We start from the raw sequence: 57,379 nt of genomic DNA on the forward strand, positions 1-57,379 counted from the left end.
GTCACGCAGGGGGTCGCGGGTTCGAGCCCCGTCCGTTCCGCCACCCTATTTAGGGGCGTAGTTCAATTGGTAGAGCACCGGTCTCCAAAACCGGGTGTTGGGGGTTCGAGTCCCTCCGCCCCTGCCAGAAAACAATCCTTTGCTTCGGCAAAGGATTTTTTTTGCCTGAAATTCAGGATCTTTTTGCATCCTTTCAAAAAATAAAGAGTCTGCGCCCGCTTTCACAGCTTCAGACCCTTCTCAATCTGCTATCTCAGTGCGTCAGAACCGGAAATTTAAGCAGCTGACGAATATGCGTTTGCTGATCGCTATTCTGCAGCCAGACGGCATATAGCGGGCGCACCGCTACCGGTGTATCGGGGATCGGCACAATATCGTTATATATCCCCTGCCAGGAATCGGGTAAGAAAGCACAGGCCCCGGTAGTGTGTAACAGTTCCCGCGTTACATGTGCCGATGTCGTGGTTAACACCGGAACATCATCACTCGACAAATAGCTCTCATGCTGATGAAAATCTGCGCCCCATTCCAGTTTGATATAATCATACTTCTCGCGTTTTTCCGTTTTACGCGCCCGGAACAGAGCAAGTGAAATATGACCAATCTGCTGGCTGGTCAGCTCATCCATTTTTGGCGCTTCCGTGGTGATTAGCAGATCAAGCTGCCGCTCATGCAGCTGTTTAACCAGCAGATGACGCTGGGCAATACGGGCTTCCATATGCAGGCTCTCACGGTTCTCATAGAGCGTCTGAAGCCAGGGCGTGAGATAAGCCTCCCACAGGGAAGCGCTGGCACCGATTGAGAGCTCATGATGCTGCTGCGTATGCGAAACCTCTTTCTTTGCCATCAGCCAGGTACTCATCAGGCTTTCCGCATAAGGTAATAACCGCTCACCTGCTGAAGTCAGGCGGATGTTATTACGATGGCGGGTAAAGAGATTTACGCCCAGCTGGTTTTCCAATTGACGGATGCGAAAACTGACAGCAGATTGCGTAAGGTACAGCGCCTCCGCAGCACGTCCAAAATGACGCGTTCTGCTCACCTCCAGAAAAGTTTTCAGTAATTCCGTATCCACACTATTCTCCCAAAATTTGTTTGTCGTACTGATTTAAATGTTTTGTTTTACACTCTGTCAAGCCTATCTAATACTCCGCGCCATAAATAGCACGGCCATATGAGAATCAGGAGCGTGTAAAATGGCGGAAAGCTTCGCAACAACAAATCGTTTCTTCGATAACAAACATTATCCACGTGGATTTTCACGTCACGGTGATTTCACCATTAAAGAAGCCCAGCTTCTGGAGCGTCACGGATACGCTTTTAATGAGCTTGATCTGGCAAAACGCGAACCGGTAACAGAAGAAGAGCGGTCGTTTCTTGAAGTGTGCCGCGGACAACGTGAGCCGCTGACCGAAGCAGAGCGCGTCTGGTCTAAGTATATCGCCCGCATCAAGCGTCCTAAGCGCTTTCACACCCTCTCGGGTGGCAAGCCGCAGATGGATACGGTTGAAGATTTCAGCGACAGTGATGACTGATAAAACGGGGCTCTGAACGGCCCCGTTTTTATTCCAGCGTCTTATGCAGATAAATCATTAAACGATCGATACTGCGGTAGCTCACCGCTTCCTGCAGATGTGGCCGTACTATCTGTGTTTCCCCGGCAAGATCGGTGATGGTTCTGGCCACTTTCAGGATGCGCTGCCATGCACGCACCGATAAACCCAGCGTATTAAGTATTCCTTCCAGCCACTCTGCATCAGCCTGTAACAACGCACAGTCGCGCGCGATCTCCGCATTAGTAAGATGGGCATTAATTTTGCCAGCGCGCGCCTGCTGTCGTGCTCTGGCTGCCAGCACCCGTTCCCTGACCTGTGCAGTGCTCTCGCCGGTGACAGCCTGCTGACTCAGGGTTCCGCCTGGCAGCAGCGGGATCTCAAGCGATAAATCAAAGCGGTCCAGAAAGGGCCCTGACAACCGGCTGAGATAACGCAGTACCTGCTGTGGTGAACAGCGGTTGTGATTGCCCTGGTAATGCCCGGTGGGGCTGGGGTTCATTGCGCCTATCAGCTGAAAGCGCGCAGGATAAGTCACTTTAGCCCGCGTACGGGAGAGCGCAATTTCGCCTGATTCAATAGGTTCACGCAGCGCATCAAGGACGCGGCGATCAAATTCCGGTAACTCATCCAGAAACAGTACGCCATTGTGTGCCAGTGATATTTCACCCGGGCGGGGTATAGAGCCTCCGCCAACCAGCGCATAGAGTGAGGCGCTGTGATGAGGCGCCCTGAAAGGGCGCTTACGCCACTGAGCGCGCTGTTCACCATTGCTGACCAGGCTGGCAATTGCCGCACACTCCAGCGCTTCACCGTCGTCCAGCGGTGGCATAATGCCCGGCAGACGCGTCGCCAGCATCGTTTTGCCTGTACCGGGTGGTCCGAGCAGCAGCAGATTATGTCCGCCTGCTGCTGCAATCTCCAGCGCGCGTCGTCCCTGCTGCTGACCAATAACGTCACGCAGATCCTGCGGTGAGTCCGTGGCCTCTTCGGCAACGGTCTGCGCCACTCTGAGCGTGGTCTGATTGTGCAGAAAAGCGCATATTTCACTAAGATGCACGCCGGTCAGCGTTTCGCCCTGCTGGATTAATCCCACATCCTGCTGATTCTGTTCAGCAACAATCATCTGGCGGCCGGCTCTGAGCGCTGCCATAGCGGCCGGAATTGCGGCCTGCACGCCACAGAGCGCGCCGTTAAGCGCCAGCTCACCCAGGAACTCATAGCGCGTAAGTTTATCCCCTGGCAGCTGTTCTGAGGCTGCGAGAAGCGCGATAGCAATCGGCAGATCGTAGCGACCACCCTCCTTAGGCAGGTCAGCAGGCGCCAGATTGATGGTGATACGTTTGGCCGGAAAGCTGAATCCGCTATTAATAATAGCGCTGCGTACCCGTTCGCGAGCCTCCTTAACCGTGGTTTCAGGCAGGCCGACCAGCGTCAGCGCAGGCAATCCATTACTGATATGAACCTCGACGGTTACCAGCGGCGCTTCGATTCCCAGTGCCGCACGGGTCAGAACTCTAGATAAAGACATCATCCCTCCTTGTTGCCTCTATCCTTGCTCCTCAGCGCGCTATCTGCGATCCCGGTTGTGCCATTTTGCCCGCCTTATTCCATATTTTTCTCTATTGTTTCACTGTTTTCGCCAAAAATGAGCGATCTCTTCCGCTAAGCATTATGCAATTACGCGCCGGGCGTGATGAATATTTATCACAAATCTGAATAACCTAGTTTTTACAAGGTGATAACGATGATTGCATCAGAACCGCGAAAAATTGGCTGATGAAAATTATTGTAAATGACCCGGTAACTATGATAACTCTGTAGGCATTACTTCGAACAAGTGAAAAAAAGACAACGTATGAAAGCCCTTCTATCCGTGATTAGCCTAGTCGTGATTAGCGTGGTGGTGATTATTAACCCACCGTGCGGGGCTGCGTCTGGAGAAAGAAAGGCTTAAAAATCAAGTCTGAAATCCCAAAAACCCCCGCACCGAAAGGTCCGGGGGTTTTTTTTTGACCAGACAAACTATCAGCTGATTAACGAGGAGCAGATTATGAGCAGTAGCATAAAATTCTGTTGTTCTCACAGGATTGCAGGAGAATAACCATGACAGGTGCACAATGGGTAGTTCAGGCATTACGCGCGCAGGGCGTTGATACCGTGTTCGGTTATCCTGGCGGCGCTATCATGCCCGTGTACGATGCGCTATATGATGGCGGCGTAGAACATCTGTTGTGCCGTCATGAGCAGGGCGCGGTGATAGCGGCTATCGGCTATGCCCGTGCTACGGGTAAAACCGGCGTCTGCATCGCAACCTCTGGTCCGGGAGCCACTAACCTGATCACTGGCCTGGCGGATGCGATGATGGATTCTGTTCCCGTAGTAGCCATCACCGGACAGGTTTCATCCGCTGTGATGGGAACCGACGCTTTTCAGGAGATTGACGTCCTTGGGCTGTCGCTGGCCTGCACCAAACACAGTTTTCTGGTTGAATCGCTTGACGATCTGCCTTCAGTGATGGCCGAAGCCTTTGCTATCGCGCAGTCGGGACGCCCGGGGCCGGTACTGGTTGATATCCCAAAAGATATCCAGATTGCCAGCGCGGAACTGACGCCCCATCTGCTGCCGGTTGAGGAGACCCTTTCCCATTCGCCGCAGCACATTGATGACGCGCGCGCCTTAATGGCACGTGCGGCAAAACCCATCCTCTATGTAGGGGGTGGCGTGGGTATGGCGCAGGCGGTACCGGCACTGCGTGCGCTGGCAAAAGAAAGCGGCATCCCGGTCGTCTCAACCCTGAAAGGGCTTGGCTGTGCAGAGAGCAGCAGCGAGCTTTATCTCGGGATGCTGGGGATGCACGGCACTAAAGCGGCCAACCTTGCCGTACAGTCGTGCGATTTGCTGATTGCAGTAGGCGCCCGCTTTGATGACCGCGTGACCGGCAAGCTGGATACCTTCGCCCCGCATGCCAGCGTTATTCATATCGATATCGATCCGGCGGAGCTGAACAAACTGCGCCGTGCTCATGTTTCGCTGCCAGGCGACCTCCGGCAGATACTGCCCGCGCTGAGTATGCCTCTGCAGATCGATGCATGGCGTCAGGAAGTCCGCGCGATGAAAGCGGAGTTTAGCTGGCGCTACGATCATCCCGGTGACGCTATTTACGCACCGCTGCTGCTGAAGCAGGTTTCCGATCGCAAACCGGGCAGTACGGTTGTGACCACCGATGTGGGTCAGCATCAGATGTGGACCGCGCAGCATATGCAGTTCAGCGCGCCGGAAAATTTCATCACCTCCAGCGGTCTCGGCACCATGGGATTTGGTCTGCCGGCAGCCGTGGGGGCGCAGATTGCCCGCCCTGATGATACGGTAATCTGCGTCTCCGGTGATGGTTCCATCATGATGAACATTCAGGAGCTGGGCACGATTAAACGCAAACAGCTGCCGGTAAAAATTCTGCTGCTGGATAACCAGCGGCTGGGCATGGTGCGCCAGTGGCAGCAGCTGTTTTTCGATGGCCGCTATAGCGAGACCATCCTGACCGATAACCCCGATTTTCTGATGCTGGCCCGCGCGTTTGATATTCCAGGCCAGCGTATCAGCCGTAAAGATGAAGTTGACGCCGCGATTGATGCTCTGCTGAACAGCGAAGGACCTTATTTCCTGCATGTTTCGATTGATGAGCATGAAAACGTCTGGCCACTGGTCCCGCCGGGTGCCAGCAACGCAAACATGATGGAGAAGAGCATATGAATCAGCATCAGTTATCAATTGAAGCCCGTTTTCGCCCGGAAGTGCTGGAGCGCATTTTACGCGTTGTTCGCCACCGCGGCTTTCAGGTCTGCGCGATGAATATGGGCTCCGCCAGCAACGCAGACAATATTAATATCGAAATGACCGTTGCCAGCCAGCGCTCAGTCGATTTACTGTCTTCTCAGTTACGCAAACTTTTGGATGTCGCCTGTGTCGAGATCCAGCAGCAGACAACACAACAAATCCGCGCTTAGTCGCCAAAGGACATAACGATGAGTACGAAGAAAGCAGACTTTATTTGGTTCAACGGAGAGATGGTTAAGTGGGAAGACGCCAAGGTCAGCGTTATGTCTCACGCACTGCATTACGGCACTTCCGTGTTTGAAGGCGTACGCTGCTACGACTCGCACAAAGGCCCGGTAGTGTTCCGTCACCGTGAACATATGCAGCGTCTGCACGACTCCGCAAAAATCTATCGTTTTCCCATCAAAGCCAGCGTCGATGAGCTGATGGAAGCCTGCCGCGAAGTGATCCGCGTTAACAATCTGAAGAGTGCCTATATCCGCCCGCTGGCGTTTGTCGGCGATGTAGGCCTGGGCGTTAACCCGCCGGACGGTTTTACCACTGACGTGATTATTGCGGCTTTCCCGTGGGGAGCCTACCTCGGTCCGGAAGCGCTGGAGCAGGGTATCAACGCCATGGTCTCTTCGTGGAATCGCGTGGCGCCTAACACACTGCCTACCGCAGCCAAAGCGGGCGGTAACTATCTCTCCTCCCTGCTGGTGGGCAGCGAAGCACGCCGCCACGGCTATCAGGAAGGGATCGCGCTGGATACGCAGGGCTACATCTCTGAAGGCGCAGGCGAAAACCTGTTTGAAGTCAAAGATGGCATCCTGTTTACGCCGCCGTTTACCTCTTCCGCTCTGCCAGGCATCACCCGTGATGCAATTATCAAGCTGGCGCACGATCTCGGTATTGAAGTGCGCGAGCAGGTGCTGTCACGCGAGTCGCTCTATCTGGCCGATGAGATCTTCATGTCAGGCACCGCTGCTGAAATCACCCCGGTGCGCAGCGTTGACGGCATTCAGGTCGGCGAAGGCAAGCGTGGTCCGGTGACCACCCGAATTCAGAAAGCGTTCTTTGGCCTGTTTACCGGCGAAACCGAAGATAAATATGGCTGGCTGGATCAGGTTAATCCGTAACAAGAGATCAGCGCGGGGGCAGCAGCGCCCGCGTCATTTTTCAGACTGGAGTAAATAGAGCATGCCTAAGTACCGTTCAGCCACCACCACCCACGGCCGTAATATGGCGGGTGCCCGTGCCCTGTGGCGCGCCACCGGAATGACCGATGATGATTTCGGCAAGCCGATTATTGCGGTAGTGAACTCATTCACACAGTTTGTACCAGGGCACGTGCACCTGCGCGACCTCGGCAAGCTGGTTGCAGAGCAGATTGAAGCAGCGGGCGGTGTGGCAAAAGAGTTCAACACCATCGCGGTAGATGATGGTATCGCCATGGGACATGGCGGCATGCTGTATTCACTTCCGTCACGTGAGCTGATCGCCGACTCCGTAGAGTATATGGTCAACGCCCACTGCGCGGATGCGATGGTCTGTATCTCCAACTGCGACAAAATCACCCCGGGCATGCTGATGGCGGCACTGCGCCTCAACATTCCGGTGATCTTTGTCTCCGGCGGCCCGATGGAAGCGGGGAAAACCAAACTCTCCGACCAGATCATCAAGCTGGATCTGGTAGATGCGATGATTCAGGGGGCGAACCCCAACGTCAGCGACGCCGACAGTGAGCAGATTGAGCGCTCAGCCTGCCCAACCTGCGGCTCCTGCTCCGGAATGTTTACCGCTAACTCCATGAACTGCCTGACAGAAGCGCTGGGCCTGTCACAGCCGGGCAACGGCTCGCTGCTGGCCACCCACGCCGATCGTAAAGCGCTGTTCATCAATGCCGGTAAACGCATTGTGAGCCTGACCAAACGCTACTACGAGCAGGATGACGCCAATATGCTGCCGCGTAATATCGCGACCAAAGCAGCATTTGAGAACGCCATGACGCTGGATATCGCCATGGGCGGCTCCACCAATACCGTACTGCATCTGCTGGCGGCGGCGCAGGAGGGCGAGATCGACTTCAATATCTCCGATATCGACCGCCTGTCACGTAAAGTACCGCAGCTGTGTAAAGTGGCGCCCAGCACTCCGAAATATCATATGGAAGATGTGCACCGCGCCGGCGGCGTAATCGGTATTCTTGGCGAGCTGGATCGGGCTGGCCTGATTGACACCAGCGCGCGCAATATTCTGCAGCAGACGATGCGTGAAACGCTGGATCAGTACGACATCATGCTGACGCAGGACCAGGCCGTAAAAGATATGTTCCGCGCCGGTCCGGCGGGCATCCGCACCACGCAGGCTTTCTCGCAAAGCTGTCGCTGGGACACGCTGGATGACGATCGCGCTGAGGGCTGTATCCGTACGCGCGAACACGCCTACTCACAGGATGGCGGCCTGGCGGTTCTGTACGGTAACCTGGCAGAAGATGGCTGTATCGTTAAAACGGCGGGCGTCGATAAAGAGATCCTGACCTTTAAAGGGCCGGCTAAAGTCTATGAAAGCCAGGATGATGCCGTTGAAGCGATCCTGGGCGGTAAAGTGGTGGCCGGTGATGTCGTCGTCATTCGCTACGAAGGGCCAAAAGGGGGGCCGGGCATGCAGGAGATGCTTTATCCGACGACCTATCTGAAGTCGATGGGCCTTGGCAAAAGCTGCGCGCTGATCACCGACGGGCGCTTCTCTGGCGGCACATCCGGCCTCTCTATCGGCCACGCCTCGCCGGAAGCGGCAAGCGGCGGCACCATTGCGCTGGTAAAAGATGGCGATCTGATTGAGATCGATATCCCGAATCGCGGCATTAAGCTGGCGGTACCGGATAATGAGCTGCACGCCCGTCGTGAAGAAGAAGCTGCGCGCGGAGAAGCCGCCTGGACGCCGCATAATCGCGAACGTCAGGTCTCTTTTGCGCTGCGTGCTTACGCCTCACTGGCGACCAGCGCGGATAAAGGCGCAGTGCGCGACAAGTCGAAGCTGGGAGGCTGATGGTATGGCTGAGTCTCAACCCCTGTCTGCGTCGCCTGGCGGCGCGGAATACCTGCGTGCCATTCTGCGTGCGCCGGTTTATGAAATTGCGCAGGTAACGCCGCTGCAGAAGATGGAGAAACTCTCATCAAGGCTCGGCAACACCGTTCTGGTGAAACGTGAAGATCGGCAGCCGGTGCACAGCTTCAAGCTGCGCGGTGCCTATGCGATGATCGCCGGATTAAACGAAGAGCAGAAAGCGCGCGGCGTGGTGACCGCTTCTGCCGGTAACCACGCGCAGGGGGTTGCACTCTCAGCCAGCACGCTGGGAATTAAATCGCTGATTGTCATGCCGGTCACCACGGCGGATATCAAAGTCGATGCGGTGCGGGCGTTTGGCGGCGAAGCCTTTCTGTTTGGCGCAAATTTCGATGAGGCGAAAGCCAAAGCGATTGAGCTGGCGCAGCAGCAGGGGTACACCTTTGTGCCGCCGTTTGACCATCCGGCGGTGATTGCCGGGCAGGGCACGCTGGCGATGGAGCTGCTGCAGCAGGATGCGCATCTTGATCGCGTATTTGTTCCGGTTGGCGGCGGCGGGCTGGCAGCCGGCGTGGCGGTGCTGATTAAACAGCTGATGCCGCAGATCAAAGTCATCGCGGTGGAGTCTGAAGACTCCGCCTGCCTGAAAGCTGCGCTGACGGCGGGCGAGCCGGTGGATCTGCCGCGCGTCGGGCTGTTTGCCGAGGGCGTGGCGGTGAAACGTATCGGCAGCGAAACTTTCCGGCTCTGCCAGGAGTATCTCGACGACATCATCACCGTTGACAGCGATGCCATCTGTGCGGCGATGAAAGATCTGTTTGAGGATGTGCGGGCCGTGGCGGAACCCTCAGGTGCGCTGGCGCTGGCGGGAATGAAAAAGTATATCCAGCAGCACGACATCAAAGGCGAGCGCCTGGCACACGTGCTGTCGGGCGCCAACGTCAACTTCCACGGCCTGCGCTATGTTTCCGAACGCTGCGAGCTGGGAGAGCAGCGGGAAGCGCTGCTGGCGGTGACCATTCCTGAGCAGCAGGGCAGCTTTCTGACGTTCTGTCAGACGCTGGGCGGCCGATCGGTCACGGAATTCAACTACCGCTATGCGGATGCGGACAGCGCCTGCATCTTTGTCGGCGTGCGTCTGACGCGCGGCCTTGAAGAGCGCGGCGAGATCATCAGTCAGCTTACTGAAGGGGGCTACCAGGTGGTGGATCTCTCTGATGATGAGATGGCCAAGCTGCATGTGCGTTATATGGTCGGCGGGCGTCCGTCAAAACCGCTGCGCGAGCGGCTGTTCAGCTTTGAGTTCCCGGAGGCGCCGGGCGCGCTGCTGAAGTTTCTGCAGACGCTGGGCGCGCACTGGAATATCTCACTGTTCCACTACCGCAGCCACGGCACCGATTTTGGTCGCGTGCTGGCGGCATTTGAAGTGAATGATAAAGAACCCGATTTTGAAACTCACCTGACGGCACTGGGTTACGAGTGGCACGATGAGGCGAATAATCCGGCGTTCCGTTTCTTTCTCGCCGGCCAGTAATCAGAGCAGATGCCAGAATGCATGAATCAGCGGCTCCCCGAGCCGCTTTTTTTGTACGCAAACGCCCAGCTGCAGTGGCGCCACTGACTCCACGTTCTCCAGCGTCATAACCCGGTTTCGCACCGGCTCAGGGCTGTTCTCCAGCACCACATCCGGCACCAGCGCAATTCCGCAGCCCAGCGCCACCATAGAGATAATCGCCTCATGGCCCGCCACCGTAGCGTAGATCTGCGGATTAGCGAGACGATAGCGCCGGAACCAGAGATCGATGCCGCGCCGCGCCGGTCCCTGATCCGGAATAATAAACGGGATCTGCGACCAGTCGGGCTCCGTCTGCGTGGCCTGGCTGCGTACCGGGCAGGGCAGCGCCGGTGCAATCAGCACCAGCGGGATCAGCCCCAGCGGTGTAAAGCCGATGCTGGCGGGCAGCGACTCCGGCCGGCCGGCGATGGCCAGATCCGCCTCGCCAGACTGCACCATCTCAATGGCGTCCGCCGCGTCGCCGGTCGTGAGCTTGATCTCCACCTGCGGATGTTCAGCGCGAAAGCGATCGAGAATCGGCGGCAGATGGCTGTAAGCGGCAGTCACCGAACAGAACAGACGCAGCTCACCGCTTAGCGAGGGGCCGTTGAGATCCATGACGTGACGCAGCTGCTGATACTGCAGCAGCGTCTGCTGGGCAAACTGGCGCAGCCGCTCACCCGCTTCCGTCAGCGTCACGGTGCGGTTATCACGCAGAAACAGCGCATGGCCGACATCCTCTTCCAGCCGCTGGATCTGGCGCGACAGCGTAGAGGGGCTGACGTGCATGGCGCGTGCCGTACGGCCAAAATGGCAGCTTTCTGCCAGATGCAGAAAGAGTTTTAAATCGCGTAAATCCATCCGGGATCTCCTGACATTTCGTATTGCAAAAATTGCAACGTAACGTTGTTAATATATCAATTTAAGCAATGGATTTCCTGTCATATGATGGGGTCATTCGCAGCGCTGAAACAGGCGCCGCTATCAGACAATAATGCAAACACAACATTGATGCGGAGTACCCCATGGCTAACTACTTCAACACATTAAACCTGCGCAATCAGTTAGCGCAGCTGGGCAAATGTCGCTTTATGGCGCGCGATGAGTTCGCCGATGGCGCCAGCTTCCTGAAAGGTAAAAAAGTAGTGATCGTGGGCTGCGGCGCACAGGGCCTGAACCAGGGGCTCAATATGCGCGACTCCGGGCTGGATGTAGCCTATGCGCTGCGTGCAGAAGCGATTGCAGAGAAGCGCGCCTCGTTCCGCAAAGCAACAGAAAACGGTTTTAAAGTCGGTACCTATGAAGAGCTGATCCCGCAGGCGGATCTGGTGGTTAACCTGACGCCAGACAAACAGCACTCTTCTGTTGTGAAGGCGGTTCAGCCCCTGATGAAAGATGGCGCTGCGCTGGGCTACTCGCACGGCTTTAACATTGTTGAAGTGGGCGAAACCATCCGCAAAGACATCACCGTAGTGATGGTGGCACCGAAGTGCCCGGGTACAGAAGTGCGTGAAGAGTATAAACGCGGTTTTGGTGTTCCGACGCTTATCGCCGTGCACCCGGAAAACGATCCGAAAGGCGAAGGCATGGCTATCGCGAAAGCCTGGGCTGCGGCTACCGGCGGTGACCGCGCAGGCGTGCTGGAATCCTCCTTTGTAGCGGAAGTAAAATCGGATCTGATGGGTGAGCAGACCATTCTGTGCGGTATGCTGCAGGCGGGTTCGCTGCTCTGCTTCGACAAGCTGGTGGCTGAAGGGCACGATGTCGCCTATACCGAAAAACTGATCCAGTTCGGCTGGGAAACCATCACTGAATCACTGAAGTTTGGCGGTATTACGCTGATGATGGATCGCCTGTCTAATCCGGCAAAAATCCGTGCCTGGGCGCTTTCTGAGCAGCTGAAAACGATCATGGCTCCGCTGTTCCAGAAGCATATGGATGATATCATCTCGGGTGAATTCTCCTCCGGTATGATGGCTGACTGGGCGAACGATGATAAAAACCTGCTGACCTGGCGTGAAGAGACCGGTAAAACGGCGTTTGAAAATGCGCCACAGTTTGAGGGCAAAATCGAAGAGCAGGAGTACTACGACAAAGGCGTGGTGATGGTCGCGATGGTAAAAGCGGGCGTTGAGCTGGCGTTTGAAACCATGGTAGATGCCGGCATCATTGAAGAGTCTGCATACTATGAGTCGCTGCATGAGCTGCCGCTGATTGCTAACACCATCGCACGTAAGCGCCTGTATGAGATGAACGTGGTGATCTCCGATACCGCTGAGTATGGCAACTACCTGTTCTCATTCGCCGCTGTACCGCTGCTGGAGGAGTTTATGACCACGCTGCAGCCGGGCGATCTGGGCAAAGCGACAGAAGGCACTCAGGTTGATAACGCACAGCTGCGCGACGTTAACGAAGCGATTCGTCAGCATCCGATTGAAACCGTTGGTCGCAAGCTGCGTGGCTACATGACCGATATGAAACGTATCGCGGTAGCTGGCTAAGTTCCCACCGACAATTTTCAGCCTTATCAAACCCCGGCCTGCCGGGGTTTTTTATTGCGCCACACCTCCCGTAGGGGCGCCATTAATGGCGCCCAACGCCGCACCGTCCCGGCCTAACGGGCCGCATAAATGCGGCCCCTACGTGATACACCTCTGTAGGGGCGTCATTAATGGCGCCCTGGCACAACGCCGCACCATCCCGACATAACGGGCCGCATAAATGCGGCCCCTACCGCGATACATCCCCGCACGGGCGCCACACCACTCCGTAGGGGCGCCATTAATGGCGCCCTGGCACAAAGGGCCGCATAAATGCGGCCCCTACGTGATATATCCCCGCACGGGTGCCACACCACCTGTAGGGGCGCCATTAATGGTGCCCTGGCACAACGGGCCGCATAAATGCGGCCCCTGTGTGATACACCTCTGTAGGGGCGCCATTAATGGCGCCCTGGTACAAAGGGCCGCATAAATGCGGCCCCTGCCGCGATACATCCTGCATCAGGATACGCGTTCACGCCGCATCATACAGCGTCTGGTGCCGCGTCTCTTTACAGGCGATCAGGGCAATCAGCGTCAGCACCGCCATGGCGGCAAGATAGAAACCCACTGCCTGCAGGCCATAGTTTGCATTGAGCCAGGTGGCGATATAGGGTGCTACGGACGCTCCCAGAATGGATGACAAATTATAAGAGAAAGAGGCACCGGTATAGCGCACTTCGGTCGGGAACAGCTCCGGCAGCAGCGCACCCATCGGGCCAAACGTCAGGCCCATAATGCTCAGGCCCAGCAGCAGAAAGCCCATCACCAGAATCTGCGAGCCGGAGCCGAGCAGCAGCGGGAACATCAGCGCAAAAGCGATAATCATCAGCGTAATAGTGATCATCGTTCTGCGGCGACCAAAACGATCGGCCAGCAGACCGGCAATGGGCACCATCACGCCAAATCCGATTACCGCCACCATCAGCATCCACAGGAAACTGTTGCGCGAGTAGCCCAGTCCGACCGGCGCCGGGGCGGTGCCGTAGCTCATCGAATAGACGGTCATGATATAGAACAGCGTGTAGGTCGCCAGCATGATAAAGGTGCCGAGTATGGTCGCCGTCATATGTTTGCTCAGCAGCGTGCCAATAGGCATACGCACCTGCTTCTGCTCCTTCTGCACTTTGGCAAAAACCGGACTCTCATGCAGCGAGACGCGCACGTAGAGGCCGATTAGCACCAGTACTGCAGAAAGGATAAACGGCACGCGCCAGCCCCACTGCATAAACTGCTCGTCGGTCAGCAGCCAGGAGAGCAGCAGGAACGTACCATTGGCAAAGAAAAAGCCAATCGGCGCGCCCAGCTGGGGGAACGATCCATACAGCGCGCGCTTTTTCGCCGGCGCATTCTCCGTTGCCAGCAGCGCGGCACCGCCCCATTCGCCGCCCAGTCCCAGCCCCTGACCGAAGCGCGCCAGCGCCAGCAGCAGTGGCGCGGCAACGCCAATGGTTTCATAGCCAGGCAGCAGGCCGATCAGCACCGTTGAGACGCCCATCGTCAGCAGTGAAGCGACCAGCGTCGCTTTACGACCAACGCGGTCGCCAAAGTGGCCAAACACCGCTGAGCCGATTGGCCGCGCGACAAAGGCGATGGCAAAGGTTGCCAGCGACTGCAGCGTCGCAACCGTGGCGTCCCCCTGAGGAAAGAAAATATGCGGAAAGACGATAACCGCTGCGGTGGCGTAAATATAGAAATCGAAGAACTCGATAGCCGTACCGACCAGAGAAGCTACGACAACTTTACCGCGTGAATTGACCGGCGCTTGGTCGTGCAGCGCGTCAGGTGTTTCTGTGATGGAGGCTTGCATAAATGTTTCTTAATTGTAAATGTAAACCAGAAATATTACGCACCTGGTATGCGGCATTCAATGAGCAAAAAGCGTCGCAAAACGACGATTTTCGGCGAAAAAGAGGATAATGTCTGAGTTAAGCGGAATGGTGGCGAATGGCAGCGGCAGGAAACGTTTTTCTGGCGTGAATCGCTGCTAAACCGCTAAATAAAAGTGACTGGCTGGCGTTTCCTGCTGGCGGGAGCGCTAAAATTCGCCAGCAGGAAACAGGTTTTACTGTTCAGGTGGTTGCCCTGTGCCCGTTGTCAGGAGGGCTGGCGCGGCTGCGGCATCTCCGTATCACCTTTATATTTCGCCGTGGCGATCCACGCGGCGCAAAACAGCGTCAGGCGGGCAAAGAAGTAGAAAAATGCCATCAGGCCGAGTACTGAACCAAAGGCAGCGCCTGAAGGAGAGGTCGCCAGCTTCGGCAGCGTCAGCGTCATAACAAATTTAATCACCTCAAAGCCGATAGCTGCCAGCAGCGTGCCGCGCAGCAGCGCTCTTTTACGCGGCTTATGGCGCGGCAGGATCCAGAAAATCCACAGGAACAGCAGATAGTTCGCCAGCACGGAGATGGAGAGGGCAATAATTGTCATCACCGGACGCAGCCAGTCGATGCCATCCAGCCCCAGCGCGCTGACGATCGCTGCCTGAGCCGCACCGGCAATGGACGTCAGCGAAAGGGTGATCACCAGCGCCAGCATCAGCCCCAGGAGTGAGAAGAGATCGCGCAGATATTTTTTCCAGAACACCTCTTTATCATCCGGCGTCCGCTCCCAGACATCGCGCGACTGCGCGCGAACCGCTTCGCGCAGGTTGCCCATCCAGTTGATACCGGAATAGAGTGCCAGCAGCAGACCGGTCAGACCCACGGTAGCGCGCTGCTGAATCGCAGTGTTCACGGTATTTTTTAACGTGGTGGCGAGCGTAGGATCGCTGATGCTGCTGACAATTTTGTTAATCAGCTCTGACAGCAGATCCTGATTAGAGGCCAGCACAAACCCCACGGCGGCAAACGACACCATCAGAATCGGGATCAGCGATAAAAAGGAGAAGTAGGTGATCGCCGCGCCAAACTGGCTGCCCAGCCGGTCATTAAAGCGATCCAGCGCCCGGATAAAGTGCGCGACGGCCGGAATAGACTGAAACCACGTGGCGAAGCGCGACACGCGACGAATTGAGCCATCCACAGTTTTGTTACCGGTGTGGATATCGATCAGCGGCTTTGAATCGGCGGCTGACTCCTGAGTTGTTTTGTCTGTCATAGACGATAGGCATCCTGTTCACTGCGAAACTGAAATTATATACCGTAAATAACGGCGGCGGCGGATGTGTCAGGTGACATACTCCTGCAGCACCTGGCTCAGCCACTCCATAAACACCCGCACGCGGCGCGCCACGTTGCGGCGGTGCGGATAGAGCAGCGTAATCGGCATCGGTTTTGCCGGAAAAGCGTGCAGCACCTCCACCAGCTGACCCGACTCCAGCAGCGGCTGAACGCCCATTGCCGGCACCTGAATAATGCCCAGTCCGGCGAGGCAGGCGGCACGGTAGGTTTCAGTACTGTTTACCGTCACCACGCCGCCGGTCTGCACATAGTGACACTGGCGGCCATCGAAATATTCAAATCCCGGCGCAGGCTGACCCAGCTGCTGGGTATAGTGCACCATGGCGTGCTGCGACAGCTCCTCCAGCCGTATCGGACGGCCAAAGCGGGAAAGGTAGTCGGGACTGGCGCAGTTGATCAAGGCATAGGTGCCAATTTTTCGTGCAATCAGACCGGAATCTTTCAGCTCGCCCACGCGCACTACGCAGTCAAATCCTTCCCGAATCACATCCACCTGGCGATCGCTGCTGCTCAGCTCAATCTCAACGCCGGGATAGTGCTGCAGAAACTCCGGCAGGCGCGGCAGAATAAAGCTGGTGGCCATCGCCACCGACATATCGACCCGCAGCTTGCCGCTCAGCGTCGCCGGGTCATGCTGAAACAGACTGTCCATATCCTCCATCATCGACAGCAGATCGAGGCAGCGATCGTAATAGACCAGTCCATCCTGGGTGAGGTGCACGCGCCGGGTAGTACGATGCAGCAGGCGCGTGCCCATCTGGTTCTCCAGCGCCTGCAGCTGACGCGACACGCTGCCTTTTGGTAAACCCAGACTTTCAGCGGCGCGGGTAAAACTGCCCATCTCCGCGACCCGTACAAAAACCTGCATTGCATGAATTTTATCCATGTTGTTCACCGATTGTTGTTGTTATTGAAACAGTGCTGCGCAGTTATCTGCGTTTATAGATCACTTTGGTTTGAATATCTTTATCAGACGTTCACTTTTGCAGCAGGAGAGAGTTATGAGTCACAAAATAGCGCTGATTACCGGCGGAAACCGCGGCCTGGGACGTAATGCAGCCCTGAAACTGGCCGCACGCGGCACACATATTGTGTTTACTTACCGAAGTCACGCTGATGAAGCGCAGAAAGTGGCAGAGGAGATCGAAGCGCTGGGCGTGCAGGCGGCTGCGCTGCCGCTGGACGTTGGCGACAGCAGCCAGTTCGCTGCCTTTGCACAACAGCTTACGCAGACGCTGCAGCGCGTCTGGCAGCGCGACCGGTTCGATTTTCTGGTGAATAACGCCGGTCATGGTCACTATCAGCTGCTGACCGATACCACCGAGGCGGAGTTTGATGCGCTGGTCAATGTGCACCTGAAAGGCCCGTTTTTTCTGACCCAGGCGCTGCTGCCGCTGCTGAACGACGGCGGCCGTATTCTGAATATCTCCAGCGGGCTGACCCGTATCACGCAGCCTGGCTCCGGAACCTATGCCGCAATGAAAGGCGCCATGGAGGTGCTGACGCGCTATCAGGCGAAGGAGCTGGGCGCGCGCCGCATTCGCGTCAATATTCTGGCACCGGGCGCCATTGAGACTGACTTTGGCGGCGGACGGGTGCGCGATACGCGTGAACTTAACGCGCAGATTGCGTCCGTCACCGCGCTGGGGCGGGTCGGGCTGCCGGACGACATCGGGGACGCTATCTGCATGCTGCTGAGCGAAGAGAGCGGCTGGATCACCGCCCAGCGCATTGAAGCATCGGGCGGTCAGGCGTTGTGATCGCCTGCTGACGTAAGAGCGGCGCGTCAGAGCGTGATGGTACCGTCGATAACCGTTACCGTCTGGCCGCCGATCCAGATCGCCTCTTCCATATAGGTAACGTCAATACGGCCGTTGCGCTGGATCGCGCTGCCCTGGCGCGCCCGGTAGCTGCGCGTCTGGCCCTGGGCCGCCAGGTAGCGAGCCAGACAGGCGTTGGCGCTGCCGGTGACCGGATCTTCAGTCAGGCTGCCATTCTCCACAAGCAGCGCGCGGACCTCATACTGCTCCGGTTCCCCCGGCGGCAGCGCGCCGAAAATCAGCGCGCCGCTGACGCCCGCCCGCTGCTGCAGCTGCTGCAGATCGGCTACGGAAGCCGTGACGTCGACGACCGCCTGCGCGCTGCTGAGCGGGATCAGCAGCCAGCGAATACCCATATCCGCTACGGCAGGCGACTGCGTCAGATCAAAGGCCTCGCTGTTAAGCGCGCGGCTCATCAGCGCATCGCTGAACGGCGTCAGGGTTGCCGCAGGGGCAGCGAATGCCAGCGCGCCATCGGCGGCGATACGCACCTCAACCAGTCCGACGCCGCACTCCTGAACAATACAGCCGGCGTTTTTCTGCGGCCAGCCCGCTTCCAGCAGCGCATGGGCTGTACCCAGCGTCGGGTGACCGGCAAACGGCAGCTCACCTGAAGGGGTAAAAATGCGGATGCGATAGTCCGCCGCGCTGCTCTCTGGCGGCAGCACAAACGTGGTCTCTGACAGATTGGTCCAGCGCGCAATCGCTGCCATCTGTTCGTCAGCTAATCCCTGTGCATCCATAATCACGGCCAGCGGATTTCCCCGAAATGCCGTTGCGGTAAAGACATCCACCTGTTTAAACGCCACTCTCATAACAATTCCTTTTCTGTCAGCCAATATGTGGAATGATACCCTGCGCATGGTAAAAGCGCGCTAACAGGGCTATGAATAGATTAATAATTCTGCAGGCGGAGTCCGCGATGTTAAAAATTTTAGGCCGTAAAACGTCAATCAACGTGCGCAAGGTGCTGTGGCTCTGCGCTGAGCTGAATATCACCTATAAGCATGAAGCCTGGGGCGACGAGGGTCTGTCGCTGCATGCACCGCAGTTTATGGCGCTGAACCCCAACGCCCTGGTGCCGGTCATCATCGACGACGGGCTGGTGATATGGGAATCCAACGCTATTCTGCGCTACCTGGCCAACAGCTACGGTGGTGCATGGCTCTATCCGGAGGAGCCGCGCTTACGCGCGCCGGTGGATCAGTGGATCGACTGGCAGGCTACCGAGCTTAACACCTCCTGGCGCTACGCCTTTATGTCGCTGGTACGAAATTCACCAGCGCATCAGGATCCCCGTCTGCTCGCAGCAGCGGTGAAAGGCTGGACGCACACCATGGGGATACTCAATCAGCAGCTGGAAAAATCGGGCCGCTATGTGGCCGGGCGTCACTTTAGCCTGGCGGATATTCCCATTGGACTGGCCGTAAACCGCTGGTTTGAAACGCCGCTGGATCACCCCGATTTTCCGGCAATACAGACCTACTATGAGCGGCTGACCGAGCGCCCCGGATTTACCACCTGGGGACGCAACGGCACGCCTTAAGACGCAGCAGGGGCAATGCCGCTCATCTCGCACGCCAGAGCACCCGTGCGCGCTAAGGCACGGGTGTAACGCGCGTCGAACGGATAACAGCAGGAGAGGCGCAGCGCATGCCGGTAGCGTTCGCTCAGCGTGTAGAGCGCGCCTGGCGTGACGCAGATCTGCTCCTGCAGCAGACGATTAAACAGCAGCACGGTATCAATCTTACCCGGCAGCTCGACCCAGAAGACAAAGCCACCGCGCGGCAGCGTGGCGCGTGTTCCCTGCGGAAAATGGCGCGCCAGAATGCCCCGCGCCGCATCCAGATTTGCCGCATAGCGCCGGCGCAGCGAGCGCAAATGATGATCGTACCCCCCGCTGGCGAGGAACTCTGCCAGCGTCTCGCTCAGCAGCCGCGATTCAGTCATCGACGAGACCGCTTTCAGCCGCGCAATGCTGGCATGAAACCGGCCCGCGGCGGTCCAGCCGATACGAAAATCAGGCGCCACGGTTTTGGTAAAGCTGGTGCAGTAAATCACCCAGCCATCGCGATCGAACGCCTTAACCGGCGGTGACAGCGGCCAGTCAAACTGCAATTCATCGTAGAGCCCGTCTTCAATCAGCGGAATGCGATAGTGATTCATCAGCGCAGCGAGCCGTTTTTTGTTCTCCAGCGGCATCACGTAGCCCAGCGGGTTTTGCGCGCCCGGCATAGCGATCAGCGCCTGAATGCGCTGTTCCTGCAGCAGCATCTCCAGCGCGTCCAGCGAAAGACCGCGCTGCGGATCGGTGGGGATCTCCAGCGCTTTCAGTCCGAGCGAGGCGAGCAGCGGAAACAGGAAAAAATAGGTGGGGGATTCCAGTCCGATACAGTCGCCGGGCTGCGTGACAGCGCGCAGCGCCAGCTGCAGCGCCTCCATGCAGCCGTGGGTCAGGGTAATCGCCTGAGCGGTAAGGTTCAGTCCGGTATGCACGCTGCGCCGGGCGATCTCCTCGCGCAGCCGCTCGCTGCCGGGAGGCAGCGCATAACGACCGATAATGTCGCCCTGGCGCCGGATCAGCGCGGCGGTGATACGGCCCAGCTTCGCTGAAGGAAAAAGCTCACTGTCCTGCGGACAGGCCAGCGAAATATTGGTGTAGTCGGGATTATTCTGCGCGGCAAAAACCTGTTCAATCAGCGCCAGCTTCTGTGCATCCGGATCGCCACTCTCTGCGGTGGGCGGCTGCGGCTGCAGCGTAACGGCAGGCAATACGCCGCGAACGTAATAACCTGACTGCGGCCGCGCCTCAATCAGGCCGCGATCTTCCAGCAGTTGCCAGGCGTTGATCACGGTATTTACGCTGAGCTGGTGCGACTGCGCCACTCGCCGGATAGCGGGCAGGCGGGCACCCGGCCGCAGCGAACCCTGATGAATAGCGTCGGCAAATTTTGCTGCCAGCTGCTGGTAGCGCGGTTGATCGTCAGTAAACGCGAGGGACACAATGGCCTCCGGAAGTGACAGGTACAAAGCAGAAAAAGTGTGACTGTACCCATTACAATACTGAATTACTGTCTCTGTTGCCATTGCGGTGACGGCATTACGATGGAGTCAGCTTATTCAGTCCGGAGAACGTCTATGCTCGATCCCGCCTTTTTCAGTTATGTCACCATCATGTCTATTACGCCCGGCCCGAACAATCTGCTGCTGGCCACATCAGGGGTCAATTTCGGCTTTCGTCGCACGCTGCCAGTGCTGGGCGGTATATTGCTCGGCTGCGCGCTGCAGATGCTGCTGGCAAGCGTGGCGCTGGAGCTGCTGCTGACGTGGATGGCAGCCGTACGCCTGCCGCTGACGCTGGCGGGCTGCGGCTATCTGCTGTGGCTGTCATGGAAAATTTTTCGCGCCGGTGCGCCGCAGGCCAGCGCCCGTCCGCGTCCGATGACGCTGCTGGGCGGCGTGGCTTTTCAGGCGGTTAATCCCAAGGCCTGGCTGATGGTCACAAACGTTGCGCTGCTTTACGCCAGCAGCAGCAACGTCTGGCTGGTGCTGACCGGTTTTGCCGCGCTCAATCTGCCCTGCATTCTGCTCTGGGCAGCGCTGGGCGATCGGCTGCGGACGTACCTGCAGACGCACTGGAAGCGGCGCCTGTTTAACACGCTGATGGCGCTATCGCTGCTGGCAACGACCGGCTGGATGGGGTATGACGCGCTGAGCGCAATATAGAGCAGGTGCGCCGGGCGGCGCACCTGAGCAGTCAGCTATTTGCCGACCACGTGAGCGGTGATCCGCGCTTCGTCGTTTGCCGCGTGCGAGGTGATCACCGGCTCATATTCCAGCTGCAGTATGCGACTGGTATCGGCCAGTACTTTCTCAGTCAGCGCCACGTCACCATTGAGCTTGCGGCCCCATGATGGAATAACGGCCCGGATTTTAGTCTGCCACTCCGGTGAGCGCATCTGCTCAGGGAAAGCTTTTGCCATCAGCTCCAGCATAATCGGTGGCGCGGTCGATGCACCTGGTGAGGCGCCCAGCAGCGCAGAAATAGAGCCATCAGCAGACGTCACCACTTCAGTGCCGAGGCGCAGCACGCCGCCTTCCAGCTCATCATTTTTGATGATCTGCACGCGCTGGCCCGCCGTGACCAGGCGCCAGTCTTCCTGTTTCGCCTGCGGCACATAGGCGCGCAGCGCCTCCATGCGATCGGCATCGCTCTGCAGCACCTGATCAACCAGATATTTCACCAGGTCAAAACTCTTCAGGCCGACCTGCATCATCGGCAGCAGGTTGCTGGTGTTCATCGCGCCAAACATATCCAGCAGCGAACCCTGTTTCAGGAACTTAGTGGAGAAGGTGGCGAACGGGCCAAACAGCAGCACCTGTTTGCCATCCAGCACGCGCGTATCAACGTGCGGCACTGACATAGGCGGTGCGCCGACGCTGGCTTTGCCGTAGACCTTGGCCATATGCTGCGCGACCACATCCGGATTTTCAGTGACAAGGAAAGAGCCGCCTACCGGGAAGCCGGCGTAACCTTTGACCTCAGGAATGCCTGACTTCTGCAGCAGCGGCAGCGCCGCACCGCCGGCACCGATAAACAGCTGGCGGGTAATCAGGGTGCGCTGTTCACTGGTATCCAGGTTCATCAGCGTAACCTGCCAGCGGCCATCGTTCAGGCGCACCAGGTCACGCACTTCCTGCCGCATACGCAGGCGGAAATGCGTTTTTTTCTCCAGGGCGGCGATCAGCTGACGCGTCACTTCACCAAAGTTGACGTCTGTACCCATATCGGTCCAGGTGGCGGCTACCTTCTGCTGCGGATCGCGTCCTTTCATCACCAGCGGGATCCACTGCGCAATCTGATCGCGATCTTCGGAATAGTGCATACCGCGGAACAGCGTGCTCTTCTGCAGCGCCTGGAAACGCTTGCGCAGGAAGTCGACGTTAGCGTCACCCCAGACAAAACTCATGTGTGGCGTGGTATGGATAAAGCTTTTGGGATCCTGCAGGTTGCCTTTCTGCACATGATGCGCCCAGAACTGACGCGACATCTGGAAAGATTCGTTGATGGCTACTGCTTTAGCGATATCGATCGAACCATCCGCCTTTTGCGGCGTGTAGTTAAGCTCCGCCAGCGCGGCGTGACCGGTACCGGCATTATTCCAGCCGTTAGAGGATTCCACTGCGACGTCATTCAGACGCTCAACCATTTCAATGGACCAGTCTGGCTCCAGCTCCTGCAGCCAGGTGCCGAGCGTAGCGCTCATGACGCCTGCGCCAATCAGCAGGACATCAACTTCTTTCCGTTCCTGACGTTTTGCACCATCCATTGCAGCGCTGCTCAGCGCCAGGTTTACCGCAGTGTTGCTCATGAGGCGACATCTCCTCTTCTGTTGACCTGAAGCTCAACAGGTTGGCAGGCAAAATAGCCGCGCGGCTTACGCGCGCTGCGCTATCTCAAAGGGTTAAGACTCAGGTTAAGCCAATGGGGCGATAACGGTTAACTACACGTTATGCATATGCTTCTGAATATAACATTCTCGTATTGGAATTAAACGTTTGTTTATTTTTTAAATGCCGAAATGATTCAGCATAAGAATTAATCAGCCTGAGCGGCAGCTTATAAGATATTTTTATCCGCTAATCAGCAGGTTATGCAGATATCAATGTTATGTAATTGTGACGAGGTCGCAGAGGTTGAAAGTTGAACAGTGACAGGTATCACAAAATAACATTCTGAATAATAAGAAATATTTATGGTGAGCTGGAAACGGGGATTTTTTGTTGCGTGATATGTCGCCCGTTTGTGTAAAAATAGTGTTACATTTCTGTGATTCTGATTTTAACGGGCGAAGCGTTTGAGAGAAGGGTCAGCGCATCTGAAACCAGCGACGCCAGATAAAACGGATAACAAAAAACTCCAGCGTGCCAAGCAGCAAAAACCACAGGCAAAATACCAGCGTATAGAGCTGGTTGAGATCCTGGAGGTGTAAGCTCTGCTGCAGTCGCTGCGCCCATATCAGACCAAAAGAGGGGGCGGGCAGCAGAAGCGCCGAAAGAAAGCCCAGCAGCAGGATCCCGCCTGGAATAATCAGTGTTTCGAAAGGGTTTTTCATCGCTCTTTTCCTGTCAATATTGCGCGTGCATTAGCGCATAAAAGGGGCGGGCAGTGCAATCTGTGAATCAGATGACGCCAGGAAATTTCTGCGATTCCATCAACTTAGCGTTAAAAATAGCGGCAGTTAAGAGTTATAGCCTTTGCTATACTTAAACCCCTGATTTTGTTGTCTTTTTTTTGGGGTGTTTGCATGCTAGACTGCGCGCACTTTTTTATGACTGACTTATTAATACGAACAAAGCAGAGGATTTACGCATTTGTTCGCTAACTGGCTAAAAACCCATGACATTCATCGCAACCCTGATCCTGGCTTTTGGCATGTCAATGGACGCCTTTGCCGCTGCACTGGGTAAAGGTGCGTCGTTGCACCGTCCGGGAATAAAAGAAGCCTTACGCACTGGCCTGATTTTTGGTGCCATCGAAATGCTGACGCCGCTGATCGGCTGGGCAATCGGCCTGGCGGCCAGTCACTACATCATGGCGTGGGATCACTGGGTGGCCTTTGGTCTGCTTAGCGTACTGGGCGGCCGTATGATTATGGAAGGTTTCCGCCAGACAGCAGATGAGCCCTGCGAAGCGCCGCAGCAGCACGGCTTTATGGTGCTGGCGCTGACGGCGGTTGCCACCAGCCTTGATGCGCTGGCCGTCGGCGTCGGTCTCGCTTTCCTGCAGGTTAATATTTTGTTCACCGCGCTGACCATTGGTGCTGCAACCACGCTGATGGCGACAACCGGTGTGCTGGTGGGACGCTTTATCGGCCCGGTGCTGGGCAAGTGGGCAGAAGTGCTGGGGGGTGTGGTCCTGATCTGTATCGGCAGCACGATTCTGATCGAGCATCTGGGATTGATGAGCTGAACGTTAATTTTGTGATCTGGCTCAAATAAAATTGCATGAAAAACGCGCTGCCGCTATAATTTGCGCGTAATTTTTCAACAATATTTGAGTCAGGTGTTTCATGAAAGCTTTTTTCCGTTATGTGTTTCGCGCCTATGTCGCAACCTTTAAACACGTACCGCCGGGCGCGCTTTCTTAAGCGTCCAGAGTTACCCTCGATAATCGCCTTCAGGGATCGAAGGATGATTATCACCTCTCATCTTTGTCCTTTCCCGCACGCAGACTGACACAAACCTTCACCACTTTCTTTGCAGGTCATACCGCATTTCTGGCTGGCTTTTGATACGCTGCGCGCCATTTCTTATTATAACGAGGCGGTTATGCAGCTTTGCAGTTTTTATCTGATTGATTGTGCACGCAAAAGCTATGGCATCGTGCAGAAAGAGGGTGTGGTCGATCTGGGGCTGCGCTTCGGTGACGTCTGTCCCGACCTGAAAACCCTGCTGGCGCGCGGTGGTATCAGCGATCTGGCCGCATTTGAGCATCTGCCAGCGGATCATGCGTTTAGTGCCATTCGTTTTCTGCCGGTCATTGAGCAGCCGGGAAAAGTTTTCTGCGTCGGCATGAACTATGCCGATAAACGTAAAGAGTTTGCGGAAACGCTGGAGGCGCCCACGCTGTTTGTCCGTTTCGCTGACTCACTGGCGGCGCACGAACAGCCGCTGCTGAAGCCTGCGACTACCGCAGAATTTGACTACGAGGGCGAGCTGGCTGTGATTATCGGCAAAGCCGCCTCGCAGGTGTCGGCAAGCGACGCGCTGGCGTATGTGGCGGGCTATAGCTGCTTTATGGATGCCACTGTCCGCGATATGCAGTTTACCTGGTTTACCGCCGGAAAAAACTGGCAGCAGACCGGCGGCTTTGGCCCGTGGATGACCACGGCTGATGAGATCCCCGATCCGCAGCAGCTGGCGATCAAAACCTGGCTTAACCAGCGCGAAGTGCAGAACGACACCACGGCCAGTATGGTGCATCCGGTGGCGAAAATTATTGACTATATCTCTGCGTTTAGCCCACTCTCGCCGGGAGACGTTATTATTACCGGATCGCCCGGCGGCGTCGGCAAAAAGCGTACGCCACCGCTGTTTATGTTCCCGGGTGATGAGATTGAAGTGGAGATTGAAAAAATCGGTCGTCTGCGTCACCGGGTGGTCTGACCGTAACCCGGCGCTGCTGCCGGCAGGGTGATCGTTTACCGGCGATAGCGTATTATCTCTGCACGGGTGATGGCGTACCACCCGATCCAACCGCCGCTGTTTTCAGACGGCTGATGACGCCTGACTATACGCTTATCCCTGCGCGGAGAGGGCGGCGGGTCAGGCGTTTTTCGTTTCCTGCTGCCGTTACGCGCGCTTCATTCCGGAGATCAAATTATGCTGAAGTCGCTGTGTGCCGTAATCGTCGGCGGAGCTGCTGGCTGCACCCTGCGCTGGCTTATCTCGCTACGTTTTAACGCGCTGTTTCCTGATTTGCCGCCAGGCACGCTGATCGTCAACCTGGTGGGCGGTTTCATTATTGGCGCCGCTCTGGCGTGGTTTATGCGTTACCCACAGCTCGATCCGGCATGGAAACTGCTGATCGTTACCGGTCTGTGCGGCGGCCTGACCACGTTTTCTACCTTCTCAGCAGAAATTGTCAGCCTGCTACAATCAGGTAAATACCTGTGGGCAATGTCGAGCGTGCTGGTGCATGTCGTGGGTTCGCTGCTGATGACCTTTGCGGGCTTTGCAGTGGTTAACCTGCTCGGCTGAGCGCCCGCCAGCGGCCCGTCAGGGAGGATTCTGTTCAGACGCAAAGGAGCGTAACCATGCCGGGCAATCCACTTTTTCTTAATCTGGTCCTGCTGCAGGGCGAGCCTGCAGCAAAGCTGCGCGCGGCGCAGGATGCAGGGTTTGATCAGGCTGAAATCTGGCGCGAGGATGTAGAAAAGATGGAGACGGCGCACTTAGCGCACTCCGCGATCCGTTTCACTAATCTGCAGGTGCTGCGCGATTTTACCGGCGCGCCGGACAGCGAGCGCCAGCAAAAGCGTGAGGAGCTGCAGCAGTTTATCCGGCTGGCGCGTGCGATTGGCTGCGACACCATCCAGGCGCCTGCCACCACGCGACAGGATTGCATCCCGGAACGCATTGATGACGATCTGCGCTGGCTGGCGGCGGAAGCGGCGCGCCATGAGATGCGCATCATGTATGAGCCTATGGCGTGGAGTAGCGTGGACAATACGCTGCCGCTTGCCTGGCAGCGCCTGCAGCGTCTTGATCTGCCTAATGTTGGCCTGGTGGTGGATCTGTTTCATATCTGCGCGCTGGGTGGTGACGCGTCGCACCTTGAGGGCATCCCGGCCAGCCGTATCTATGAAGTCCAGCTGTGCGATATGGCTGAACAGCCGCCGCAGAATAATCAGGCGCTGAGCGACTATGCGCGTCACCAGCGGCTGCTGCCGGGCGACGGCATTATTGATGTGGCCAGCTTTGTCAGTCGCCTGCAGCGAGCCGGTTATGCTGGTCCGGTTGGCATTGAAGTATTCAATGACCAGCTGAAAGCGCAGCCGGCGGCAGAGAGCGCACGGCGCGCCTGGCAGGCGCTGAATCGCTGCTGGCGCTAATCCTGCAGGCACTGCGCAATATAGGTTACCGCCTCTCTTGCGCCCTGCGGCGAGATGGTGTGGCCGGTGGTGGCTTCGAAAGCGGCCGTTACGTTAACGCCTGCCGCCTGTAACCGGCTGACGGCGGACGCTGTTTCGCTGAAGGGGATCACCTCATCCGCTTTGCCGTGGATCAGTAGCGCGGAAGCGCAGGGCTGCGGGGTTAGCGGTTCGTCGAATGCCAGCCGGCCGGAAAATGCCACCACGCCGGCCAGCGGGTAGCGTCCTGAAGCCAGTGCATCCAGCGCCATGATCGATCCCTGCGAGAAGCCGACCAGAATAACGTTTTCCCAGGCATCCGGCATGCCGTGCTGCGCCATCAGGCGCTGCAGCGTATCATCAAATGCATCGCGCGCCGCACGCACGCGCGCCGGACGATTCTCCGGCGTAACGCCGGTCAGGCTGAACCACTGATAGCCCATCGCATGCTCAAATGGCCAGGGCGCGTCGGGGGAAGCAAACGCCACGTCGGGCAGCAGCCCGCTCCAGTGCTCACCGAGCACCGCCAGATCGTCACCGCTGCTGCCAACGCCATGCAGAAAAATAACCAGTGCTTTTGCCATGCCTGCTCCTTAAAAACCGTACGCTGCCATATCCGGCCCGGCGGGCACGATGCCGTTGGGGTTCAGAGCGTTAATCGAATAGTAGCCCTGTTTGATATGGTCCATGTTCACCGTCTGTCGTATGCCCGAGACCGCCAGAACGCTTTTCAGATAGCGATCCAGCAGCGGATAGTCGCACAGACGACGCAGGTTGCATTTGAACAGGCCATAGTAGGCGGCGTCAAAACGAATCAGCGTGACAAACAGCCGGATGTCGGTTTCAGTCAGGCGTTCGCCCAGCACAAAGGTACGGCCATCTTTCAGCAGCGCTTCCAGCTCGTCCAGCTGCGCAAAAACGTCGCTGAAAGCCTGCTGATAACTTACCTGGGTAGTGGCAAAGCCGGTACGATAAACGCCATTATTTAACCGGGTGTAGATCGTTTCATTCAGCGCATCGATCTCCGTGCGCAGATCGGCAGGATAGAGATCCAGGCGATCGTCAGCCAGATCGCCAAAGCCGCTGTTCAGCATGCGCAGAATATCGGCCGACTCGTTATTGACGATAGTCTGCGTCTTTTTATCCCACAGCACCGGGACGGTGGCGCGTCCGGTAAAAGCGGCATCGGCGCGGGTATAGAGTTCATGCAGATACTCAGCCTGGTTCAGCGTGTCGCGCTGCGCCCCCGGATAATCGCCAAAGCGCCAGCCGGCGCTGCCCAGCTGCGGTTCAACCACGGAAACAGTAATCACCTGTTCCAGACCTTTCAGGCTGCGCGCAATCAGCGTACGCGATGCCCACGGGCAGATCAGCGCCACGTAGAGATGGTAGCGATCCGGCTCTGCGGCAAATTCGGTTGTGCCATCAGCACTGATCCAGTGACGAAACTGCGAGGTCTGTCGTACAAATCCACCCTGCCGATCGGTGGCCTGTACCGGATGCCAGGCTTCACTCCATTTGCCATTCACTAACATAACGCTGCTCCTGTGTAATCAGGGCGCAGAGAGTAGCGCGCCGCGGGCCTGGTGATAATCCAGGCAAAACGGCTTTCATTCTTTCCGAAATGGAAGTAATCAGGCGGGCGGCTGATGGAGGAAGTGGCTGGCCAGAAAGTCGATCAGCAGCCGGGTTTTCTGCGCCAGAAAACGGGCAGAGGGGTAAAGTGCAAACAGCCCCATGGGCGGCGGCGCAAACTCCGCCAGCAGCGTAACAATCTCCTGACGCTGCAGAGCGGGCGTGGCGATAAAGCCGGGCAGGCGGGCGATACCGAGCCCGGCGACGGCAGCGTGCAGGCACGCTTCGGTGTTGGAAAAACAGAGGCGGCCGCGGATCGGTACCGTGGCGCTGTCGCCTGCAGCCGTGACAAAAGGCCAGTTCCACGGATCGCGAAAGTTGGTGTCGCTGATGCACTGGTGTCGGGCGAGATCGCGCCAGTGCTGTGGCGTGCCATGCCGGAGCAGGTAGGCCGGCGATGCGGCAATATGTACCGGCACGTCACCCAGTCGCCGGGCGATCAGGCTGCTGTCATCGAGGCGGCCGATGCGCACCGCCAGATCGAACCCTTCATCCACGATATTGACAGCGCGATCGGAAAAGCTGACGTCCAGCTCGATTAGCGGATAGTGACGGGCAAACGCGACCAGCACCGGTGCCAGTACCGCCGTTCCAAAGGTGCCAGGCGCGCTGATACGCAGCCGGCCAGAGGGCAGGCTGGCATTTTCGCGCATAGCGTCATCCAGCGCATCAAACGCATCCAGCAGCGTTTTAATGCGTTCATAGTAAGCGCGGCCCGCATCGGTCGGAGAGAGCGCCCGCGTGGTACGTTTGAGCAGCTGAACGCCCAGCAGCTGCTCAAGCCGCGACACCAGCTTTGACGCCTGCCCGCTGCTGGCGCCAAGGCGCATCGCCGCAGCGGCAAAGCTGCCCGTCTCCAGTACAGCGACAAACATCCGGTCACAATCAAGTCGATCCATCTTCTCTCCAGGCAGGCCAAAGCCAGAGTATACGCATCAACCGGCGCCCCCGGGCGGGAATTCCGTCGCAGGGAGCGCATTAATGCGTCCCTGGCCGCAGCCCGCACCGCGCCGGCGTCATCGCGTTTCGCACGCGGATTAACCCGGGCGCCATAAATGGCGTCATCACGTTCCGCCCGCGCATTAACCCAGGGCGCCATTAATGGCGCCCCTACGGGGCATTGTAGGGGGCGCATTAATGCGCCCCTGCCCGCATCGCGCACTGCGCCGGCGTCATCGCGTTTCGCACGCGCATTAACCCGGGCGCCATTAATGGCGTCATCACGTTCCGCCCGCGCATTAACCCAGGGCGCCATTAATGGCGCCCCTGCGGGGGCATCGCAGGGGGTGCATTAATGCGCCCCTGGCCGCAGCTCGCACCGCCCCTGCATTGCATCATGGCGGGAAAGGGCGCCGTGACGTATCGTATACGCATTCATCCGGGCGTCATAAAGGGCGCCCCTGGCCGGGAGAGCTGCATGTCACTGCATTTTCTATCATCACTGACGGAGATCGCGGCTGCTGAATGGGACGCGCTGCTGCCTGACGATCAGCCCTTTTTACGCCACGCCTTTCTGACCACCCTTGAGGAGAGCGGCAGCGTGCGCGCTGAAACGGGCTGGCAGCCGGCACACCTGCTCTGGCGGGAGCAGGGCAAAACCGTCGCTGCGCTACCGGGCTATGTTAAATCCCACTCGCGCGGAGAATATGTCTTCGATCAGGCCTGGGCCGAGGCGTGCCAGCGCGCGGGGATCCGCTACTACCCCAAATGGCTCGGTGCCGTTCCGTTCAGTCCGGTAACGGGGCAGCGTCTGCTGGGCGAAGCGTCCGCCATCACTCAGCTGCTGACCGCGCTGCCGGACGCGCTGCTGGCGCGACAGATAAGCGGGGCGCATATCAACTTCACCACGCCGTCCGCCAATGCCCTGATCGCAGAGCAGTCCGACTGGCTGATGCGCCTCGGCCTGCAGTATCACTGGCACAACCGTCACTACCGCGACTTTGCCGACTTCCTTGATACGCTGATGTCGCGTAAACGCAAGCAGCTGCGCAAAGAGCGGGAGCTGGTGCAGCAGAGCGGCTTTGTCTTTAGCTGGTATCGCGGTGATGAACTGCGGGAGGATCAGTGGGATTTTGTCTACACCTGCTACGTCAGCACCTATGCGGTACGCGGCCAGCGTCCTTACCTGACGCGTGCATTTTTCAGTCTGCTGGCAGAGCGTATGCCGCAGGCGATTCGCGTGGTTATCGCCACGCTGGATGAGCGGCCTGCCGCGATGGCCTTTTACCTGTGCGACAGCACCACGCTTTATGGCCGCTACTGGGGCTGTCTGGCAGAGTTTGACCGCCTGCATTTTGAAACCTGTTTCTATCAGGGCATGGAGTTTGCTATCGCAGAAGGGCTGCAGCGCTTTGATGCGGGAGCGCAGGGTGAGCACAAACTGGTGCGCGGTTTTGAGCCGGTGATAACGCACTCGTGGCACTATCTGGCGCATCCGGGACTGCGCGCGGCGGTGGAGGATTTTCTGCAGCAGGAACGGGCAGGGGTGCACGACTGGGCCGATGAGGCGCGTGCAGCCCTGCCGTTCCGGCGCGGCGATTAATCGGTGCCGACAAAACCGCCGGTCTGATGCTGCCACAGGCGGGCATAGAGACCGTTCTGCGCCAGCAGCTCGTGATGATTGCCCATCTCCACGATCTCCCCCTGCTCCAGCACCACCAGCCGGTCCATCTTCGCAATGGTCGACAGACGATGGGCGATAGCGATCACCGTTTTGCCCTGCATCAGGCTCTCCAGGCTCTCCTGAATGGCCGCTTCCACTTCAGAGTCCAGCGCCGAGGTGGCTTCATCCATAATCAGAATCGGCGCATCTTTGAGCAGCACGCGGGCGATAGCGATACGCTGTCGCTGACCGCCGGAGAGCTTGACGCCGCGCTCACCGACGTGCGCCTCCAGCCCGGTGCGCCCCTGAGAATCAGAGAGCAGCGGAATAAACTCATCGGCACGCGCCTGCGTGATGGCCGCCTGCAGCTCCGCTTCCGTGGCGTCGGGACGACCATAGAGCAGATTGTCGCGGATGGAACGGTGCAGCAGTGAGGTATCCTGCGTGATCATACCAATCTGCCCGCGCAGGCTCGCCTGAGTCACATCCGCAATGTTTTGATCGTCAATCGCAATGCGGCCGCCGTTGAGGTCATACAGGCGCAGCAGCAGATTCACCAGCGTGGATTTACCGGCACCGGAAGGGCCAATCAGGCCGATTTTTTCACCCGGTTTAATCGTCAGATTCAGCCGGTTAATCACCTGACGGTTAGTGCCATAATCAAAGCGCACATCTTCAAAGCGGATCTGACCGCGCGTCACCCGCAGCGGTGGCGCCGCCGGCGCATCCTGGACGCTGAGCGGCTGCGCAATAGTACCCAGCCCATCCTGCACCATGCCGATATTTTCAAAAATACCGTTCACCACCCACATGATCCAGCCTGACATATTCACCAGCCGGATCACCAGCCCGGTCGCCAGTGCAATGGCGCCGACGCTGATCAGCGACTGGCTCCAGAGCCACAGCGCCAGCCCGGAGGTGCTGACAATCAGCAGGCCATTGAGCGCAGAGAGCGTGATGTCCATGCTGGTCACCATGCGGCTGGCGTGGCGGGTTTTGTCGGTCTGGTCCTGAATCGCCTCGCGTGCGTAGCGCTTCTCCAGATCGGTATGCGCAAACAGCTTGATGGTGGCAATGTTGGTGTAACCATCCACAATGGTGCCCATCAGGCGCGATCGCGCCTCTGAAGAGACCACCGACCGCTGCTTCACGCGCGGGACAAAAAAGCGCAGTGACAGGCTGTAAGCGATCAGCCAGATTACCAGCGGGATCATCAGCCGCCAGTCCGCTTCTGCAAACAGCACCAGCGAGGTACCGGCGTAAATCACCACATGCCAGATGGCGTCCACCAGCTGTACCGCTGAATCGCGCAGCGCGTTGCCGGTCTGCATGATGCGCTGGGCGATGCGGCCGGCAAAATCGTTCTGAAAGAAGTTCAGGCTCTGGCGCAGTACATAGTTATGATGCTGCCAGCGGATCATGCTGGTCATGCCGGGGTTGATGCTCTGGTGAACCAGCAGGTCGTGCAGGGCGATCACCACCGGCCGCAGGATCAGCGCCACCGCCGCCATCCAGAGCAGAGTCGGCCAGTGTTCACTGAAGAGCGTCGCCGGCGTGGCATGGCTGACGAGGTCGATAATGCGGCTGAGATAGCTGAACAGCGCCACTTCAATCAGCGCCTGCGCCAGGCCCACTACCAGCAGCGCGGCGAAACCTGGCCATACCTGACGCAGATAGTAGCGATAGAACGCGCCGAGGGTGGCGGGGGGAGAATCCGTTGGTGCATCCTGAAAAATATTGATAAAACGTTCAAAACGGCGAAACAACATAGGGTCACTCTTTCCGGAAGGTCAGAGTTAACAGCTTAGTGCAATCAGATGGAGATCACGGATATGGAGATAAAGATTCGCGGCCGCGAACCGCGCGATGCCGCGGCTTACCAGCGTCTCTACAGTCAGCCAGAGGTATATCGCTGGACCACGCAGCTGCCCTTTCCCAGCGTGGCCACGTGGGAGAAAAAATTTGAGCGCATGGACGCTGAAGGCTATATCGCGTTTGTCGCTGAGCTGGAGGGGCAGCTGGTGGGCGAACTGACGCTGTTTACCGAACAGCGGCTGCGCACCCGCCACAGCCTGAGCTTTGGCATCAGCGTTGATCCGGCGTTTGCCGGACGCGGCATCGGTGAGCAGCTAATCCGCACCGGGCTCGACTACGCCTTTAACTGGATGGGGATTATCCGCGTGGAGCTGGAAGCGTTTCATGACAACGCGCGCGCGCTGCGCCTCTATACGCGTCTGGGCTTTGAGCATGAGGGCGTAAAGCGCAAAGCGTGCCTGCGCGATGGCGACTATCACGATATTGTGGTGATGGCGAAACTGCGCGACCCGCAGTGACGCTGCGCGCGCCTTCTGAAGCGCACGAAAAGAAGAGCTGACAGCAGAGCCGCCGCACCGTGCGGCTCTGCTGCGTTCTCAGGCGGGGCTACTGGCTCTTTTTAACGTAGTTCTGCATATTCTCTTTGGTGACCAGCTCAAACGGGATCCAGACGTGAGAAGCGACTTTTTCACCGGCAATCAGCTTTTGCGCGACCTCAACGGACGTTTTGCCCTGGCCGATGGCGTCCTGAAATACGGTGACCTGAATTTTATCCTGCGCCAGCGCCTGCAGACCATCCGGCGTGGCGTCAATGCCGCCAATCAGCAGCTTTTTGTTGCTTTTTGCCAGCGCCATGGCTGCGCCAATCGCCATCTCATCGTTGTTCGCCGCGACAATATCAATCGTCTCGCCGTTGCCAAGCCAGTTAAGCATTAAATCCATGCCTTCGTTGCGCGCATAGTTAGCCGGCTGTTTCTGCACCACTTTCATGCCGGGATATTTTGCTACCACCTGCTCCACATCTTTCGTGCGCTGCAGGGCACCGGCATCAGTGAGATTGCCGATCATAATCGCCACATTGCCTTTGTAATCAGCCATTTTAGCCAGCGCTTCCATCTGCAGCGTGCCCGACTCACGCTCATCCGAGCCCACGAACACCACTCCCGGCGGCAGCGTTTTATCGCCCGGCGTACGGTTCACATACACCAGCGGAATTTTTGCCTGCTGTGCCAGACGGGTCAGCTGCGGCGTGCTGGCCGAGTCCACCGGATCGACAATGATGGCATCCACGCCCGCGCCGATAAAACTCTGTACCTGATCGGTCTGACGGCCGACATCGCCGCGTGCATCTTCAAACTGCACCGCCAGCCCGCGCGCTTTCGCCTCTTTATCGATCGACTGGCGGATGATGGTTAAAAAGTTCTGATCAAAGTAGGCCATCGACACGCCGATTTTATCCGCCAGCGACGACGCAGAAGCCGAAAGCAATCCCACCAGCAGCACCGCTTTTACTGTTTTCATTGCGTACTCCAGAGCATGAGAGAAGAGAGGGTGGAACAAATATTTCAGTAAAATTAAAAATGACCTTTTGCAACCATTTGAGACTACGATCGGCGCGCAAGCCTGACAATCTGCCGGTGCGCGTTTTGCTGCCGGGAGCACAGATCGGTCCGCACATAGCCAGTGCCAGCCGCCTTTTCTTTCGCCTGGCGCACACTCTGCGGCGTTCACCGGAGAAAGATCGGCAATCTGTGCGGCACAGCACGCGGCATTGTGCCAAACGCTGAAAGCGGGACCGTTTTTAACCTGCCGATCCCTGCAACCGCACAATGACCGTGCACCAGCCCGCTTTCTATAGTTGCTGAACAGTAAAGATTGCGCGGTATTGCTGATCCCTGTCGCATCGCGACAGGACGCTTCCCCTTTCAAGGAACTGAGCCTATGTTGCAACGTCAAACCCGCAGTGAAACCAGCCGTGTGCGCCTCTGGATCCTGTGTCTGATCCTGTTTCTGTCGGTGGTGGCCTATGCTGACCGTTCGATCCTGTCGATCTCCGGTTCCGCAATCAAAGAGGAGTTTGGTCTTTCAGCGATCCAGCTTGGCCTGATCCTCTCCGCCTTCAGCTGGGCTTACGTGATTGGTCAGATCCCCGGCGGCCTGCTGCTCGACCGCTTTGGCACCAAAAAAGTCTACGGCGCGACGCTGGTGCTCTGGTCGGTCTCCACGCTGCTGATGGGCTTTGTCGGTGAGTTCTCCGCCGGCGTAACCATGACGCTGACGCTGATGTTTGCGCTGCGTTTTGCGCTGGGGCTGATAGAAGCGCCGAGCTTTCCCGCCAACGCCCGCGCGGTCATTATGTGGTTTCCCGGAGCCGAACGCGGCCGCGCCTCATCGCTGTTTGCCTCGGCGCAATATTTTGCCGTCGCCATTTTTTCGCCCATCTCAGGCTGGCTGGTCATGCGGTTTGGCTGGGAGTGGCCGTTCTTCGTGCTGGGCACCATCGGCATTCTGGCCGTGTTTGGCTGGATGGCGTGGATGCACACGCCGCGTCAACATCCGCGCGTGACAAAAAGCGAGCTGGACTACATTGAGCAGGGCGGTGCGCTGGTGGATATTGATGCCGCAGAGACGCTGAAAGCCCGTCCTCCGGTCGATAAACGCATGTTTAAACTGCTGCTCAGCAGCCGCATGCTGTGGTGCGCCTATCTGGGGCAGTACTGCACGATTGCACTCAGCTACTTCTTCATTACCTGGTTCCCTATCTATCTGGTTCAGGCGCGCGGCATGAATATCATGGATGCCGGTTTTGCCACCATTGCGCCGGCGCTGTTTGGATTTCTTGGCGGCATCAGCGGCGGTTTCCTCTCTGACAGGCTGCTGGCGCGCGGCTGGAGCCTCTCCTGGGCGCGCAAGGGGCCGTTTATCGCCGGTATGGTGATGGCGGCTTCGCTGACGCTGGCCGCGGTGATCCCGAGCAACGCCGGTATTATCGCTATCATGTCTTTCGCGTTCTTCGGCAAGGGCGTGGCGGCGGGGGCGGGCACCTGGACCATTGTCAGCGATACCGCGCCAAAAGAGGCGGTAGGGCTGGCGGGTGCCATCTTCAACGGTATCGGCAATATGGCTGGCTTCATCACGCCGCTGCTGTTTGGCATTATCGTCGGCCTGACCGGCAGCTACAGCGTCGGCCTGCTGTTTGTTGGCGCGCACTGTATTATCGCGGCCCTGCTGTTTCTGCTGGTGATGGGGCCGATTCAGCGCGCAGAGAGCCAGACGCCTGCGGGCCAGACGCGCACGCCGCGCCGTGAGCAGGGCGAAGGCGCTCTGAGCCGGTAGTCTGTTCACCGCCACCGGTAAAGGGCACCCGCGGGAAAATGTGCGCTTTACCGGCGGGCTCACAGCCGCACAAAACGCCTCTGAAGATTTTTTGATCAGCTGCCGATACCCCTCCTGACCATCCACAGCGAGTCAGGAGAGTACGTGTGATAAAGCTGATTTCCGTGGACGAACTGCAAGAGGGCATGTTTATCCACAAACTTGAGGTCTGGTGGCTGAAAGATCGGCGCATTCGCAACCTTATGCTGATCACTGACCGCCGCCAGATCGCCATGATCCGCAGTGAAGGGATCCGCCAGGTCTGGATCGATCTCGATAAGTCGGTGCCGATCCCGCACAGCCAGCCCGTCAGAGCGCCGGTTGCGGAGAGTGCCTTTTTCCGCGAGCTGGATCAGGCGCAGCAGATTTTCGCCCAGGGCAAGCCGCGCGTGCTGGCGATGTTTAATGAGGCCCGTATGGGGCAGCGCCTCGATCTCAGCTTCACGCTCGATCTGGTTGATCAGATAGCGGGATCGATTGCGCGTGAGCCTTCAGCGCTGCTCAGCGTGGCGCGCCTGAAAAATCACGATGACTACACCTATCTGCACTCCATGGCGGTGTGCGGGCTGATGATCTCGCTCGGGAAGAAACTGGGGCTGGAGGCCGACCGGCTGCGTCGCGCAGGCATGGCTGGCCTGCTGCACGACGTCGGCAAAGCGGCCGTGCCGCTGGCGATCCTCAATAAGCCCGGCAAGCTGAGCGACGATGAGTTCGCGGTCATGCGTGAACACCCGATTGTTGGCGCGCAGATGTTGATGGAGGCGGATGCGGGCTACGATCTGCTGGATGTGGCGCTGCATCATCACGAAAAATTTGACGGCAGCGGCTACCCGCACGGCCTGCGCGGCGAGGAGATCACGCTCTATGCCCGCATGGCCTCCGTCTGTGATGTCTATGACGCGCTCACCTCGCATCGTCCCTACCGTAAAGGCTGGACGCCTGCAGAAGCGATGCACAATATGCTGAGCTGGCGCGGCCATTTCGATCCCGCGCTGCTGCACAGTTTTGTACGGTCGATTGGCATCTATCCGGTCGGATCGCTGGTACGTCTGGCGTCGGGACGGGTCGCGCTGGTGGTGCAGGCGGGTGAAAAATCGCTGCTGAAGCCTAAACTGCACGTCTTCTGGTCGCTGCATGCCCGGCGCGAAGTGAAACCGGAAATTGTCGATTTAGGCGACAGCTTCTGTACCGACAGCATTACCGGTGCTGAAGAGGGGTCGCTGTGGCAGAACATCGACCTTAACCGCGTCTGGGCGCTGGAAAGCGCTTAATTTTACGCCATATTTATACTTTCTTTACGCCCGTCCTCCGCCTTTTTATCCCTTCTTTATGCCGCGCCGCGCATGCTTGTCGCACTACTGACTACTCCGGAGGTTGCTGTGAGCGTGGGCGTAATAGCGGGCATTGTGCTGCTGATTTTGTTACTGGGCTATCTGGTTTATGCCCTGCTTAATGCGGAGGCATTCTGATGGCGGCGAATGCATTCTTACTGATCGCGCTGTTTCTGCTGGTGCTGATGGCGCTGGCGCAGCCGCTGGGTCGGTTTCTGGCGCGGCTGGTGGCGGATAAACCGCTGCTGCCGCGCACCGAGCACCTGCTGTGGCAGCTGACGGGCAGCGGCACAGCGGCGATGCGCTGGCAGCACTATCTGCTGGCGCTGCTGCTGTTTAACGCCGTAGGCTTCGTGGTGCTGCTGGCGATACTGATGCTGCAGGGGGCGCTGCCGCTTAATCCGCAGCAGATGCCGGGCCTGAGCTGGGATCTGGCGTTTAACACCGCGGTAAGCTTTGTCACCAATACCAACTGGCAGGCGTATGGCGGTGAGAGCAGCCTGAGCTACTTCAGCCAGATGGCGGGGCTGACGGTACAAAACTTTCTCTCTGCGGCAACCGGTATCGCCGTAGCGTTTGCCCTGATACGCGGGTTTGCTAACCGCTCGCTGGCGACGCTCGGCAACGCCTGGCGTGACCTGACGCGCATCACGCTCTACGTCCTGCTGCCGCTCAGCCTGGTGATTGCGCTGTTTTATGTCAGCCAGGGCACCATCCAGAGCTTTGCGGCGTATCATACCCTCACCACGCTGGAGGGCGCACAGCAGACGCTGCCGCTCGGTCCGGTAGCCTCACAGGAAGCCATCAAGATGCTCGGCACCAACGGCGGTGGGTTCTTTAACGCGAACTCTGCCCACCCGTTTGAGAATCCGACCGCCCTGACCAACTTTGTTCAGATGCTGAGCATTTTCCTGATCCCGGCGTCGCTCTGCTTTACGTTCGGGCAGCACCTGAACGATCGCCGGCAGGGCCATATGCTGCTGTGGAGCATGAGTATTCTGTTTGTCCTCGCGGCCTCGGCGGTGATGTGGGCAGAGGTACGGGGCAACCCGCATTTCCTGGCGCTGGGCGCTGACAGCGCGCTCAACATGGAGGGCAAGGAGACGCGCTTCGGCATACTCAACTCGGGCCTGTTCGCGGTAATTACCACGGCAGCCTCCTGCGGCGCGGTTAATGCAATGCATGACTCCTTTACCGCGCTGGGCGGCATGGTGCCGATGTGGCTGATGCAGCTGGGCGAAGTGGTATTCGGCGGCGTGGGCGCAGGGCTGTACGGCATGCTGCTGTTCGTTCTGCTGGCGGTGTTTATCGCCGGGCTGATGATCGGGCGCACGCCGGAGTATCGCGGTAAAAAAATCGACGTGTGGGAGATGAAAATGACCGCGCTGGCGATTCTGGTCACGCCCGCGCTGGTGCTGCTGGGTACCGCACTGGCGCTGATGACCGATGCCGGTCGCGCGGCGATGGCCAACCCCGGCATTCACGGATTCAGCGAAATACTCTATGCGGTCTCATCTGCGGCAAATAACAACGGCAGCGCTTTTGCCGGACTCAGCGCCAACACGCCGTTCTGGAACCTGCTGCTCGGCGTCTGCATGCTGGCTGGCCGCTTCGGCATCATTATTCCGGTCATGGCGATTGCCGGATCGCTGGCGGCGAAAAACGTTCAGCCCGCGGGTAACGGTACGCTGCCGACGCACGGCCCGTTGTTTATCGGCCTGCTCACAGGCACCGTGCTGCTGGTGGGTGCGCTGACCTTTATTCCCGCGCTGGCGCTTGGGCCGGTCGCGGAACATCTGCAACTGATTCAGGAATAACGCAATCATGAGTCGTCAACAACTGGCGCTGTTTGATGCGCAGCTGACCCGCACCGCGCTGCTGGATGCGGTAAAAAAACTCGATCCGCGCGTGCAGTTTCGCAACCCGGTGATGTTTCTGGTATGGCTGGGCAGCGTGCTGACGTCGCTGCTGGCCGGCGGCATGCTGGCGGGCTGGCTGAGCGGCAGCGCCGGCTTTACCGGCGCCATTGCCTTCTGGCTCTGGATAACCGTGCTGTTCGCCAGCTTTGCAGAAGCGCTGGCGGAAGGGCGCAGCAAGGCGCAGGCCAACAGCCTGAAAGGCATTAAGAAAACCAGCGAGGCGAAGAAGCTTGCGGCAGCGCACTATGGTGCTGCATGGCAGCCAGTCTCTGCGGATACGCTGCGCAAAGGTGACGTGGTCCTGGTTGAGGCGGGCGATGTGATCCCGTGCGACGGCGATGTACTGGAGGGCGGCGCGTCGGTAGATGAGAGCGCCATTACCGGCGAATCGGCGCCGGTGATACGCGAGTCCGGCGGTGATTTTGCTTCCGTTACCGGCGGCACGCGCATTCTGTCTGACTGGCTGGTGATCCGGTGCAGCGTCAATCCGGGCGAAACCTTTCTCGATCGGATGATCGCCATGGTGGAGGGCGCAAAACGTCGTAAAACCCCGAATGAGGTCGCGCTGACCATTCTGCTGGTTTCACTGACCATCGTATTTCTGCTGGTGACCGCCACGCTGTGGCCATTTTCCGCGTACGGCGGTACACCGGTCAGCGTCACGGTACTGGTGGCGCTGCTGGTCTGTCTTATTCCCACCACGATTGGTGGCCTGCTGTCGGCCATTGGCGTGGCGGGCATGAGCCGCATGCTGGGGGCAAACGTGATCGCCACCAGCGGACGCGCGGTGGAGGCGGCAGGGGACGTTGACGTGCTGCTGCTGGATAAAACCGGCACCATCACGCTCGGTAATCGCCAGGCGACGCAGTTTCTGCCCGCGCCAGGCGTCAGCGAAGAGCAGCTGGCGGATGCGGCACAGCTCGCCTCTCTGGCAGATGAAACGCCGGAAGGACGCAGCATTGTGGTGCTGGCGAAGCAGCGGTTTAACCTGCGCGAACGCGATCTCAGCGCAATGGGCGCCAGCTTTATCCCTTTTTCCGCTCAGACCCGCATGAGCGGCGTGAACGTGCAGGATCGGCTGATCCGTAAAGGCGCCGTGGACGCCGTGCGCCGCTATATCGACGCCGGCAATGGACGCTTTCCGGCGGAGGTCAACGCCCGGGTTGAGGAGGTCGCGCGCGCGGGCGGCACGCCGCTGGTGGTAGCCGAAGGCGCGCAGGTTCTGGGCGTGGTGGCGTTGAAAGACATTGTCAAAGGCGGCATCAAAGAGCGTTTTGCTGAACTGCGCCGGATGGGCATTAAAACCGTGATGATCACCGGCGACAACCCGCTGACCGCAGCGGCTATCGCCGCAGAGGCGGGCGTGGATGACTTTCTGTCAGAAGCGACGCCGGAGGCTAAACTGGCGCTGATCCGTCAGTATCAGTCAGAAGGACGGCTGGTCGCGATGACCGGCGACGGCACCAACGATGCGCCTGCGCTGGCGCAGGCGGATGTCGCGGTGGCGATGAACTCCGGCACCCAGGCGGCGAAAGAGGCGGGGAACATGGTCGATCTCGACTCGAATCCGACCAAGCTGCTGGAGGTGGTGCATATCGGTAAGCAGATGCTGATGACGCGGGGGTCGCTGACCACCTTTAGCATCGCCAACGACGTGGCGAAATATTTTGCCATCATTCCGGCGGCGTTTGCCGTGACCTACCCGCAGCTCAGTATGCTCAATATCATGGCGCTGCACTCTCCCGCCTCCGCGATCCTGTCGGCGGTGATCTTCAACGCACTGGTGATTGTGTTTCTTATTCCGCTGGCGCTGAAAGGGGTGAGTTACCGGCCGGTGAGCGCGGCAGCGCTGCTGCGACGCAATCTGTGGATTTACGGTGCGGGCGGGCTGGTGGTGCCTTTTATCGGTATTAAAGCGATTGACCTGCTGCTCACGCTGTCAGGCCTGGTGTAAGGAGAAGAGAGATGAGTCAGTTACGTCCGGCTGTTGTATTGTTTATGGTGCTGATGCTGTTTACCGGTGCTCTCTATCCGCTGCTGACCACCGGGCTGGCACAGTGGTGGTTTCCGCAGCAGGCGAGCGGTTCGCTGCTGAGGCAGGCGGGCAGCGTGCGCGGCTCAGCGCTGATTGGGCAGCAGTTCACTCAGCCCGGCTATTTCCAGGGTCGGCCATCGGCTACGGCGGAGCGGCCTTATAACGCGCAGGCTTCCGGTGGCAGCAACCTGGCCGGGAGTAACCCGGCGCTGGACAGCGCCGTCGCCGCGCGCGTGGCCGCGCTGCGGGCGGCGAATCCGCAGGCGCCGTCAGCGGTGCCGGTGGAGCTGGTCACCGCTTCAGGCAGCGGCCTGGATCCGGATATCTCTCCTGAAGCCGCGCTGTGGCAGGCACCGCGCATTGCGGCAGCGCGCAATATGACGCTGAAAGACGTTGAGGCGCTGATTGCGCGTAACACCGGGCGTCCGCTGCTGCCGTTTATCGGCGAAGAGACGGTGAACGTGCTGCGGCTCAATATGGCGCTGGATAATTTGCAGGGATGAGGCACATTCGGTGCGCATAAATGCGCCCCCTACATTGTAGGGTCGCCATTAATGGCGACCGTTTCGATGCGCGGGCCACGGCTCAATATGGCGCTGGATGATTAGCAGGGATAAGGTGCATCCGGTGCGCATAAATGCGCCCCCTACGTTGTAGGGTCGCCATTAATGGCGACCGTTTCGATGCACGTGCTGCGGCTCAATATGGCGCTGGATAATTTGTAGTGATGTGGTGCATCCGGTGCGCATAAATGCGCCCCTACAACGTAGGGTCGCCATTTATGGCGACCGTTTTGATGCACGTGCTGCGGCTCAATATGGCGCTGGATGATTTGCAGGGATGAGGTGCATCCGGTGCGCATAAATGCGCACCCTACAACGTAGGGTCGCCATTTATGGCGACCGTTTCGATGCGCGTGCTGCGGCTCAATATGGCGCTGGATGATTTGCAGGGATGAGGCGCATCCGGTGCGCATAAATGCGCCCCCTGCAACGTAGGGTCGCCATTTATGGCGACCGTTTCGATGCGCGGAACACGGCGTAACGCCATTTATGGCGACCGTTTCAATGTGCGGACCACCGCGTAACGCCATTTATGGCGACCGTTTCACCGATCGTACGGAACTCACTATTTGAACGACATGAATGACGAACAGCCCCGTCCGGACCCCGATGCGCTGCTGCTCAGCCACAGCGACAGCCACCGCGGCAAGCTGAAAATCTATTTTGGTGCCTGTGCCGGCGTGGGTAAAACCTTTGCGATGCTGCAGGAGGCACAGCGGCTGCGCGCGCAGGGGCTGGATGTGCTGGCCGGTATCGTGGAAACCCACAATCGCGCAGAAACCGCCGCGCTGCTGCATGGCCTGACGCTGCTGCCGCGTCGCACCACCGGTCGCTCGCACCATACGGAGTTCGATCTGGATGCGGCGCTGGCGCGTCATCCGGCGGTGATCCTGATGGATGAGCTGGCGCATACCAACGTTCAGGGCGCGCGCCATCCCAAACGCTGGCAGGATATTGACGAGCTGCTTGATGCCGGCATTGATGTCATCACTACGGTTAACGTGCAGCACCTTGAAAGCCTGAATGACGTAGTGGCCGGTATCACCGGAATTCAGGTGCGCGAAACCGTGCCCGACCCCTTTTTTGACAGCGCGGATGAGGTGGTGCTGGTGGACCTGCCGCCGGACGATCTGCGTCAGCGGCTGAAAGAGGGCAAAGTCTACGTCGGCGACCGGGCCGAGCGCGCGATTGAAAACTTTTTCCGCAAAGGCAATCTGTTTGCGCTGCGTGAACTGGCGCTGCGCCGCACCGCCGATCGCGTGGACGATCAGATGCGCGCCTGGCGTGACCAGCAGGGACGCGATCGCGTCTGGCATACGCGGGATGCGATTCTGCTCTGTATTGGTGATGATACCGGCAGTGAAAAGCTGGTGCGAACCGCCGCACGTCTGGCCGCGCGGCTCGGCAGCGTCTGGCACGCCGTTTATGTGGAAACCCCGCGCCTGCATCGCCTGCCGGAGGCGCAGCGACGGGCGATCCTGCGTACGCTGCAGCTGGCGCAGGAGCTGGGCGCGGAAACGGCCACGCTCGCCGATCCTGATGAAGTACGCGCGGTGCTGCGCTACGCACGCGAGCATAATCTGGGCAAAATTGTCGCCGGGCGCCAGCCGCACCGGCGCTTCCGCCGCGACAGCTTCGCCCAGCGTCTCGGCGAGCTGGGGCCGGATCTCGATCTGCTGGTCGTGGCGCTGGATGAGCCGCTGCGCCCGGCGCTGCATGCGGCCAGCAGCAAACCGGTCAGCAGCGATAAGTGGCGGCTGCGGCTGCGCGGCTGCATCATGGCGCTGCTGCTCTGCCTTGCGGTGACGTTTATCGGACGCGGCCTGCTTGCAGAGTTCGATAGCGCCAACGCCGTCATGATCTATCTGCTGTCGGTCGTGCTGGTGGCACTGCGCTACGGGCGCTGGCCCTCGGTGTTTGCCACCGTGATCAATATCGTCGCGTTTGATCTGATGTTTGTCGCGCCCACCGGCACCGTCGCCGTCTCTGACCTGCAGTATCTGGTCACCTTTGGCGTGATGCTAGCGGTCGGCGTGATCGTAGGAAATCTCACCGCCGGCGTGCGCTACCAGGCCAGGGTGGCGCGCTATCGCGAGCAGCGCGCCCGCTATCTCTATGAAATGGCGAAATCGCTCGGCAGCGCGCTGACGCCGCAGGATATTGCCGCTACCGCACAGCGGGTGATTGAGGTGACGCTGCAGGCGCGCAGTCAGCTGCTGCTGCCCGATGAGCAGGGGGAGCTGCAGGCAACCGGACCGGACTTACGCGGCACGCCGCCCGATGCCGGAATCGCAAAATGGAGCTACAGCAAAGGTCAGCCTGCCGGCGCCGGCACCGATACGCTGCCGGCCGTGCCCTACCAGATTGTTCCGCTGAAGAGCGGCCAGCAGTGCCGGGGTCTGCTGGTGGTTGAGCCGGAGAACCTGCGCCAGCTGATGATCCCGGAGCAGCAACGGCTGGTGGAGACGTTTACCGTGCTGATCGCCAACGCGCTGGAGCGCATGGCGCTGACGCAGAGCGAAGCGGCTTCGCGCCTCGCAGCAGAGCGCGAGCAGCTGCGCAATGCGCTGCTATCGGCACTGTCACACGATTTACGCACGCCGCTGACGGTGCTGTTTGGTCAGGCAGAGATGCTGATGCTCGATCTGGCGCATGCGCAGTCGCCGTTTGTCGCGCAGGCCGGCCAGATCCGTGAACAGACGCTGAGCACGATTCGTCTGGTCAGCAATATGCTGGATATGGCGCGCATTCAGTCCGGCGGCCTGCAGCTGCGCGAAGAGTGGGTGGCGCTGGATGAGGTGATCGATGGCGCGCTGCGCAGCATGGGGCCGATGCTTAAAGGCCACGCGTTTGAGCTGGCGCTGCCGTCCGAGCTGGTACTGATTAAAGGCGACAGCGCGATGCTGGAGCGGGTATTTTCCAATCTGATTGAGAACAGCCTGAAGTATGCCGGTAACGCGGCGCAGCACGGTATTCGCGCCTGGCGCGACGGCAGCAGGCTGGAGATTGGCGTCTGGGACAGCGGGCCGGGCATCGCGGGCGACAGCCTGACGCAGATTTTTGAAAAGTTTGCCCGGGGTGATAAAGAGTCTGCCGTACCGGGGGTCGGACTGGGGCTGGCGATCAGCAAGACCATCACTGAAGCGCATCGCGGACGCATCTGGGCGGAAAACCGTGCCAGCGGCGGCGCTGAGTTTCGTCTGTCGCTCCCGCTCCCGGCGCCGCCGGAAATTTCCGAGGCCGCACTTAAATAACTTCACACAAGTTCGGGTATACTCGGCAGCTTCGCTGCTAACTTATGGAAACTTATGGAACGTTTTACCGAAAACCTGATGTATTCATCCCGCTGGCTGCTGGCACCGGTTTACATTGGACTTTCGCTGGGCCTGCTGGCGCTGACCGTTAAATTTTTTCAGGAAATTTTCCATCTGCTGCCGAACATCCTCAGCATTGCGGAAAACGATCTGATCCTGCTGCTGCTGTCGCTGGTTGACATGACGCTGGTCGGAGGGCTGCTGGTGATGGTGATGCTCTCCGGCTATGAAAACTTTGTCTCGAAGCTCGATATCGCCGAACACAAAGAGAAGCTGAGCTGGCTGGGCAAGATGGACTCCGGCTCGCTTAAGAATAAAGTCGCCGCCTCCATTGTGGCGATCTCCTCTATCCATCTGCTGCGTATCTTTATGGATGCGCGCAACGTCGCCAACGACAAGCTGATGTGGTACGTGATCATCCATCTGACCTTTGTGCTCTCCGCGTTTGTTATGGGCTGGCTGGATAACATGTCAAAAATGGAGAAAAAGCACGCTGGCTGATCTGCTCAGCGTGCCGGGGGGCGGGTGCCGAGCAGCTGCGGCATGACCGTTTTAATCAGCGTAAAAAAATGGCGCAGCCTTGCCGGATAGTAGCTGGCCCACGGGTAGGTCAGCCAGACCGGCAGCGGCGGCGCCTGCCACGCCGGCAGCAGCTGCACCAGCGCGCCGCTCTCCAGATCGTCCTGTACCACCCACGATGAAACCAGCGCCACGCCCATTCCGGCCAGCGCGGCCTTGCGCACCGCATAAAGGCTGTCGCTGGCGAGCCGCGGCGCGATCGCCAGGTTCACCATTGCGCTATCGCTGACGCGCTGCAGCGCAATCTCATTGCGATAAAAGCTGGTCAGCGCCAGCCACGGCAGCTGTGTCAGTTCTTCTGCCTGCGTCACGGGCGGATGGGCGGCCAGCAGCGCCGGCGCTGCCACTACAATACGCGGCACTTCCGCCAGCAGCACGGCCACAATGCCCGGATCGTCCGGCGCACCAACCTGAATCGCACAGTCCACGTTTTCACTGATAAAGTCCGGCGTGCGATCGTTAAGCATCCACTCTACATTCAGACGCGGATAACGCTCCAGCCAGGCGACCAGCGGCGTAATCAGCTGATCCTGCCCGAAAGCGTGCGGTGCGCGCACCCGCAGCGTGCCCGCTGGCTCGTCATGTGAGCCGGTCAGTTCATCCTCCAGCGCGTACCACGTTGCCAGCAGCTGGCGCGCCTGCGTATAGCAGCGCTCTCCGTCATCGGTCAGCTTGAGCGCATGGGTGGTGCGCAGTATCAGCTTCAGGCCGAGATAGTGCTCCAGCGCCTGCAGCCGGCGGCTGACGGTGGGCTGGGTGGTATTAAGCTGCCGCGCGGCGGCGGAGAGGGAGCCACTCTCAACGATACGGATAAAGGTCTGCATCAGGGCAATACGATCGGTGCTGGTCAGGTTATTCATACGTACCACGCATAACGGTTGTGTCCTGTCACACTCTACCGCGTATGGCTGCCGCGCGCTTTAATAGGCGCAACTTTTCAGGAGAGTCACCTATGTCTGTTTTATTGTCATCTGCCCGTCGCGCAGAAACGCTTCCCGCTCCGCTGCTGTTTACGCTTGCCGCCGGTGCCGGCCTGAGCGTCGCCTCTATCTACTACAGTCAGCCCATGCTGGATATCATCAGTAAAACGTTTAATACCGGCATCAGCAGCACCGGTATGGTGCCGATGCTGACGCAGGCGGGCTATGCGCTGGGGATCCTGCTGCTGGCCCCGCTGGGCGATCGCCACGACCGGCGGACCATTATTCTGATTAAGGGGCTTCTGCTGGTGGCCTCGCTGCTGCTGTGTGGCTTTGCCGGCGGAATCGGCGCGCTGCTGATCGCCAGCTTTGTCACCGGGCTGACCGCTACCGTCGCGCAGGATATTGTGCCCGCCTCTGCCGCGCTGGCACCGGAGCATCGCCGGGGCAAGACGGTTGGCGTGGTAATGACCGGGCTGCTGGCGGGCATTCTGCTGTCGCGCGTGATCAGCGGCCTGGTGGCGGAGTATGCCGGCTGGCGTACGCTCTATTTTATCGCTGCGGGTGCCATGCTGCTGATGACGCTGGCGCTCTGGCGCGTGCTGCCGCGCTTCACACCCGGTACCGCCGTCAGCTATCCGCGCCTGCTGCTGTCGCTGGCGCAGCTGTGGCGTCAGCATCAGACGCTGCGCCGCGCCGCGCTGGCACAGGGGCTGCTATCGGTGGGATTCAGCGCCTTCTGGTCAACGCTGGCGCTGATGCTGAGCGAGCGCTTTCATTTCGACAGTGCCATCGCGGGTGCGTTTGGCCTGGCGGGCGCGGCAGGGGCGCTGGCTGCTCCGCTGGCCGGCAGCGTAGCCGATCGCATCGGTCCGGCGCGGGTGACGCAGTATGGCTCTGCGCTGGTGATGGTGTCGTTCGCGCTGATGTTTCTGCTGCCGCTGCTGCCGCTGGCGGCGCAGCCGGGCGTGATTATCCTGAGTACGGTGGGATTTGATCTGGGGGTGCAGGCGACGCTGGTGGCGCATCAGACGCTGGTCTACAGCCTGGCACCTGAGGCGCGCAGCCGCCTGAATGCCCTGATGTTTACCGTGGTGTTTGTCGGCATGGCCGCCGGCGCGGCCCTCGGCAGCCTGGCGCTGGCGCATTTTGGCTGGAACGGCGTGGTCACGCTGGCAACGACGGCGGCGGCGCTGGCGCTGCTGGTACGCCTGGGCAGTGCGCATCTCAGACACTAATTTTCAATCCTGTGCCAGGCTTAAGGGAGTTATGTTTTTGAAAAGCGGAGCGTTATGAATTTCCTTGCCTGGACCGCCGTTGTCGGCGGTCTGTTACTGATCATGTCACTGGCCTCCGGCTGGATCCACCGCGGGCCGGTGACCTCATTTGGCCTCTATCTTATCGCCGGGATTATCTGCGGTCCCTGGGTGCTGGACCTGCTGCGTATCGATATTGTTGGTCACTCTGAGCTGGTGGCGCATATCACCGAAATCACCATGGCCGCGTCGCTGTTTATCACCGGTCTGAAGCTGCGCCTGCCGCTGAAAGCGCACGCCTGGCGGGTCGGACTGCGGCTGGCGTTTCCGGCGATGCTGCTGACGGTAGGCGGTATGGCTTGTCTGGTGCACTGGATCACCGGCTTTAACTGGCCGCTGTCGCTGGCGTTTGGCGCCATTGTTGCGCCAACCGATCCGGTGCTGGCCAGCCTGATTTCAGTCAACGATGCGCGCGATGATGATGCGCTGCGCGTTGCGCTCTCCAGCGAGGCGGGAATGAACGATGGCTCGGCGCTGCCGCTGCTGATCCTGGCGCTGCTGCTGATGCGCCCGGAAGGCTTTGATCTCGCCAGCCTGGGGGAGTGGGCGACGCTGGATGTGCTCTGGTCTATTGGCGGGGGGATTGCAATTGGCTATCTGCTGGGGCGCGTTATCGGCCAGCTCGCGGCGCGGCTGCGCAGCGCGCACGACGATGTGGCGCCAAACGATTTTCTCGCGCTGGCGCTTATTGCGTTCAGCTATGCCGCCTCGCAGGCGCTGGATGCCTCCGGCTTCCTGGCAACCTTTGCTGCAGGCGTCGGCCTGCGGCGCGCTGAACTGCGCGTCACGCGCTGTTTTCCGCTGGAAGATCTGCCGGAGGAGAAGCAGCATCTGCCGGCTGAAGTCATGGTGAATCCTAATCAGCGCGTGCGGCAGAGCGGCGGCGGCATGGTTAAGTCCGTGGGTCTGGTCATTGGCGATGCGCTCTCATTTGGCGATACGGTAGAGCGCCTGCTGGCTGCCGCGCTGATGGTGGTGCTGGGCATTACGCTGGCGCACCACTGGAATCCGATGGGCATTGGCCTGGCGCTGCTGCTGTTTGTCGTGGTGCGGCCGCTGGCGGTCTGGCTCACCACCTGGCGCTGTGAAATGCCGCGCGCGCGCCGGCTGCTGATTGGCTGGCTCGGCATTCGCGGAATTGGCAGTATCAACTATATCGCTTTTGCCTGGGTGCACGGCCTGCAGGGCGCAGAAGCGCAGCAGATGGTGGATATGGCCCTGACCATTGTAGTATGCAGCGTGGTGCTGCACGGTATCACGGTGACACCGCTTTTAAACTGGCGTGCTGCCCGCCAGGCGGCACGCACGCAACAGGATGAAACCTGAGTTTCCGGAAACAACAGGAGCTTTTATGAAACGCTTATTGATTGCCCTGACGGGCTTAACCCTTTCCGCCAGCGCGCTGGCAGCAGATGCGGATGCGCAGGAAAATATTTACGCCGGCCAGCTCTGCCATCTGGTCAGCAGTGAACAGAAAACCGGTGACATGGAGAGCTATACCGCGAAGCTGAAAGCGCAAATGGCCGCCAGCCAGTCACCTTCTGCGATGAACAAGACTGAATTTGATGAAGAGATCGCGCAGGAAGTGATCAATGGCTGGCTGGAACTCGGTGAAGAGGAGCGCGGTAAGCTGCGTCACGATCAGCAGCAGTGCGAGCAGACCGTCATGACGCAGTTTCAGCAGCAGGATTAAGCCGCCGCTTTGCGGTATGTGCCGCAGCGGCAGCCATCACGTTTTACGCGCCTTTTATGGCGCGTTTTTTTATGGCTTTTTGGTGCGGAATGCGTACATTATCGCCGGATAGAAATCAGACTTTCGTCACACCAATAATCTGACCCGTGGCCGGGTGTTTTCTGAGAGTGGCTGGCACGCAACATGATGACACGTCGTCGTTTTTTACAGGCGAGCGGGGCAACCGTTCTCGCGATGACCACCGGCAAGCTGTTTGCCCGTGACGACATCATTCCGCTCTGGCCGGATGAGCCGCCGGGTGGGGGTGGTCCGTCGGGCCTGTTAAGGGTCAATACCAAAGGCTCATGGACCAATATCGTTTCACCCGCTATCCAGCGCTTTCGTCCGGAAAACCCCAACGGCGAGGCGGTACTGATTGCCGCGGGCGGTGGCTATCGCTTTATCGGCATGGGCCGGGAGGCGTGGCCGGTGGCGCGCTGGCTGAATGCCAATGGCTATACCGCCTATGTGCTGAGCTATCGCCTGCCCGGTGAAAAGTGGCAGGCGGGTAACCTGGCACCGCTGCAGGATGCACAGCGCGCCATTCGCATGGTGCGCGCGATGGAGTCGAAAGTGCACCTGCTCGGCTTTTCGGCCGGCGGCCACCTGCTGGGCATGGCCGCCGCGAGACCTGACTTTCGCACTTATCCGCAGCAGGACGCGCTGGATGAGATCGTGCCTTCAGCCAGCAGCGTGGGGCTTATCTACCCGGTGATTACGCTGGAAGCGCCGTTTCAGCATACGCAGACCCGCCTGATGATGGTGGGAGCGCACGCCACCGCGACCCAGGCGGCGAACTGGTCCGTGCAAAACTATGTGACCCGCGCCTATCCGCCGACGTTTCTCGCCCAGGCGGAGGACGATCGCACTTCTAATCCTTACAACACCGAACTGATGCGCGACGTCTGCCGGCGCATGCGCGTACCGGTTGAGCTGATTGAGCTCAGCAGCGGCGGGCACGGATTTGGCCTGGGTAAAGCGGGTACGCCTGCTGCGCTCTGGGACCAGGCGTATGTGCGCTGGCTCGACAAACTGAGCTGATCGCTGCGGCGCACCTGCCGCACACCCTACCAGGCGGGAATGCTGTTGCACTGCCACACTCAGTAACCGATAACGCGTTATTGTGTCCTGACAGGAGAAAAGCGAATGAAAGCGATGATTCTTAACCAGCCCGGCGGGCTGGATAATCTGCGGCTGGTGGATCTGCCCGATCCCGGCAAGCCCGCCGCTGACGAGATCCGCGTCCGTATCCACGCCACCTCACTTAATTATCACGATCTGCTGGTTGCCGACGGATCGATCCCGACCGAAGCGGGGCGCATTATGATGGCGGACGGCGCCGGCGTCGTGGAGGCGGTGGGCAGCAGCGTCAGCGAATTCCGCCCCGGCGACCACGTGGTGTCCTGCTTTTTCCCGCAGTGGCAGGATGGCCTGCCTTACGCCCGCGTGGGCGACTTCACCCGCACGCCGGGAGATGGCGCGCAGGGCTTTGCCGCGGAAAGCGTGGTGCGCCCGGCGCATCACTTCACCCTGGCGCCGCGCGGCTGGAGCCATGCTGAAGCGGCCACTATCACCACCTCCGGGCTGACGGCGTGGCGGGCGCTGGCAGGCGATGCGCAGATCAAGGCGGGCGATACTATCGTTACGATCGGCACCGGCGGCGTCTCCATTACCGCACTGCAGATCGCTAAAGCGATGGGCGCGCGGGTGATTGTCACCTCATCCTCTGATGAGAAGCTGGCGCGTGCGCGCGAGCTGGGCGCCGATGCCGGCATTAACTACCGCACCACGCCCGGGTGGGGCAGCGAAGTACAGCAGCTGACGGAGGGAATCGGTGCGGACGTGGTGATTGAGCTGGGCGGACCGGGCACCATGGCAGAGTCGATCAAAGCGGTGCGTATCGGCGGACATATCGCGCTGATTGGCGTACTGACCGGCCATGAAGGCGTGATCCCGACCTCGCTGTTGATGGCGAAGCAGGCGCGGATCCAGGGGCTGATAGTGGGCCATCGCCGGCAGCAGCAGGAGTTTGTGCGGGCGCTGGAGCAGATTGCGGTGCGGCCGGTAATTGGTGAGCATTTTACGGCGCTTGACGATCTGCCGGCGGCGTTCCGCCATCAGCAGGGCGCCAGCCACTTTGGCAAAATTACCCTCTCCTGGTAACCGGCTACGGCGATCAAAAAAGGCGCCCGTCCGGGCGCCTTTTTGTTAACGCATCGTCACAAACTCTTCCGCTGCGGTGGGGTGAATCGCCACGGTATTGTCGAAATCTTTTTTCGTGGCACCCATCTTCAGCGCCACGGCAAAGCCCTGCAGCATCTCATCCATGCCGCTGCCGATGCCGTGAATACCGACAATCTTCTCTTCCGGGCCGACGCAGACCAGCTTCATGCGGCACGGCTGGCGATGCTGCGTGACCGCGGTGTACATGGCGGTAAAAGAGGATTTATAGACTTTCACCTGGTCATCACCATACTGCTCGCGCGCCTGCGGTTCGGTCAGGCCCACCGTGCCAATCGGCGGATGGCTGAACACCACTGTCGGAATATCGCTGTAGTCGAGATGCTCATCCGGTTTGTTGTTAAACAGACGCTCAGAGAGACGACGGCCTGCCGCCACCGCTACCGGCGTCAGCTCGACGGCACCGGTGTTATCTCCTACCGCATAAATGCCTGCGACGCTGGTATTCTGAAACTTATCGACGCGGATATAGCCTTTCTCATCGAGCGCAACGCCGGTCACGTCAAGGTTAAGATTATCGGTTGCCGGTTCGCGACCCACCGCCCAGACCAGGCAATCCACCGTCTGTTCGCTGCCATTTTCCAGCTGCAGCGTCAGGCTGCCGTCAGCATTTTTAACCACGGCTTTTGGCGTCGCTTCGGTATGCAGCTGCGGGCCTTCCGCCTGCATCACCTCCACCAGCGTTTCGCTCAGGAGCGGATCAAAACTGCGCAGCGGAGCGTGTTTACGCACGAACAGATGCGTTTCCGCGCCCAGCGCGTTGACCACGCCTGCCAGCTCAACGGCGATATAGCCTGCACCCACTACGGCCACGCGCCGCGGTAAGGATCCCAGCTCAAAGAAACCGTCAGAATCGATACCATATTCGGCACCTGGCACAGCAGGGCGCACCGGGCGTCCGCCGGTGGCGATCAGAATATGATCGGCGGTGATCGTTTCACCATTAACTTCCACCGTGTGCGCATCCACAAAGCGGGCAAAGCCTTTGATGACTTCGACTTTGTTTTTGCCCAGCACGTTGTCATAAGAGGTGTGAATGCGATCGATATAGGCGCTGCGGTTCTTTACCAGCGTGGCCCAGTCAAAGCGGTTCACCGTAGTATCAAAGCCGTAATCGGGTCCATACAGATGAATGGCTTCGGCGATCTGTGCCGCATGCCACATCACTTTTTTGGGCACGCAACCGACGTTAACGCAGGTGCCACCCAGCTCTTTCGCTTCGATCAGCGCACACGTCTGGCCGTGCATGGCTGCACGATTAATGGAGGCGATGCCGCCGCTGCCGCCGCCGATAGCGAGGTAGTCAAAATGTCTGGTCATCCGTTGTTTCCGTCTGTTGAGAAAATATGGCGTAAAGTTTACCGCTACCTGGCGGAGCGGCGCAAAGGTTCCGCCTATGATTATGATAGAGTGAAATCCAGGTTTCGCTTACAGGTAAGGCTATTATGCATCTGACTTTTTTAGGCACCGGCGCGGGCGCGCCCAGTTTACAGCGCAATGTCAGCGCGATCGCCCTGACGCTCTCAAAGCGTGGCGACACCTGGCTGTTTGACTGCGGTGAGGCGACGCAGCATCAGTTTATGCGCTCGGCGCTTCGCCCTGGCAAACTGGAGAAGATTTTCATTACGCACCTGCATGGCGATCACATTTTTGGCCTGCCGGGCCTGCTTACCAGCCGCTCGATGGCGGGCATGCTCGATCCGCTGACGCTGTATGGCCCTGAGGGGCTGAAGGCATTTGTTGAAAACGCGCTGAGCCTGAGCAGTTCATGGACCACTTATCCGCTGGAAATCGTGGAGATTGAGGCGGGTCTGGTACTGGATAACGGCGAGTTCCGGGTGACCGCTTATCCGATGAATCATGTCGTAGAGTGCTACGGCTACCGCATTGAGCAGCATGATAAGCCCGGATTTCTGGATGCCGCACGACTTAAAGCAGAGGGCGTGCCGCGCGGCCCCTGGTATCAGGATCTAAAGCAGGGAAAAGTTATCCGGCTGGAGGATGGGCGCGAAATTAACGGCGCAGACTATCTGGGGCCCGCGACGCCAGGTAAGGTGCTGGCAATATTTGGCGATACCGCGCCGACCGACGCCGCGCTGGCGCTGGCGGCCAACGCCGATGTCATGGTGCATGAAACCACGCTTGAGGCAGCAATGGCGGAGAAGGCCAACGGGCGCGGTCACTCAACGACGGTGCAGGCGGCAGCCGTGGCGCAGCAGGCGGGGGTTAAGCGTATGATCGCGACGCACTTCAGCTCGCGCTATCTCTCTGCAGATCGGGACAAGCTGCTGGCGGAGTGCCAGTCGGTGTTTGCGGCAACCGAACTGGCACACGATTTTGCTGTTGTGGAGATTTAACGCGCCGGACGGTTACTCTGGTACTACCTGCGTCACGCTATAGTGCCCGGTGCCGGCAGGGACCAGCGTTTTATGCAGCCACGGCAGCAGCTCTTCCATCTGCGCTTTGAGTTTCCACGGCGGATTAATGACGATCATGCCGGAAGCGGTCATGCCGCGCTGGTCGCTGTCCGGACGCACCGCCAGCTCAATCTGCAGAATATTGCGGATACCGGTAGCTTCCAGATCGCGCAGCATATGTTTGATTTGCTGGCGCATTACCACCGGATACCAGAGCGCATAGATACCGGTAGCAAAGCGCTTATAGCCTTCCTGAATCCCTTTCACCACATCCTGGTAGTCGCTTTTCATCTCATAAGGGGGATCGATCAGGATCAGGCCGCGCCGCGCCGGCGGTGGCAGTTTCGCCTTCAGCTGCTGATAGCCATCGCCGCGTTCCACGCGCGCGCGCGCATCTTTGCTGAACTCGGTGCGTAGTAGCGGATAGTCGCTGGGGTGCAGTTCGGTCAGCTGCAGCTTATCCTCTTCGCGCAGCAGGTAACGGGCGATCAGCGGTGAACCTGGATAGTAGCGCAGGGTGCCACCGGGATTCAGGTTACGCACCGCGTTCAGATAGGGTTTCAGCAGCGCAGGCGCGTCAGGCTGCTGCCAGATGCGGGCGATGCCTTCCAGATATTCACCCGTGCGCTCGGCGTGCGCGCTGCTCAGCTGGTAGCGTCCGGCACCCGCGTGCGTATCCAGATAGAGAAAGGGCTTATCCTTCTCCATGAGCGCGGTGAGGATCAGGCTTTCAACGGTGTGTTTCAGCACGTCGGCGTGGTTGCCGGCGTGAAAACTGTGGCGATAACTCAGCATAAAAGATGGGGGTCCGCAGTTGGATCAAAGGAGTTGACGATTGAATATGGCGCGATTATAGCCGGACCGTACAGAAATTGCTGGGCTTTTGCGGCCTCCGCCCCGGCGCTGCGGCAGCGCAGTACGCATCGGGCCAGCCGCGGGAAAGCGGGCAGGGCACGGCAAAATAGTGACAGGCCGATTCAGGCTCACGCTTAATTTGCTGCCAGATCGCGCCTGGAAATGCAATTTTGAGCGTTTTTTCCTACTTCTATTCCATTTTACGGCATTGATTTTAATGTCCGGCGCCCGCATTTTAGTAAAATTGCGTAGCGCGAGTATTCGCGCCCATAATTCCATGATGAAAGGATCGCGCTTATGACTAACCCATTACTTACCCCTTTTACCCTGCCCCCTTTTACCGCCATTAAACCCGAGCATGTGGTGCCTGCCGTGACTCAGGTTCTTGAAGAGTGCCGTGATACGGTAGATCGTGCGGTAACGCGGGGAGCGCCTTACACCTGGGAGAGCCTGGTTCAGCCTATTGCAGAAGCAGACGATCGTCTGAGCCGCGTATTTTCACCTGTCAGCCATCTGAATGCGGTAAAAAATAACCCCGATCTGCGCGACGCCTTCGACAAAGTGCTGCCGCTGCTTTCTGAATATTCTACCTGGGTTGGACAGCATGAGGGCCTCTACAAGGCGTATCGCAGCCTGAAGCAAAGCGAAGGCTTTGCTGCACTCAGCCCGGAGCAGCAGCGCGCTATTGATAACAGCCTGCGTGATTTCGAGCTGTCAGGCATCGGGCTGGAAAGAGACAAACAGCGGCGCTATGGCAAAATTATGGCGCGCCTGTCAGAGCTGGGCTCAGCCTACAGCAACAATGTGCTGGATGCGACCATGGGCTGGACCAAACTTGTCACCGATAAAGCGGAGCTGGCGGGTGTACCTGAAGATGCGCTTGCCGCTGCCGAGGCGCAGGCTAAGCTACGCAAGCAGGAAGGCTGGCTGCTGACGCTGGATATCCCGAGCTATCTGCCAATTATCACCTATTGCGACAACGCCGCCCTGCGTGAAGAGATGTACCGCGCGTACGCTACGCGCGCTTCCGATCAGGGACCCAACGCAGGCAAATGGGATAATGGCCCGATAATGGAAGAGCAGCTGGCGCTGCGCCACGAGCTGGCCCAGCTGCTTGGCTACGACTCCTACGCGGATAAGTCGCTGGTAACCAAAATGGCCGACAGCCCGTCTCAGGTCATCGACTTCCTGGGCGATCTGGCAAAACGCGCCCGTCCACAGGCTGAGCAGGAGCTGGCGCAGCTGCGTGAGTTCGCTAAAGAGGTGTACGGGGTTGATAACATGCAGCCCTGGGATATCACCTATTTTAGTGAAAAGCAGAAGCAGCATCTCTTCGCGATCAGTGATGAACAGCTGCGTCCCTATTTTCCGGAAGCCCGCGTATTAAAAGGCCTGTTTGAAGTCGTAAAACGTATCTACGGCATCAACGTTAAAGAGCGCAAGGGCGTTGAGATCTACCATCATGATGTCCGCTTCTTCGACCTGTTTGATGAAAGCGGCGAACTGCGCGGCAGTTTCTATCTCGATCTCTACGCGCGCGAGCATAAGCGCGGTGGTGCC

At 58.9% G+C, this 57,379-nt stretch carries 50 protein-coding genes, 1 tRNA gene and 1 riboswitch (1 of these 52 cut by a window edge); of the genes, 33 read left to right on the forward strand and 18 right to left on the reverse strand.

The annotated features are described in order from the left end of the window. Positions 1-51: 51 nt before the first annotated feature. Positions 52-127: transfer RNA gene (locus DBY66_RS14450), tRNA-Trp, on the forward strand. Positions 128-253: 126 nt separating this feature from the next. On the opposite strand, the gene hdfR is transcribed toward DBY66_RS14450, so the two are convergent. Then, the gene (gene hdfR, locus DBY66_RS14455; protein WP_039381140.1) at positions 254-1,075 is read right to left on the reverse strand and encodes an HTH-type transcriptional regulator HdfR; all 822 of its coding nucleotides are present in this window, start codon (positions 1,073-1,075) and stop codon (positions 254-256) included. Between the two features lie 121 nt (positions 1,076-1,196). On the opposite strand from hdfR, the gene DBY66_RS14460 reads away from it, so the two are divergent. After that, entirely contained in the window at positions 1,197-1,535 is a 339-nt protein-coding gene (locus tag DBY66_RS14460) for a DUF413 domain-containing protein (protein WP_039381138.1), read from the forward strand. A 28-nt stretch (positions 1,536-1,563) separates the two neighbouring features. On the opposite strand, the gene DBY66_RS14465 is transcribed toward DBY66_RS14460, so the two are convergent. Further along, positions 1,564-3,084, reverse strand: a complete 1,521-nt coding sequence (locus DBY66_RS14465; protein ID WP_108570159.1) for a YifB family Mg chelatase-like AAA ATPase — start codon at positions 3,082-3,084, stop codon at positions 1,564-1,566. Between the two features lie 327 nt (positions 3,085-3,411). Between DBY66_RS14465 and ilvL the strand changes: the two genes are divergently transcribed. The 6 genes from ilvL to ilvA all read left to right on the forward strand — a co-directional run bounded on the left by ilvL (position 3,412) and on the right by ilvA (position 9,972). Beyond that, positions 3,412-3,510, forward strand: coding sequence for an ilv operon leader peptide (gene ilvL / locus DBY66_RS14470; RefSeq protein WP_071669254.1), 99 nt, complete (start codon positions 3,412-3,414; stop codon positions 3,508-3,510). Between the two features lie 149 nt (positions 3,511-3,659). Continuing rightward, the gene (gene ilvG, locus DBY66_RS14475; protein ID WP_108570160.1) at positions 3,660-5,306 is read left to right on the forward strand and encodes an acetolactate synthase 2 catalytic subunit; all 1,647 of its coding nucleotides are present in this window, start codon (positions 3,660-3,662) and stop codon (positions 5,304-5,306) included. Continuing rightward, the gene (ilvM, locus tag DBY66_RS14480; RefSeq protein WP_039381130.1) at positions 5,303-5,560 is read left to right on the forward strand and encodes an acetolactate synthase 2 small subunit; all 258 of its coding nucleotides are present in this window, start codon (positions 5,303-5,305) and stop codon (positions 5,558-5,560) included. The genes ilvG and ilvM overlap by 4 nt, the downstream gene beginning before the upstream one ends. Before the next feature lie 18 nt (positions 5,561-5,578). Then, the gene (locus DBY66_RS14485; RefSeq protein ID WP_039381127.1) at positions 5,579-6,508 is read left to right on the forward strand and encodes a branched-chain amino acid transaminase; all 930 of its coding nucleotides are present in this window, start codon (positions 5,579-5,581) and stop codon (positions 6,506-6,508) included. A 61-nt stretch (positions 6,509-6,569) separates the two neighbouring features. Then, the gene (ilvD, locus tag DBY66_RS14490) at positions 6,570-8,420 is read left to right on the forward strand and encodes a dihydroxy-acid dehydratase (RefSeq protein WP_039381124.1); all 1,851 of its coding nucleotides are present in this window, start codon (positions 6,570-6,572) and stop codon (positions 8,418-8,420) included. A 4-nt stretch (positions 8,421-8,424) separates the two neighbouring features. Then, a complete protein-coding gene (ilvA, locus tag DBY66_RS14495; protein WP_071669255.1) occupies positions 8,425-9,972 on the forward strand; it encodes a threonine ammonia-lyase, biosynthetic in 1,548 nt (515 codons plus the stop codon). Here the strand turns inward: ilvA and ilvY are convergent, their stop codons facing one another. Continuing rightward, the gene (gene ilvY / locus DBY66_RS14500; RefSeq protein ID WP_039381119.1) at positions 9,973-10,854 is read right to left on the reverse strand and encodes an HTH-type transcriptional activator IlvY; all 882 of its coding nucleotides are present in this window, start codon (positions 10,852-10,854) and stop codon (positions 9,973-9,975) included. Positions 10,855-11,018: 164 nt separating this feature from the next. On the opposite strand from ilvY, the gene ilvC reads away from it, so the two are divergent. Next, entirely contained in the window at positions 11,019-12,494 is a 1,476-nt protein-coding gene (ilvC, locus tag DBY66_RS14505; RefSeq protein WP_039381116.1) for a ketol-acid reductoisomerase, read from the forward strand. A 514-nt stretch (positions 12,495-13,008) separates the two neighbouring features. Here the strand turns inward: ilvC and DBY66_RS14510 are convergent. The 3 genes from DBY66_RS14510 to DBY66_RS14520 form a co-directional block, all read right to left on the reverse strand. Then, complete coding sequence (locus DBY66_RS14510) at positions 13,009-14,343, reverse strand: MFS transporter (protein WP_108570161.1); 1,335 nt, start codon at positions 14,341-14,343, stop codon at positions 13,009-13,011. A gap of 287 nt (positions 14,344-14,630) precedes the next feature. Further along, entirely contained in the window at positions 14,631-15,632 is a 1,002-nt protein-coding gene (gene yhjD, locus DBY66_RS14515; RefSeq protein WP_104085987.1) for an inner membrane protein YhjD, read from the reverse strand. A 69-nt stretch (positions 15,633-15,701) separates the two neighbouring features. Then, on the reverse strand, positions 15,702-16,601 hold the full coding sequence (locus tag DBY66_RS14520) for a LysR family transcriptional regulator (protein WP_104085988.1): 900 nt from the start codon (positions 16,599-16,601) through the stop codon (positions 15,702-15,704). Between the two features lie 115 nt (positions 16,602-16,716). On the opposite strand from DBY66_RS14520, the gene DBY66_RS14525 reads away from it, so the two are divergent. Beyond that, positions 16,717-17,475 carry an SDR family oxidoreductase gene (locus DBY66_RS14525; RefSeq protein ID WP_108570162.1) on the forward strand — a complete coding sequence of 253 codons (759 nt, stop codon included), beginning with the start codon at positions 16,717-16,719 and terminating at the stop codon, positions 17,473-17,475. Between the two features lie 26 nt (positions 17,476-17,501). Here DBY66_RS14525 and DBY66_RS14530 read toward each other — a convergent pair whose 3' ends face one another. After that, complete coding sequence (locus DBY66_RS14530; protein ID WP_108570163.1) at positions 17,502-18,350, reverse strand: PhzF family phenazine biosynthesis protein; 849 nt, start codon at positions 18,348-18,350, stop codon at positions 17,502-17,504. A gap of 107 nt (positions 18,351-18,457) precedes the next feature. On the opposite strand from DBY66_RS14530, the gene DBY66_RS14535 reads away from it, so the two are divergent. Beyond that, positions 18,458-19,081: a glutathione S-transferase gene (locus tag DBY66_RS14535; protein WP_039381100.1), complete on the forward strand. Its 624-nt coding sequence runs from the start codon at positions 18,458-18,460 to the stop codon at positions 19,079-19,081. Here the strand turns inward: DBY66_RS14535 and DBY66_RS14540 are convergent. Further along, the gene (locus tag DBY66_RS14540; RefSeq protein WP_233499590.1) at positions 19,078-20,538 is read right to left on the reverse strand and encodes a PLP-dependent aminotransferase family protein; all 1,461 of its coding nucleotides are present in this window, start codon (positions 20,536-20,538) and stop codon (positions 19,078-19,080) included. The two genes, DBY66_RS14535 and DBY66_RS14540, sit on opposite strands and share 4 nt — an antisense overlap. 135 nt (positions 20,539-20,673) lie before the next feature. Between DBY66_RS14540 and DBY66_RS14545 the strand changes: the two genes are divergently transcribed. Beyond that, positions 20,674-21,261, forward strand: coding sequence for a LysE family translocator (locus DBY66_RS14545; protein WP_108570165.1), 588 nt, complete (start codon positions 20,674-20,676; stop codon positions 21,259-21,261). Positions 21,262-21,296: 35 nt separating this feature from the next. Here DBY66_RS14545 and mqo read toward each other — a convergent pair whose 3' ends face one another. Together mqo and DBY66_RS14555 are read right to left on the reverse strand one after the other, a co-directional pair. Further along, positions 21,297-22,907, reverse strand: a complete 1,611-nt coding sequence (mqo, locus tag DBY66_RS14550) for a malate dehydrogenase (quinone) (protein ID WP_104085993.1) — start codon at positions 22,905-22,907, stop codon at positions 21,297-21,299. 498 nt (positions 22,908-23,405) lie between these two features. Further along, entirely contained in the window at positions 23,406-23,651 is a 246-nt protein-coding gene (locus tag DBY66_RS14555; RefSeq protein ID WP_039381087.1) for a DUF1158 domain-containing protein, read from the reverse strand. A 284-nt stretch (positions 23,652-23,935) separates the two neighbouring features. Between DBY66_RS14555 and mntP the strand changes: the two genes are divergently transcribed. The 4 genes from mntP to DBY66_RS14575 all read left to right on the forward strand — a co-directional run bounded on the left by mntP (position 23,936) and on the right by DBY66_RS14575 (position 27,152). Next, positions 23,936-24,508, forward strand: coding sequence for a manganese efflux pump MntP (gene mntP / locus DBY66_RS14560; protein ID WP_039381085.1), 573 nt, complete (start codon positions 23,936-23,938; stop codon positions 24,506-24,508). Positions 24,509-24,867: 359 nt separating this feature from the next. Then, the gene (locus DBY66_RS14565) at positions 24,868-25,704 is read left to right on the forward strand and encodes a fumarylacetoacetate hydrolase family protein (protein ID WP_108570181.1); all 837 of its coding nucleotides are present in this window, start codon (positions 24,868-24,870) and stop codon (positions 25,702-25,704) included. A 56-nt stretch (positions 25,705-25,760) separates the two neighbouring features. Next, positions 25,761-25,834: riboswitch (Fluoride riboswitch) on the forward strand. Between the two features lie 86 nt (positions 25,835-25,920). After that, positions 25,921-26,298, forward strand: a complete 378-nt coding sequence (crcB, locus tag DBY66_RS14570; RefSeq protein ID WP_039381082.1) for a fluoride efflux transporter CrcB — start codon at positions 25,921-25,923, stop codon at positions 26,296-26,298. 56 nt (positions 26,299-26,354) lie between these two features. Further along, entirely contained in the window at positions 26,355-27,152 is a 798-nt protein-coding gene (locus DBY66_RS14575) for a sugar phosphate isomerase/epimerase family protein (protein ID WP_071669260.1), read from the forward strand. Here the strand turns inward: DBY66_RS14575 and DBY66_RS14580 are convergent. The 3 genes from DBY66_RS14580 to DBY66_RS14590 form a co-directional block, all read right to left on the reverse strand. Continuing rightward, positions 27,149-27,754 carry a prolyl oligopeptidase family serine peptidase gene (locus DBY66_RS14580; protein ID WP_094112041.1) on the reverse strand — a complete coding sequence of 202 codons (606 nt, stop codon included), beginning with the start codon at positions 27,752-27,754 and terminating at the stop codon, positions 27,149-27,151. The genes DBY66_RS14575 and DBY66_RS14580 overlap by 4 nt on opposite strands. A 9-nt stretch (positions 27,755-27,763) precedes the next feature. Next, positions 27,764-28,705: a glutathione S-transferase family protein gene (locus DBY66_RS14585; protein ID WP_039381074.1), complete on the reverse strand. Its 942-nt coding sequence runs from the start codon at positions 28,703-28,705 to the stop codon at positions 27,764-27,766. 99 nt (positions 28,706-28,804) lie between these two features. After that, positions 28,805-29,704, reverse strand: a complete 900-nt coding sequence (locus DBY66_RS14590; RefSeq protein ID WP_104085995.1) for a LysR family transcriptional regulator — start codon at positions 29,702-29,704, stop codon at positions 28,805-28,807. 518 nt (positions 29,705-30,222) lie between these two features. On the opposite strand from DBY66_RS14590, the gene DBY66_RS14595 reads away from it, so the two are divergent. Then, positions 30,223-31,347, forward strand: a complete 1,125-nt coding sequence (locus DBY66_RS14595; RefSeq protein ID WP_094112262.1) for a GNAT family N-acetyltransferase — start codon at positions 30,223-30,225, stop codon at positions 31,345-31,347. Here the strand turns inward: DBY66_RS14595 and DBY66_RS14600 are convergent. Further along, positions 31,344-33,176 (reverse strand): ABC transporter ATP-binding protein, encoded by a 1,833-nt coding sequence (locus DBY66_RS14600; protein ID WP_039381067.1) that lies wholly within the window; start codon positions 33,174-33,176, stop codon positions 31,344-31,346. The two genes, DBY66_RS14595 and DBY66_RS14600, sit on opposite strands and share 4 nt — an antisense overlap. Before the next feature lie 63 nt (positions 33,177-33,239). Here DBY66_RS14600 and DBY66_RS14605 point away from each other — a divergent pair, with 63 nt between their 5' ends. Continuing rightward, positions 33,240-33,740: a GNAT family N-acetyltransferase gene (locus DBY66_RS14605; protein ID WP_071669262.1), complete on the forward strand. Its 501-nt coding sequence runs from the start codon at positions 33,240-33,242 to the stop codon at positions 33,738-33,740. An 88-nt stretch (positions 33,741-33,828) separates the two neighbouring features. Here the strand turns inward: DBY66_RS14605 and DBY66_RS14610 are convergent, their stop codons facing one another. Next, positions 33,829-34,743, reverse strand: a complete 915-nt coding sequence (locus DBY66_RS14610) for a sugar ABC transporter substrate-binding protein (protein ID WP_039381064.1) — start codon at positions 34,741-34,743, stop codon at positions 33,829-33,831. Between the two features lie 420 nt (positions 34,744-35,163). Between DBY66_RS14610 and DBY66_RS14615 the strand changes: the two genes are divergently transcribed. The 8 genes from DBY66_RS14615 to DBY66_RS14650 all read left to right on the forward strand — a co-directional run bounded on the left by DBY66_RS14615 (position 35,164) and on the right by DBY66_RS14650 (position 46,260). Beyond that, positions 35,164-36,558 carry an MFS transporter gene (locus tag DBY66_RS14615; protein ID WP_039381061.1) on the forward strand — a complete coding sequence of 465 codons (1,395 nt, stop codon included), beginning with the start codon at positions 35,164-35,166 and terminating at the stop codon, positions 36,556-36,558. 146 nt (positions 36,559-36,704) lie between these two features. Continuing rightward, complete coding sequence (locus tag DBY66_RS14620; protein ID WP_039381059.1) at positions 36,705-37,868, forward strand: HD-GYP domain-containing protein; 1,164 nt, start codon at positions 36,705-36,707, stop codon at positions 37,866-37,868. Positions 37,869-37,976: 108 nt separating this feature from the next. Next, the gene (kdpF, locus tag DBY66_RS14625) at positions 37,977-38,066 is read left to right on the forward strand and encodes a K(+)-transporting ATPase subunit F (protein WP_071669265.1); all 90 of its coding nucleotides are present in this window, start codon (positions 37,977-37,979) and stop codon (positions 38,064-38,066) included. Continuing rightward, positions 38,066-39,745, forward strand: coding sequence for a potassium-transporting ATPase subunit KdpA (kdpA, locus tag DBY66_RS14630; RefSeq protein ID WP_108570166.1), 1,680 nt, complete (start codon positions 38,066-38,068; stop codon positions 39,743-39,745). Before kdpF ends, kdpA begins: the two co-directional genes overlap by 1 nt. A 7-nt stretch (positions 39,746-39,752) precedes the next feature. Further along, complete coding sequence (gene kdpB, locus DBY66_RS14635) at positions 39,753-41,801, forward strand: potassium-transporting ATPase subunit KdpB (RefSeq protein WP_039381051.1); 2,049 nt, start codon at positions 39,753-39,755, stop codon at positions 41,799-41,801. A gap of 11 nt (positions 41,802-41,812) precedes the next feature. Next, entirely contained in the window at positions 41,813-42,385 is a 573-nt protein-coding gene (gene kdpC, locus DBY66_RS14640; protein ID WP_108570167.1) for a potassium-transporting ATPase subunit KdpC, read from the forward strand. A gap of 638 nt (positions 42,386-43,023) precedes the next feature. Next, entirely contained in the window at positions 43,024-45,699 is a 2,676-nt protein-coding gene (gene kdpD, locus DBY66_RS14645; protein WP_108570168.1) for a two-component system sensor histidine kinase KdpD, read from the forward strand. Positions 45,700-45,753: 54 nt separating this feature from the next. Then, on the forward strand, positions 45,754-46,260 hold the full coding sequence (locus DBY66_RS14650) for a TIGR00645 family protein (RefSeq protein ID WP_039381043.1): 507 nt from the start codon (positions 45,754-45,756) through the stop codon (positions 46,258-46,260). Between the two features lie 5 nt (positions 46,261-46,265). On the opposite strand, the gene DBY66_RS14655 is transcribed toward DBY66_RS14650, so the two are convergent. After that, positions 46,266-47,198 carry a LysR family transcriptional regulator gene (locus tag DBY66_RS14655; RefSeq protein ID WP_039381040.1) on the reverse strand — a complete coding sequence of 311 codons (933 nt, stop codon included), beginning with the start codon at positions 47,196-47,198 and terminating at the stop codon, positions 46,266-46,268. Between the two features lie 92 nt (positions 47,199-47,290). Between DBY66_RS14655 and DBY66_RS14660 the strand changes: the two genes are divergently transcribed. The 5 genes from DBY66_RS14660 (at position 47,291) to DBY66_RS14680 (ending at position 52,469) form a co-directional block, all read left to right on the forward strand. Then, positions 47,291-48,496, forward strand: coding sequence for an MFS transporter (locus DBY66_RS14660; protein WP_108570169.1), 1,206 nt, complete (start codon positions 47,291-47,293; stop codon positions 48,494-48,496). A gap of 54 nt (positions 48,497-48,550) precedes the next feature. Then, a complete protein-coding gene (locus tag DBY66_RS14665; protein WP_039381038.1) occupies positions 48,551-49,900 on the forward strand; it encodes a sodium:proton antiporter in 1,350 nt (449 codons plus the stop codon). Between the two features lie 25 nt (positions 49,901-49,925). Next, positions 49,926-50,267 (forward strand): hypothetical protein, encoded by a 342-nt coding sequence (locus DBY66_RS14670; RefSeq protein ID WP_108570170.1) that lies wholly within the window; start codon positions 49,926-49,928, stop codon positions 50,265-50,267. A 183-nt stretch (positions 50,268-50,450) separates the two neighbouring features. Further along, positions 50,451-51,347 carry an alpha/beta hydrolase gene (locus tag DBY66_RS14675; protein WP_039381033.1) on the forward strand — a complete coding sequence of 299 codons (897 nt, stop codon included), beginning with the start codon at positions 50,451-50,453 and terminating at the stop codon, positions 51,345-51,347. A gap of 105 nt (positions 51,348-51,452) precedes the next feature. After that, complete coding sequence (locus tag DBY66_RS14680) at positions 51,453-52,469, forward strand: NAD(P)-dependent alcohol dehydrogenase (protein WP_108570171.1); 1,017 nt, start codon at positions 51,453-51,455, stop codon at positions 52,467-52,469. A 45-nt stretch (positions 52,470-52,514) separates the two neighbouring features. Here DBY66_RS14680 and gorA read toward each other — a convergent pair whose 3' ends face one another. Beyond that, positions 52,515-53,867 carry a glutathione-disulfide reductase gene (gene gorA / locus DBY66_RS14685; protein ID WP_108570172.1) on the reverse strand — a complete coding sequence of 451 codons (1,353 nt, stop codon included), beginning with the start codon at positions 53,865-53,867 and terminating at the stop codon, positions 52,515-52,517. 125 nt (positions 53,868-53,992) lie between these two features. Here gorA and rnz point away from each other — a divergent pair, with 125 nt between their 5' ends. Then, positions 53,993-54,904 (forward strand): ribonuclease Z, encoded by a 912-nt coding sequence (gene rnz / locus DBY66_RS14690; RefSeq protein WP_094112214.1) that lies wholly within the window; start codon positions 53,993-53,995, stop codon positions 54,902-54,904. Positions 54,905-54,916: 12 nt separating this feature from the next. Here the strand turns inward: rnz and DBY66_RS14695 are convergent, their stop codons facing one another. Further along, positions 54,917-55,759, reverse strand: coding sequence for a 23S rRNA (adenine(2030)-N(6))-methyltransferase RlmJ (locus DBY66_RS14695; RefSeq protein WP_039381025.1), 843 nt, complete (start codon positions 55,757-55,759; stop codon positions 54,917-54,919). Between the two features lie 357 nt (positions 55,760-56,116). On the opposite strand from DBY66_RS14695, the gene prlC reads away from it, so the two are divergent. Further along, on the forward strand, positions 56,117-57,379 hold the 5' portion of the coding sequence (gene prlC, locus DBY66_RS14700) for an oligopeptidase A (RefSeq protein ID WP_039381023.1). It continues 780 nt past the right edge of the window; only the first 1,263 of its 2,043 coding nucleotides appear in the window; its start codon is at positions 56,117-56,119; the stop codon falls past the right edge of the window.

The organism is Pantoea sp. RIT413 (genome assembly GCF_003057675.2).
Classification (GTDB): Bacteria; Pseudomonadota; Gammaproteobacteria; order Enterobacterales; family Enterobacteriaceae; genus Pantoea; species Pantoea eucrina.

What these genes read in the sequence shown, in the direction of transcription:
- DBY66_RS14465 (WP_108570159.1), bottom strand. Translation starts at nt 3,084, where the DNA reads ATGTCTTTATCTAGAGTTCTGACCCGTGCGGCACTGGGAATCGAAGCG.
- kdpA (WP_108570166.1), top strand. Translation starts at nt 38,066, where the DNA reads ATGGCGGCGAATGCATTCTTACTGATCGCGCTGTTTCTGCTGGTGCTG.
- kdpC (WP_108570167.1), top strand. Translation starts at nt 41,813, where the DNA reads ATGAGTCAGTTACGTCCGGCTGTTGTATTGTTTATGGTGCTGATGCTG.
- DBY66_RS14660 (WP_108570169.1), top strand. Translation starts at nt 47,291, where the DNA reads ATGTCTGTTTTATTGTCATCTGCCCGTCGCGCAGAAACGCTTCCCGCT.
- mqo (WP_104085993.1), bottom strand. Translation starts at nt 22,907, where the DNA reads ATGAGCAACACTGCGGTAAACCTGGCGCTGAGCAGCGCTGCAATGGAT.
- kdpD (WP_108570168.1), top strand. Translation starts at nt 43,024, where the DNA reads ATGAATGACGAACAGCCCCGTCCGGACCCCGATGCGCTGCTGCTCAGC.
- DBY66_RS14565 (WP_108570181.1), top strand. Translation starts at nt 24,868, where the DNA reads ATGCAGCTTTGCAGTTTTTATCTGATTGATTGTGCACGCAAAAGCTAT.
- DBY66_RS14600 (WP_039381067.1), bottom strand. Translation starts at nt 33,176, where the DNA reads ATGTTGTTTCGCCGTTTTGAACGTTTTATCAATATTTTTCAGGATGCA.
- kdpB (WP_039381051.1), top strand. Translation starts at nt 39,753, where the DNA reads ATGAGTCGTCAACAACTGGCGCTGTTTGATGCGCAGCTGACCCGCACC.
- ilvC (WP_039381116.1), top strand. Translation starts at nt 11,019, where the DNA reads ATGGCTAACTACTTCAACACATTAAACCTGCGCAATCAGTTAGCGCAG.
- yhjD (WP_104085987.1), bottom strand. Translation starts at nt 15,632, where the DNA reads ATGACAGACAAAACAACTCAGGAGTCAGCCGCCGATTCAAAGCCGCTG.
- DBY66_RS14580 (WP_094112041.1), bottom strand. Translation starts at nt 27,754, where the DNA reads ATGGCAAAAGCACTGGTTATTTTTCTGCATGGCGTTGGCAGCAGCGGT.
- ilvG (WP_108570160.1), top strand. Translation starts at nt 3,660, where the DNA reads ATGACAGGTGCACAATGGGTAGTTCAGGCATTACGCGCGCAGGGCGTT.
- DBY66_RS14510 (WP_108570161.1), bottom strand. Translation starts at nt 14,343, where the DNA reads ATGCAAGCCTCCATCACAGAAACACCTGACGCGCTGCACGACCAAGCG.
- DBY66_RS14675 (WP_039381033.1), top strand. Translation starts at nt 50,451, where the DNA reads ATGATGACACGTCGTCGTTTTTTACAGGCGAGCGGGGCAACCGTTCTC.
- DBY66_RS14485 (WP_039381127.1), top strand. Translation starts at nt 5,579, where the DNA reads ATGAGTACGAAGAAAGCAGACTTTATTTGGTTCAACGGAGAGATGGTT.
- ilvL (WP_071669254.1), top strand. Translation starts at nt 3,412, where the DNA reads ATGAAAGCCCTTCTATCCGTGATTAGCCTAGTCGTGATTAGCGTGGTG.
- DBY66_RS14585 (WP_039381074.1), bottom strand. Translation starts at nt 28,705, where the DNA reads ATGTTAGTGAATGGCAAATGGAGTGAAGCCTGGCATCCGGTACAGGCC.
- DBY66_RS14530 (WP_108570163.1), bottom strand. Translation starts at nt 18,350, where the DNA reads ATGAGAGTGGCGTTTAAACAGGTGGATGTCTTTACCGCAACGGCATTT.
- rnz (WP_094112214.1), top strand. Translation starts at nt 53,993, where the DNA reads ATGCATCTGACTTTTTTAGGCACCGGCGCGGGCGCGCCCAGTTTACAG.
- mntP (WP_039381085.1), top strand. Translation starts at nt 23,936, where the DNA reads ATGACATTCATCGCAACCCTGATCCTGGCTTTTGGCATGTCAATGGAC.
- DBY66_RS14460 (WP_039381138.1), top strand. Translation starts at nt 1,197, where the DNA reads ATGGCGGAAAGCTTCGCAACAACAAATCGTTTCTTCGATAACAAACAT.
- DBY66_RS14545 (WP_108570165.1), top strand. Translation starts at nt 20,674, where the DNA reads ATGCTCGATCCCGCCTTTTTCAGTTATGTCACCATCATGTCTATTACG.
- DBY66_RS14525 (WP_108570162.1), top strand. Translation starts at nt 16,717, where the DNA reads ATGAGTCACAAAATAGCGCTGATTACCGGCGGAAACCGCGGCCTGGGA.
- DBY66_RS14655 (WP_039381040.1), bottom strand. Translation starts at nt 47,198, where the DNA reads ATGAATAACCTGACCAGCACCGATCGTATTGCCCTGATGCAGACCTTT.
- DBY66_RS14590 (WP_104085995.1), bottom strand. Translation starts at nt 29,704, where the DNA reads ATGGATCGACTTGATTGTGACCGGATGTTTGTCGCTGTACTGGAGACG.
- DBY66_RS14680 (WP_108570171.1), top strand. Translation starts at nt 51,453, where the DNA reads ATGAAAGCGATGATTCTTAACCAGCCCGGCGGGCTGGATAATCTGCGG.
- DBY66_RS14610 (WP_039381064.1), bottom strand. Translation starts at nt 34,743, where the DNA reads ATGAAAACAGTAAAAGCGGTGCTGCTGGTGGGATTGCTTTCGGCTTCT.
- DBY66_RS14535 (WP_039381100.1), top strand. Translation starts at nt 18,458, where the DNA reads ATGTTAAAAATTTTAGGCCGTAAAACGTCAATCAACGTGCGCAAGGTG.
- DBY66_RS14605 (WP_071669262.1), top strand. Translation starts at nt 33,240, where the DNA reads ATGGAGATAAAGATTCGCGGCCGCGAACCGCGCGATGCCGCGGCTTAC.
- ilvY (WP_039381119.1), bottom strand. Translation starts at nt 10,854, where the DNA reads ATGGATTTACGCGATTTAAAACTCTTTCTGCATCTGGCAGAAAGCTGC.
- DBY66_RS14595 (WP_094112262.1), top strand. Translation starts at nt 30,223, where the DNA reads ATGTCACTGCATTTTCTATCATCACTGACGGAGATCGCGGCTGCTGAA.
- DBY66_RS14575 (WP_071669260.1), top strand. Translation starts at nt 26,355, where the DNA reads ATGCCGGGCAATCCACTTTTTCTTAATCTGGTCCTGCTGCAGGGCGAG.
- crcB (WP_039381082.1), top strand. Translation starts at nt 25,921, where the DNA reads ATGCTGAAGTCGCTGTGTGCCGTAATCGTCGGCGGAGCTGCTGGCTGC.
- ilvA (WP_071669255.1), top strand. Translation starts at nt 8,425, where the DNA reads ATGGCTGAGTCTCAACCCCTGTCTGCGTCGCCTGGCGGCGCGGAATAC.
- ilvD (WP_039381124.1), top strand. Translation starts at nt 6,570, where the DNA reads ATGCCTAAGTACCGTTCAGCCACCACCACCCACGGCCGTAATATGGCG.
- DBY66_RS14615 (WP_039381061.1), top strand. Translation starts at nt 35,164, where the DNA reads ATGTTGCAACGTCAAACCCGCAGTGAAACCAGCCGTGTGCGCCTCTGG.
- DBY66_RS14695 (WP_039381025.1), bottom strand. Translation starts at nt 55,759, where the DNA reads ATGCTGAGTTATCGCCACAGTTTTCACGCCGGCAACCACGCCGACGTG.
- DBY66_RS14650 (WP_039381043.1), top strand. Translation starts at nt 45,754, where the DNA reads ATGGAACGTTTTACCGAAAACCTGATGTATTCATCCCGCTGGCTGCTG.
- DBY66_RS14520 (WP_104085988.1), bottom strand. Translation starts at nt 16,601, where the DNA reads ATGGATAAAATTCATGCAATGCAGGTTTTTGTACGGGTCGCGGAGATG.
- ilvM (WP_039381130.1), top strand. Translation starts at nt 5,303, where the DNA reads ATGAATCAGCATCAGTTATCAATTGAAGCCCGTTTTCGCCCGGAAGTG.
- gorA (WP_108570172.1), bottom strand. Translation starts at nt 53,867, where the DNA reads ATGACCAGACATTTTGACTACCTCGCTATCGGCGGCGGCAGCGGCGGC.
- DBY66_RS14670 (WP_108570170.1), top strand. Translation starts at nt 49,926, where the DNA reads ATGAAACGCTTATTGATTGCCCTGACGGGCTTAACCCTTTCCGCCAGC.
- DBY66_RS14555 (WP_039381087.1), bottom strand. Translation starts at nt 23,651, where the DNA reads ATGAAAAACCCTTTCGAAACACTGATTATTCCAGGCGGGATCCTGCTG.
- DBY66_RS14665 (WP_039381038.1), top strand. Translation starts at nt 48,551, where the DNA reads ATGAATTTCCTTGCCTGGACCGCCGTTGTCGGCGGTCTGTTACTGATC.